Origin of the sequence: Absiella sp. AM09-50 (assembly GCF_003433845.1) — a bacterium.
Taxonomy (GTDB): domain Bacteria; phylum Bacillota_I; class Bacilli_A; order Erysipelotrichales; family Erysipelotrichaceae; genus Hoskinsella; species Hoskinsella hominis.
Map to the genome: position 1 here is coordinate 1 of NZ_QVFI01000021.1, position 57671 is coordinate 57671.

The window sequence follows — 57671 nt, forward strand, 5'->3', positions numbered from 1 at the left end:
TATTCAGTACGTTTTAATTATTTGTACTGTCTACTTTTGAGAATCGTATCAGTAGGCACAGCTTTTTCTTTTCATTAAATGAAACCTATAGTAGAATATAATAAAAGATAGAAGGAGATGTATCCCATGGCAATGCAGACACCCGTACTTTCATTATTATTACGTGAAATCAATGTGACAAACAAGAAAGGAAGCTCTTATGATATCGCAAAAGCTTTGATGCAGCATTATCATGAAATTCCAAGTCTGACAATTCATGAACTGGCAGATACATGTTTTATATCATCAGCTTCACTATCAAGATTTATCAGAATGCTTGGCTTTGATCATTATACAGAATTTAGAAATGCATGCCAAAAAGAAATTGGAATAGAAGTTGACTATTCAAAAGAAGTATCAAAAGCAAGTATTGATGATATGCGGCCTATTTTAAAACACTATACTGAGAATATAAAAAATAATATTGATTTTACATTTCAACAGCTTGATTTTAAACAGTTGGAGCGTATTACAAAAAAGATGTTTGAAGCAAAAGAAATGGCGTTTTTCGGATTAGAATTTGCGACATTGCTCGGTCAGCACTTTCAAGTAAAGATGGCAAGTATGAATAAACTTGTCAGACTTGGATTAACATATGAGGAACAAAAGGTGATTGCAGCTAATCTTCATGAAGGAGCACTGGTATTTGTGGCTTCATTAGAAGGCGGCTACTTCTATCGTAATGATGAAGTCATGGAAATATTAAAGGAAAAACATGTGACGATTGTCGCAATGACAATGAATGAAAATACAAAGCTAATGAAAGATGTAGATGAAATCTTGATTTGTAATAAAGAAAACAGCAATACAGAAGGTAGAATTACATTACTATATATGATTGAAATTTTATTAATGTATTATTTTGTAAATTATCAAATGTATAATATCTAAAGATGATTAGGCTTTAATAACGGATGCCATCATCTTTTTTTATGTCAGTTTCATTTTTTGAAACTGGCTGTGTTTTTTTGAAATTGCGCAGGCCTTTTTGATGACTAAGATTTCTTCCTTTCATGATAAAGTTTATATGTAAAACGAGGAGGCAAGTTATGAAAGATAAAAAAACATTTCCAGAATCATTTCTTTGGGGCGCAAGTACAAGTGCATTTCAAATTGAAGGAGCTTATCTGGAAGATGGAAAAGGATTATCCACAACGGATTGTCGAAATGTTCCTGAGGGTATTGCAGATGGTAAAGTCGCAAGTGATCATTATCATCATGTAGATGAGGACTTACAGTTGATGAAGGATTTAGGAATCCAAATATATCGTTTTTCATTCAACTGGGCAAGAATTATGCCAGATGGGAAACATGTGAATGAAAAAGGTCTGCAGTTTTATGATCATATCATTGATACCTGTATAAAGAATGGAATCATTCCCTTCCCAACACTTTACCACTTTGAAATGCCGCAAGCATTAGTAGATGCTTATGGAGGGTGGAAATCAAGAGAGTGCATTGATGATTACGTTAATTATGCTAGTATATGTTTTAAAAGATGGAAAGATCAGGTACCTTATTGGGCAACGATCAATGAACAATTGATTGCAAGTGCAGCATCAGATTTAAATGGGAATAAAGAAAGCAGTCAAAAAATAAAAGATATGTATCAAATGAGTTATCACATGTCATTGGCTGAGAAAAAAGCTATGAAGCTTTTGAAACAAATATCTCCAAATACCAAAGTTGGTGTTGTTTGTTCGATGCAGGTCATTTATCCAGCATCATCAAAACCAGAGGATATTCAGGCCGCATATGATGCACAGGATATGCTGCAGAATATGTTATTGGATATGAGTGTTTATGGAAGATACCCACAACGGGTTACACATTATCTTAAAGAGAATGAATTATATCCAATCACAGAAGTACAGGATGAAGAAATATTAACATCATCAAAACCTGACTTTATCGGTGTAAATTATTATGCCAGCAACTGCGTAAAAGCAAAAGATATCACAGAAGATGAAAGTAAACTGCCACCATTCTATCGCAATCAATTATTCTCTATAGCATCTAATGAACATCTAAAGAAAACCAAATGGATGGAGTTTGGCATTGATCCAAAAGGACTTGAAATTGGTATCCAGCAATTATTTGAACGTTATCATCTTCCTGTAATGATTACGGAAAACGGGCTGGCTTATTCTGATGAACTAAAAGATGGAAAGATAGAGGATGATTATAGAATTGAATATCTAAAAGAACATATGGAAGTATGTCATGATTTGATCAAACAGGGATATCCATTGTTTGGATACTGCCCATGGTCACTTATTGATGTATTGAGTTCTCATCAAGGGTTTGCGAAACGCTATGGTTTAATCTATATCGATCGAAGCGACACAGATGTTAAAGAATGCAAAAGAATACCAAAAAATAGTTTTTACTGGTATCAAAAAACAATCAAAGAAAACGCAATTTGAGGAGGAAAAAAAGATGAATAAATTTATGAGTTTTATGGAGAAATACTTAGTACCTTTAGCCAATAAAGTATCTGGTAATCGTTATTTAAAAACAATCAGTAATGGTTCTATGTCCTTACTTGGCATCATTATGTTAGGATCTTTATTTACAGTTGTTTCTTCTATTACGTGGGAACCTTATCAAAGCTTCTTAACATCTACAGGGTTAGGAACCTTGTTTGGTTATGTGCCAGACTTCACTATTGATTTATTAGCATTATACATGGCTTTTTCTATTGGATATCAGGGTGCAAAAGTATTTGATATCAAAGATAAAGCATTCAACGCAGGTGCTATTTCACTGGTTTGTTTCTTATTATTAACACCAATTAACAGTACTGCAGTAGAAGGCTCTACATTCCTTGATATCAGTTATTTAGGCGCAAAAGGTGTATTTGTTGCGTTGATTACTGGTATTATTACAGTAAAAATTCTTGCGTTTTTTGTGAAGAAAAATTTTACGATTAAAATGCCAAATGGTGTCCCTAGTATGGTCATGGAATCATTTTCTGCATTGATACCTGCAACTGTCATTGTATTAGTATTTGGATTAATCAAACTAGGCTTTGCGAATACTACATATGAAACAGCCAATAACTTTATTTATACAATGCTACAAACACCTATTCAGTCTTTAACTGGAAGTCTACCAGCATTCTTGGTATTGATTTTTATAGCTCAATTGTTATGGTTCTTTGGAGTACATGGCTCCATGACTGTATTGCCAATTTTATTCCCTGTATTCTTAGGCTATCTTGCGGAAAATACAGCTGCAGTTGAAGCTGGACAGATTGCGCCAAACGCTATTAACTTTGGATTATATGACTTAGCATGTCTTGGCGGATGTGGTGCAACAATTGGCTTGGTAATTGTCATGTTCTTTTTCTCAAAAAGTAAGCGATATAAAGCTTTCTCAAAACTTGTATTGCCTTGTGGCTTATTCGGTGTCAATGAACCAGTCGTATTTGGTATGCCTTTAATGTTAAATGTCATGATGCTGATTCCATTCTTGATTACACCAATTATTATTGTAATCTTAGGATATTTCTTAATTCAGATTCATGTAATTACACCAACCATCGGGGTATTAGGTGCTGGTTCTTTACCACCACTTGTACATGGTATCGTACAAGGTAGTTTGTCCTTTGGTATCTATGAATTATTTGCGACTGTTATTTCAATGATGATTTATTTCCCATTCTTCAAGATATTGGATAAACAAGCATTTGATGAAGAACAGAATGCTGTAGAAACCGCTGAAGAATCATTCGAGGATTTATTATGATAGATATATTTCAGTATCCAGATATCACGTTTCCAGAAGGTTTCTTATGGGGAGCCACAACAGCTGGACAACAGGTAGAAGGGAACAATTGTTCCTATCACGATGATAAACAATATGCGCCAAAGTTTGCTTATGGTGGCGTTCCATATCAAATGGCTGGTAAAGCGTGTAACAGTTATGAACGTTTTGAAGATGATATTCAACTCTTAAAACAAATGCATTTAGGTATCTATCGTATGTCTATTGAGTGGTGTAGAATAGAACCACAAAAAGGAGTATTTAACGATGAAGCAATACAGCATTATCTGCATATTCTACAACGGTTAAAAGAAGAAAATATCAAAGTATGTTTAACACTTCATCACGTGTCCCATCCTGTATGGTTCCATGAACAAGAGGCTTTCCATACCATGGATAATATGCCGGATTGGGAACGTTATATAGAAAAAGTTGTGCCAATATATAAAGATTATGTAGACTATTGGATTGTGATCAACGAAATGAATATCGTGTTTGAATACAGTGAAGAAGAAAGAATCAATATGTTGCAATATCATGCACGGGGTTATCATATTATAAAAAAATATAGTAACGCTCCTGTTAGTTCAACATTGTCTTATTCCATGAAAGAACCATTTCGTGGAAGATATGATAAAGCAGATTGTGTTATGGCAGACTACATTGATTATGTAGAAAATGAATTCTTCATACATGCGATAAAAACTGGTGAAATCGTTATGCCATTTCATGATGCAGTCTATGTTCCAGAAGTAAAAGATACTTGTGATTTTTGGGCATTAAATACATATGTTCGCCAGTTTATCAATAGTCGTAAAAAGGCCTTTCGTTTTGATAATTATCAGGCAACACATTTTCATGCATTATCCAAACCGTTTTTCTCAGAAGAAATCTGTCCGGATATCATGATTGAGATGTTGATGCGATTCAAAGATAAACCAATTATGATTACAGAAAATGGTATTGCAGTAGAAGATGATCATATTAGAATTGTATACCTTGCGGCAATGCTTCAGGCCATGAAACAGGGAATGGATTTAGGTGCGCAGGTGATTGGATATTTACATTGGTCCCTATTAGACAACTGGGAGTGGGGGACCTATCATCCTACATTTGGTTTAGCAACTGTAGATTCAGAAACATTCGATAGAAAGTTAAAACAAAGTGGTCAATTTTATGGAGATATCGCAAAAAATAATTGTCTTGATCAAAAAATTATAAGAACGTACATGGATCATATGCCCACAATAAAAGATACAGTGAAATAAACTGTATCTTTTTCCTTATTAGAATTCAAGACTATTTGCATTCAAAAGAAAATCATAATATTGATAACAAAAATATTAAAGAAAAATCAATCCTATTGAAAAAAACGTTAATATTAACATAAATTTTCTATAAAACTGTAAAACATATCGCTCACATAAAAATAAAATGACAATAGACTAATAAAGAGGAGCTGGTAAATGTGTTGCATTCCTTCTTGTTAGTGACAGCTTTAAGCCTGGATAGTTTTCTTGCGGCTCTGGCTTATGGCACCAAACATATCAAAATACCTGTGAAAAGCGCAGTTCTGATATCATCCATTGGAGTATTATTTCTATCGGTATCATTGTATGCCGCAAAATTTCTTCAACAGTTCATTCCGCATTGGCTGTGTTCTGGAATATCCTTTACAATCTTTTTATGTATTGGACTTAGTTCTATATTTCAGGGAACCATCAAAAGGATCCTTCGTAAATATAAAAGGAAACAATTAGAATTTGAATATAGTGGCATATCTTTTGTATTAGATGTATACCTTGATGAAACAAAAGCGGATAGCGATTGTAGTATGTATTTGTCATTAAAAGAAGCTGCCTATCTTGCAGTTGCATTATCAATAGATTCTTTAGTTAGTGGGTTTGCGATGGGAATTAGTATTCTTCATCCATTACAAGTATTGATAATTAGTTTTCTGATGGGAGTCTTTGTGATATTACTTGGTTCCTTTTTGGGAAAGCGAATCTTTCATAAAGCTGATATTGATTTAAGCTGGATTAGTGGTATCTTATTCATTATATTAGCATTCACAAGAATATTATAGGTTATGAGATATAGAGCAATCTGTATCTTTTTTTGATATTCATTGGAATAACGTCGCAGATTACGTGTGAAAAATGTAGAAAAACGTCGCAAAACTTGGATAAAAAATATAGAATAACGTCGCAAAAGTGTTATAATTTATATGGAAAAACGTCGCAGAGAAAGGATGTGATATATATGATGTATAGAAAATTTTATGAATATATGATGCAGTGGAAACAAGATAAGAATAAAAAAGCATTATACATTAATGGAGCCAGGCAGATAGGGAAAACGACGTTAATACGTGAATTCGGTAAAAAAAATTATAAAAAGTTCTTAGAAATTAATTTTATAACTACACCTTCAGCTAAAACAATCTTTGAAGGAGATTTGTCTGCGGATTTGTTGATCACAAAACTCACAGCTTATTTTAAAACAGAATTGATACCCCATGATACATTGATTTTTTTCGACGAAATTCAGGAATGTATGGAAGTAAGAACAGCCATTAAATTTTTAGTGGAAGATCGAAGATTTGATTATATAGAATCTGGATCATTATTGGGAGTAACCTATCAAAATGTTAAATCCTTACCAGTTGGTTATGAAGATCCGCATACGATGTATCCAATGGATTTTGAAGAATTTGCGATTGCAATGGGAATCCAACAAAGCACATTGAATATATTAAAGGAAGCATACATAAATAGGAAACCAGTGGATGATTTTATTCATAAAGAAATGATGAAATTATTTAAATTTTACTGTGTTGTAGGGGGAATGCCAGCTGTTGTACAAGCATTTATTCAAACAAAAGATATGGGAAAAGTTATCAATGAACAGAAAGGTATTTTAGAATTATACCGAAAAGATGTTCAAAAATACGCTGAAAAAGGGAAAGATAAAATACAAATGATATTTGATGCAATTCCCGCTGAATTGAATAATAAAAATAAACGATTCATCTTAAGTGATTTAAAAAAGAGCGCAAGAAGTGAGCGATATGAATCTTGCTTCAACTGGTTAAATGATGCTGGAGTAACACTGCCATGTTATAACTTACAGGAATTAAAGCAACCAGTTGCGATAAATCTTTCTAGAAATTTATTTAAATTATTTTTAAATGATACAGGACTTCTATGTGCAATGTCCTCATCAAATATACAATATATGATTATATCTGATGATTTAGATGTCAATGAAGGCAGTATCATGGAAAATATGTTTGCGACTCAACTTGTAAGTAATGGTTATAAAATCTATTATTATGATAAGAAAAAATTTGGAGAGCTTGATTTTGTGATTGAATCAGAAAATAAATTACAGCCAATCGAAATTAAATCTGGGAACAATTATAAAAAACATCCTGCACTAAATCATGTAATCGAAATGAAAGATGACCAGATGAAAAAGCCAATCGTATTTTGCATAGGGAATATCGAAGAAACAGAAGATTTGATATATATTCCTTTGTATATGGTTATGTTTTTGACAGAGCCTGTTTCTTTAGGCAAAATAGACTTCACGTTACATATTTAAAAAAGTAGAAATCATTCTACTTTTCTTTTGGTTTATCAAATATAAAGATATCCTCAATAGGTACTTTCACAACTCTAGATATATCAATCGCAAGCTTTAAAGAAGGATTATATTGTGCTTTTTCAAGGCGCATGATTGTTTCTCTTCTTACACCGACTTTATTTGCTAATTGCTCCTGCGTCAATCCTTGTGCGATTCGATATAGCTTTAATTTACATTGAAACTGCTCATCCATAGCTTAATCCTCTTTTTCCAAGCGATATAAATAATATTTATCCAAAAATAATACAAGGGCATAAATTAAGGATATAGATATTAACATAAAAATAGCACACCATTCCAGGTTCTTTGATAACATCCCCATACCAATACCCCATATTACAATAAATAAGAGCGCAAATCCTGTTTTATAAGCTTTGATAGATGCAGTTTTTACGTTTTGTTCAAATAGTTCATCTCTTAATGTATTTGATAGTTTTCCATCATAATAAAACCCGAAAAAGCCAAAAAAGATAAAGAATATAAATGGATATATGATGCCTGCGCTGTTATAGGTCCAAAAACCTGCAAAGCCAAAGAATCCGAAAAATCCTAAGAAACCTAAATAAGGAGATAATTTCTTTGTGTGCGTGGTATCTACAGGTTTTCTCATATTGTATTTTATAATAAAGATGGTCATATAGATTATATAGATAATGAGCAAAATGCCAGATAATACCATTGGCGTGTCCTTTATATGAAAGGTATAGGTAGAAAAATCCATAGGCTCTACTAATCGACCATGATTATATAAAACTGCATATATAGACGATAAAACCAACAGCAATAGACATACTATTCCCATATAGATGAGATGTTTTACTTTACGTTTATTCATAATATTCCTCCAGTAGGTAGTGATGTATTTATCACTTTATGATATAAATATATCACATTTTAAATTTTTAAACAATAAAAAAGTGACAAATATATCTCATTAATTTTATAACTATATTTAATTAGAAATACGTATGAGTATTGTAAATATTTTAATACATTGTAATAATAATTTAAAAAGTAATAAATTAATAAAATATGGCTTAAATTTAACAATTCTAACAATAATCCATTTCTAATAGAAAATAATGAAAATCATTAAAAATCGTTGACGATAATTTCAGGTCTTGCTTTTATAATTTTAAACGCACTCTTAGTTAAAAAAAGTATCTAAAAATGATATCCTCAATATCATAAAATTGCGATAGTTTTTGAGATAAGGAAGAATTCTGTATAATTCTTGTGAAAATCTTATCAAAAAGTTAAAAACAGAGAACAAAACAGTTTCTAAAACTTGCAAATAGTGTTATATTATTAGGGTAAACAGGAGGTATATATTATGAGTAAAAGACCAGTTGTATTGGTAGTCATGGACGGAATTGGTATCAGTGATAACGAATTCGGTAACGCCGTGAAAGCTGCATACAAACCAACATTAGACGAATTATGGGGAACTTGCCCACACACAGAAATTAAAGCACACGGATTGGCTGTTGGACTTCCAACAGATGGAGATATGGGAAACAGTGAAGTAGGACACAACGCATTAGGATGTGGACAGATCTATTCTCAGGGCGCAAAACTGGTAAACGAAAATATTGAAACAGGCGAAATCTTCAATACAGATACTTGGAAAGATTTAGTCGCAAATTGTAAAGATGGAAAGATGCACTTCTTAGGATTATTATCTGATGGAAATGTACACTCTCACATCAATCATTTAAAAGCGCTAATCAAACGTGCAAAAGAAGATGGTGTTAAAGAAGTAAGAATCCATGCATTATTAGATGGACGTGATGTTCCAGAAACAAGTGCATTGACTTACGTAGATGATATCGAAGCTTATATGGCTGATTTAAATGATGATAACTTCCACGCTTGTATCGCAAGTGGTGGTGGTCGTATGACAATCACAATGGATCGTTATGAAGCAAACTGGGCGATGGTAGAACAGGGATGGCATGTACATGTATTAGGTGAAGGTAGAGAATTCGCCAGTGCAAGAGAAGCTATCGAAACTTATCGTAATGAAACAGGTGTTGTTGACCAGGATCTTCCAGGATTTGTAATCGCAAAAGATGGCAAACCAGTTGGAACAATCGAAGATGGCGACAGTGTTATTCTGTTCAACTTCAGAGGCGACCGTGCACAGGAAATCTCATTGGCATTCGATAATGAAAACTTTGATAAATTTGATCGTGTACGTGTACCAAACGTTATGTATGCTGGTATGTTACAGTACGATGCCGACTTATGCATTCCAAAGAATTTCTTAACACAGCCACCAAAGATCAAATATACATTGACAGAAGAACTTTGCAAACACAATATCCGTGAATATGCAATCAGTGAAACTCAGAAATACGGACACGTTACTTATTTCTGGAACGGAAACCGTAGTGAAAAAGTAAATCCTGCTTTAGAAGACTATGTAGAAATCCAGTCAGATGTTGTACCATTTGAACAGCGTCCTTGGATGAAAGCAGCTGAAATTACTGATGTATTATGTGCTGCAATCGAATCAGGAAATTATGATTTCTTACGTACTAACTATCCAAATGGAGATATGGTTGGACACACAGGAAACTTTGAAGCAACTGTCATTGGTGTAGAAGCAGTAGATTTACAGCTTGCTCGTGTAAAGAAAGCAGTTGATGCAGTCAATGGTATCTTAATCGTAACTGCAGACCACGGTAACGCTGATGAAATGTATGAAAAGAAGAAAAAAGAAGATGCGCCTATCAAAGCAAAAACTTCTCATACATTAAATAAAGTTCCATTCATTATCTATGGTGCTGATGTAGAATTGAAACAGGATGAAAACTTAGGTTTATCAAATGTTGCTGCTACAGTAGCTGACTTATTAGAAGTTGCACCAAATGAACACTGGAACGAAAGCATTATTAAGAAATAAAAATACATTAAGGGTAACGTCTTATGATGTTACTCTTTTTTTATCATGTTTTAATCATATAATTAATAATTTATATATATGTTGCTTAATTTATTTAGATTGTTGCGCATGCAACTATTATTTTGTGAAAAATCGTGATATACTTAAAAAACAATATGTGTATTGGAGGAGTTTTATTGAAAAATCGTAAAAAGACAATAGATAAAATAAAAAAACAATTTATACAGGCAGTACCAACAATCGTGTTCTTTCTCTTTTTATTCTATACGATTTTAATATTTTTTGGCGTACAATATATGACAATCGTATCTTTTATAACAATTATTTTTAAAATACAATATAACAAATCATTTACTATAAAAAAGATGCTGAGCATTACAGTACAGTTACTGGTTTTATCAATGCTCGCATTTTTTGCGACACTTCATCCTGCATTATCCGTACTATTAAACTGCATTGTACCATTTATTCTGGTTTTTGTTCAGGCTTCCCAGTTTAATCAAAAAGGCTATATGGCAAATATGATGGCATTTGTACTACTACAGCTTCGTCCAGTGGGATGGAGTGGCATCTGGCCATTAACAATAGTACTCTGTTATTCTATTCTTGTATTGGCAGTTGCTTTAATTATTGTAGCCTTTACCCATCGACATAAAGATAGTTATGTATTGATTAAAAAAGCAAATACACAGCTATATGATCTAACGCAGTTGATTCTTCATCATCAAGATCCTGCTCATCAGATACAGGCGATGATTTTAACACAACAGGCTTTATATAAGGAAGCATATCAAAGTCGTGGTTTAACTTATGTGATTACAAAATCAGGGAAACTGCATTATATGTTTGCCTTGTTGATGCAAAGAACCATATATTTCTTTGAAAGCCGTTATGAACAGGATATGTTGGAAAAAGAAAATGATTATTCATTATTTGCGACATTTTCTGCTTATACCAAGCATCTGTCTAATATATTAAATGATAAAAAAACGTATCAGAAAGAAGGAGAAATACTTTTACAAGAAGCATCATCCAAAGAAGATAATGATATTTGTGCATTTATACAAAATTTTATGCGATTGTTTATGATTATCCTGGATATACGTGAGGAAGGGAAAGATAATCAGCCAATGAGAGAATGGCGTATGCCACAACATCTGCATCCTTTAGAACAATTAAAAGCTAAATTTCATCTTGACCGTTTTGAATTTCGTTTTGCTTGTCGTTTAAGCTGTGTTATGGTTATTGGATTTTTATTTTCCAACCTTACACAATGGAATCATTCTTACTGGCTCCCATTAAATGCGATTGTTTTACTTCAACCTATGTATGAAGAAAGTAACTATCGTTTAAAAACCCGTTTTATTGGTACGGTTGCTGGAAGTATTGGTGTATATATTTTGCTAAGTATCTTCCCTGGGATTAACGCTCATTTCATCATTGCGACAATCATGGTTACCTGTATGTATACAGCAACACCAGGTAGTTGGATGCAGGCGATGTTTTCAACCTGTTTTGCCTTGACAATGACCACTATGGCTCTACAACAGGAAATAGCAATTGAGTTAAGAATTACTTATGTTGTACTTGCGATTATCCTTGTATTGATTGTGAATCGATTCCTGTTTCCAACCAGTATGACAACGCAGTTTCGTTATAATTTACAACGGATGTTCCATATGCAGCACGCCTATCTTATGATTCTTCGTTCTGCACTAGAAAAACAAATTGACTATGGTGTGATCTGTGATGCCTTAACCAGCTATCATATGGTATATGCACAACTGCATCAGCATGTTTCTAAATTAGATGGTGAGGAAAAAGCTTTTTATCAAGATATCCTTTTAATCTTTTGGCGCATGGCTGCGGAAATGGAACAGTTGTTGTTCCTTGTGAATCAACAACGTATCGGTGTTGATAATCAAAGAGAATTATGGAATTATATTAAAGTCAATCATTATGTACTCCAGCATATCCAGATGATGATGAATTTAGGAGAGGTCAATTTGATTGATGTAAAAGATATAGTTTATAAACGAAAAATTGAGGGAGAACCTTCTTTATCTCTAGCAATGGAACAATATGCAAAACATATATCTAGGCTTTATTACAGGACTTTTACGTATTACAAAGATAAAAATAAACGAATTACTACAGAATAAAAACATCTTTATTGGGAATACTTTAAAAAACATATGCAAGCATGTACGAAACATGTTAAACTAATATCAGAGGTTGAAAGGAGCATATTTATGAAGTATGAAATAAGGAGAGTTACAGAAAATGATTATTTGGATATTCATGCATTAAATCAACAGTTAGGCTACGAATATGATAAAGATAAAGTAAAAGAGCGCATATCTAATCTGTTAGATGCAGGTACAGATATCATTACAGTTCTGGAAGTAGAGGGAAAAGTAGTTGGATATATTCATGGTATTCCATATAATACATTATACACTGATAATCTGATTAATATGGTAGCGATTGTTTTCTCAAATTCAGTAGAAATAGACGCAAAGGCCAAAGGGGAATTATTCTTTGAGTTTGAAAAGCGTGTAAAGAAAAATGGATATCATGGTATTCGTTTAACAGCTGATGTGGAACGTGATTTATTACATGAATTCCTTGTATCAAATGGATTTGAAAACAAACGTGATTTAAAACACTATATCAAATATTTCTAAAAGATTAGTAATTAAGAAAACCATCCTTCATGATTATTTACATAAATGGATGGTCTTTTTTATAGGATAAAGATACGATGTGTTTTAATATATATCTCTATCCGTTATATACACCAAAAAGATAGGCAATTTTGCCTATCTTTTTGGAATCATCGTGTTGGCATTTTAAAATCAATTAGTGCCTTATTGATAAAATCATTAAATGGTTTGACAGCACGGTACATTTCGATAAGGTTATCAAACATATCTCCTTTTAATAAATCAACATCTTCTAAATGGTATTCAACAAACCAATTTTTATATTTTATATATTCAATATAAGGAAAATCAGGATCGTATCCCTTTGGTGGCCGTTTTAATTTTGCGCCAAGTAATTGAAAGTAAGCTGAAAACCGATTATTTGAAAGAATATTTTCAAATTCTTTTGCATGTTGAATTAGATAATTACGCATCATGTTTGTTGCATCACGAAACATATCCGCAAACAAGCCGCCGCCAATAATAGAGTTTCCATCAGGTTCTATATAAATGAAGAAGCCTACAGGAATGGGCAGTTTTCCTTTTTGGGATATGTGAGCACGAAAAGCTGGTCGATAAGGTGATTTATCATTTGAAAATCGTGTATCTCTGACCAATGAAAAAATCAAATCTTTTGGTTGAAATTGTAATATATTTGGTTCATCTTTTGAAATGATAATCATCAAATCCTGTACAAGATTTTCAAATTCCTTCATTGCTTCCATTTTCTCTTTTTTATGCGCATGGTACCATTCTCGATTGTTATTTGCTTTTAAGTCAGATAGATAATGTAAGATTATTTGTAAATCAGCCATTAGGATATCACCTCATCTTTATCATAAGATTGTATTACTTTCATATCATCTGACTCAAGAAGATTTTTCATGAATGCCTCGACAGATATAGGGGGTTCATAATTAGGTAAATCTTCAAAGACAGGTACTTGTTTATCGATCTCTACCATATGATTGGTAACATCTGTTAATAATTGTTCATTCAAAGGCTGAAGTGTATTAAATTCCAAATGATTAGGGTGTAATCGATGACTTGCAATAGCATAGCTGACTCTTTTTTTACAATCACAATAACCAGTTTTCGTTAGTCCACAGTTTTCACCTAAGAACTTGGTCATTTTTTTCTTAGCACGTGAAAGTTTCTGGCGATAGTTATCAGGACTCATATCCAATAACTCTCCAGCAATTTTACTATCTAAATGGAACATCGTTCCTAAGATAAAGATACATCTGGTCTGTGGATCAAAGCATTGCAGCATGACATTTGTACATGACATACGAAGCTCCCATGCCAACTCATCTTCATCTATACCTTGCAACAAGGCTTCATTTTTTTCCATAAAACCATTTTTGGTATCCTGTTCATAAAATTCAAAAGATAATGAGTGCTGAGCAAAGATGGATTTTTTATAATTAATTAAATAATTCACAGATAAACGATAAACCCAGGTAGTAAATGCTGATTCTTGGTGGAAACTGTCTAGTCGTGTCATAATACGTATTAGAATATCCTGTGTCGCATCTTGTGCATCGTGTACATTGCCAAGCATCCTCAATGACAAGTTAAATATAAAATTTTTTACCTCTATTAAAAGGGTTTCCAATGCCTGAGAATCACCTTCCAATGCAGCTTCTACATACTTATTTTGTTCAATTTTATTCATAAAAACTATCCTCCTGTTTTTCTTTCTATAAATTAGACAATTCTTTTCCTTCTTTGTGACAGCATATCACAAAAAATTTTCTATGACATACAATATAAAGTATTTTTATAATTTCATCATCGATCGTTATGAAACCGCATACTTAGACAAAGCTAGCATTTTGTACATTGTTTGTGATGAATACAAGATTATAATGTATGTCATTGATAGAAAGAAGGATACGATGAGAGAAGAATGGAAAGGTGTGCTGCACAGCACATGGCTGAAAATCGTTTTAGTAGCAATTATCACCATACCAATGTTATATGCGGGAATTTTCTTAGGATCTATGTGGGATCCATATGGGAAGGCAGAGGATATACCAGTTGCTGTTGTGAATAACGATAAACAGGTTACTTACAACGATAAAACATTGGATGTAGGAAATGAACTGGTGAAGAATCTGAAAGATAACAAGTCAATGAAGTTTTCTTTTATGGATGAAACACAGGCAATGAATGGATTAAAAGATGGAACATATTATATGGTAATCACCATTCCATCTGACTTTTCAAAGAATGCGACAACATTATTGGATGAACATCCGGAAAAAATGAAACTAGAATATACAACCAATCCGGGTACCAATTATATCGCCACAAAAATGGATGACACAGCAGTGTCTAAGATTGAAGAAAGTGTATCAGCTTCTGTCACAAAGACGTACGCGGATACAATATTCTCACAGGTAAAGACGTTAAGCAGTGGTTTAAAAGACGCAAGCGATGGCAGTACGAAGTTATATGATGGTGTGAATGATGCACAGGATGGCAGTAAGTTGATTAACGACAATTTAAAGGTTCTGGCAAACAGCACATTGACCTTTGAAAATGGTACTTCCACCCTTGTGAAAGGTTTATCTGATTATACAAATGGTGTTACTTCATTACAAAAAGGTTCTATACAGCTTCAAGATGGTTTAACACAGTTAAATGGCAATACGCCAGCACTTGCAAGTGGTATCGCTCAGTTAACAGATGGCAGCCAACAATTACAAAGTGGTGTGAATGAATACACTGGCGGTGTCAATCAATTATCAGACAGCAGTGCTTTATTAGTTGAGAATAATGCAACACTTGTTGGCGGTATCAAGCAGGTAGCACAAGGCAGTACAGCTTTATATCAGGGCAGTCAAAATATCACAAATGGATTAAAAACCATGTCTAATCAAATTGGAGATAACATGGAAAAAAGTAAAGCGGATATTCAAAAACTGATGCATGGCAATCAAGCAGGTGCTTCCAGTATGGATACCTTAAAAGTACAGGCACAACAGTTAAAAGATGCTTTAAATAGCGCAAGCGAAACACAAAAGACGACAATTGATACTTTAAAAACAGTGCAAACAAGTGATGCAGTATCAGCCGCAAAATTGAATGCAGTCATTCAGGGCATGGAAGCATCAAATACTAATTATGAACAGCTGTCACAAGTATTAGATACGCTGGTTACACAAAGCGACCAGATGAAAACTGTATTAAACGGTAATAATCAGGCGATTACCACATTATCACAAAGTATGCAGGATATTAAAACAGCATTAGATGCCCAAGGCACAAGTGCTGAAGATATGGGACTTATACAAGGCATGGAAACTTTACAAAACAATCTTTCCGTTTTAAATCAAAGTCTAAACAGTGATCAGGGTCTTGTGAAAGGTGTAGAAACATATACCAATGGTGTGCGTGCTTTATCACAAGGTGCATCACAAATTCAGGCAAACAGTGATGCATTACGAAATGGTGCCAGTCAGGTTGCACAAGGCAGTCAGGCGTTAAACAATAATGTTCCTACTTTAACACAGGGAATTAGTGAACTTGCACAAGGCAGTAAATCTTTAACACAAGGTGCTAATACACTGGTGTCTAATAACCCTGAAATCTTAAATGGTGCACAGGCACTACAATCCGGAAGTACACAATTAAGTGATGGCGCAAACCAACTGGCAACTGGTTCTGATAGTCTATACAATGGTTTATCTACCATTAAATCTGGTACGTCTACATTACAAACATCGCTTGCAGATGGAGCGAAAAAAAGCAATATGGATATCAGTAATCAAACCAAAGATATGATGGCAAGTCCTGTAACGCTGCAGCATCAGGAAATCAGTACGGTTGAAAACAATGGTCATGCCATGGCACCATATATGATGTCTGTTGGTCTATATGTCGCATGTATGGCATTTACATTGATGTATCCATTATTGAAAAACAACATTCAAACAAAATCTGGATTCAAGCTATGGGCTAGCAAAGCAGGTGTGATGTATGTGATTTCAACCATTATGGCAATTGTAATGATCGGTGCATTAATGCTTGTGAATGGCTTATCTCCATATCAGGTCGCAGGAACCTTTGGTATGGCAATATTAGTCGCAGCAGCATTCATGTCAATGATCGTGTTCTTTAGTATCACATGTGGCAAGATTGGAAGTTTTATCGTATTAATCTTCATGGTATTACAATTAGGTGGTGCAGCTGGTACGTATCCAATTGAAACATCCGGCGTATTCTATAATGTCATTCATCCATTCATGCCATTCACGTATAGTGTAGAGGCATTCCGTCATACATTAGCAATGGGTGGTAATATCACACCAGATATTATGGTGTTTGTGGGAATGATCATTATATTCTCTGTATTATCTATTCTGTTTTATCGCTGGAAAGCAAACATCAGTGATGAAGCATATGAAAAAACAGCTTTAGCGAAATTTCATTAATTCAAGGAGGAGTCAAGCGTGCTGAATAATGCAAGATCATTCATGATCGAAGTGTTCGCAACATGTATTGGGGCGTTTAGAGGTATGAAATTATATCTGAAGGATAAACGTGAACGAATGAGATTAAGAGAAAAAGAGCTATTTGGTTAAGAAGAAAAGAGGATTTTATACTGAAATATGTATGAGATCCTTTTTTTTAACAGCTTGCCAGAATTTAATATATCGTGTTTTAATTGCTTGGACTAAACCGGCAATAAAAGTGTGTTAGCTAACGCTCTTCTGTAGACTGCTTTTTTATAAAAGTGTATAATTATAAAAAAGGAGGGTAAAAAATGGCAATAAGATTAGAACATATTACAAAAATATATGGCAACAAACAAAATCAATGTGTTGCTTTAAATGACTTATCTTTATCCATTCAAGATGGAGAATTTGTTGCTATTTGTGGAACAAGCGGCAGTGGAAAAACAACATTATTCAATATTATAAGTGGTATTGATCGTAAATATGAAGGTGATTGTTATATAGATGATGTGAATATACAAACATTATCTGAGGATGAAATGACCAAGAAAAGAAGGCAAAAAATTGGTGTAATTTTTCAATTTTTCAATTTGATTTCATCCTTAACAGTAGAAGAAAATGTACGCTTAAGTAGAGAATTAGATGGCAAAAAAATATCAGAAGAACGTTTAGCTGAAGTTTTAAAAGAACTTGATTTAATGAATAAAAGAAACTGTTTTATCAGTGAGCTTTCAGGAGGTCAACAACAGCGTGTTGGTATTGCCAGAGTGTTATTGAGTGGCGCAGAAATCATTTTAGCGGATGAGCCAACAGGTAATTTAGATAGCAAAAATACACAGATTATACTAGATATATTTAAAAAATTGAAAGAAAAAAAGAAAACTATAATCGTGATCACACATGATAAGCATGTCGCAAATACGGCAGATCGTATTGTATATATGAAAGATGGAAAGATTGCAGATGAAGAACTATAAATATTTATTGAAGATATCTAAAGCCTATTTGAAAAGCAATAAAAAATCTGTTATTCCCATGTTAGCTATCATTTTTTTGTCAATATTTATGTTATCTTCCACTGTGATTATCAAAGATTCTTATGATAAATATGATTTAAAACTAAGTGAAAAAATATTTGGTAACTGGGATGTTCACTATACGAAACAAAAGGAAGATTTAGATGATGAATATTCATCTTATTTGACCACAAAAAACTATCGCAAAAATTTAGCTTTATCCTATCAAAACAATCGTAATGACTATGCTTTTTTTGCGGTATCTTGCTTTGATGATACCTATCCTATTACAGTTCTAGAAGGTACATATCCTAAAAATAATAAAGAAATTATAATAGATGAATCATTCGCCAAACAAAATAATTTTCATATTGGTGATTATATAACATTACTTGATGATGAGAATCAGGAAGTGAATTATAAAATATCTGGGGTTTTTAAAGAAAATACTTGGCGCCCGACACTTTCTTTCTGGACATTGATGGATTCTAAAGATAAAAATCTATTGACGGAAGTATATGCAACATTTAAACAAGATATTTCTATTCAAACCTTTTTGGAAAATAAGCCATTGACATTGGAAGTAAATGATGGATTAATTAATCAAAAATATCATTTAAATTATAGATTTGATTTCATATTTTATGCATTTACTTTATTAATTGGCATATGCTGTTTTCTCTTTATTTATAATGTTTCTGCCATGTATTTGAAAAAAAGAGGACATGAACTTAAACAATTATCTTATGCAGGCGCAACAAAAAAACAAATACGTACTTTCATTTTTAATGAAATTATTTTGGTAAATGGATTATTTGGTTTACTTTGTTTAGGATGCAGTGTAGGTTTTTGGTTTATTGTTATGAATGCATTTGGCGAAAGTATAACGAAAATATTTGATTTATCTATTCACTTAACCTTTTGTGCTAATGTGAAACATTTAAGTATCATATCATGCGTTGTCACTTTAATGTTAATCATAACGTTTATACTTTTGTTGATAAAACACCAAAAGCCAAAATCAACAAAACTTCATTTTCGCAAGCTATATATAACAGCGGGTTCTATGAATTTTCGCATAGCAATAAGAGATACGTTAAGAACTAGCTATGGTATCCCAATTAGTTTTATTATGATACTTGTGACTTTATTTTGCATATCCACAAATTTAATAGTAGGTGTATGGCAAGAAGCAAGTTTATCTTCTGTAGATTATGTTGCGGATGTATCTGCTAATTTTGATCTTTTTCAAAAGAGTGGTAGTGAAATCCATAATCTTATACAGGATTTAGATAAAGTGTGCAAAGGAGAAGAGGGCACATACCAGTATTATTATGGTGTAAGGGCAGATGCAAAGGCAGGGAATGAGGAAATAGATAAAGTCTATACAATAGATGATAAAACATATGAAAATTTATTGAAAAGACATCAAATAAAAGACAAAGAAAGTATCCTTGTCGTGAATGCAAGTAATACAAATACAGAAGTTTCTATACATATAAATGAAAAATGGGGTGAAACTTTAGCTTATTTACAGTATCCTTGTGAAAGTATTCAAGATGATACACTGTCATTTGATACACCTGTAGTGATTGTCCCTGCCACATTAACAGAACAATGGCAAGATGCATATCCGGAAACATATGTAGAAGGCAATTTAAAATTGAATGGTCCTCAAGCTTCACAAAAAGGTGCGTCATTACAAAGCTATTGGAATATTTCAGAAAATGATCATTTATATCTAATAGATAATAAAGAAAATATGGAACAAAATAAAAGAGATATTAATGCTATAAAAATATTTATTTATGGGTTTTATTTCATAGCAATCATGGTTAGTATTTGTATTATTTACAATATATCCCTTCAATATTTCCTAAGTAAAGCAAGAGATACTTATTTATTATATACATCAGGAATGACAAGAAAAGATATATCTAAGCAATATATTATACAAATAATGGTGATTTCTGTAATTTCTTTATGTATTTCGTTTATTCTTTTATTAGGATTAAACAAATTAGTAAGTTTATATTTAAATTTAAATATATCATTTGTCATGTTCCTGATTCAATTAATAATATACTCTATATTTCTAATAGTTCTACTTATTCTTGTGATGAAATATATTATTAAAAAGTATCTTAATGATATCATAGAACAAAATATGAATTAGTATCCTTCATATGCATGAAGCAGCATATCCTGATATTCACAAAGTTCAGGATATGCTTTTAATTTGTTTAGCACGAAACAAATTTGTTTCAAAATAACAATACGCATTTCATATTCCTTGCACAAGCTTAAACTTTTTTTCAAGGAATTCAAAGCTTGTATAAAATCATGATTCATCATAAATGTTAATGCTTCTAATACATATTTATGATAATTTGTATCAGTATATGTACTTTGATATTTTTCTATACTAGCCTTGCACATATCAAAATCAGAAAGATAATAGTAAGAAATAGGAAGGTAAATAAAAATATCAATAAACTTAGAACTAAGTTGGATTGCTTGTTTCACATAAGTAACACATTTCTTGTAGTTTTCTTGTTTTAATGCATTCCATGAAAGATTGTTATAAATTGTGATTTGAATGTGCTTTAAAGAAGTAAGATTTGTTTTTTGTAATACAAAAAGGTATAATTCTTCTGCTTTGTCATAGCTGCGTAATCCTGAATAACAATTAGCTTCATATATTGCCAAATACAACATACGTTCAAAAGCAAATTGTTTGTTGAATAATTCTTGTGCTTTAAAACAATGAGATAGTGCAATTGCTGCTTTATTTAAATATTGATGTATAGCGCATAAATGATAATGAACCATTGGTTCTGTTATGGAAGATTGACAAGCAAGGCTTTTATTTAACAGCATAGCCGCTTCTAAATAATTTTCTTTACGAATATTTTCTTGCCCACATAAATCATAAAAGATACTTTGTTCATCTTCATTCAATAAATTTATATACTTTTCTATACATTTTCTATAGTGATTTATTTTAGTTTGATTATGGTGGAATCTAAGCTCGTACATAAATTTCATGAGATAATATTGTAAAAATCCATATGAATACTCGAAGTATGAATTCTCATTTAAAATGTCAAAACAACGAATTTCTTCTTGTTCATTTAAGTTACTATAATTTTCAAACAATTGTTTTAATAAGTTTTCTGATTGATAAAATAAGTCCATCTCTGGATAAAATTTGATTTCAAGAACTTTTAAAATTTGTTGAAGAGTATAAGGTTGAGGTGTTTTTTTACCATGTTCAATTTCACTTAAGTATGCTTTGGATATTTTGACTGTATTTGCCATAAAACTTAATGACATTTTTTCTTCCTCACGATGATAACGAATAAATGCACCTAATCGTTTACTTTTTTCTATATTTGTATTTAATATTTTTTCTTCAAATGGCATAAAATAGACTCCCTTTTTCTATATATAAGTATAATACAGTTATTCTATTTTTTAAACGTTTTGTTTTAGCAAACATACCAATATTTAGTTTATAGATTGGAAATGAATTAATATCTTAAAAATAATTAAAGGAAATATGTTTATCTAAAGCTTGCAAAAGTTGTCATGCTTGTAAAATACGATTAAATTCTTAATAATTCTTAATAATTTTGCCATAAAATTTTGATACTTTTCACATGTAGTTGCTGTATAATAACCGTATAAATGAGTGTGTGTAAATGGAGGACAGTTATGGGAAAAGGTAAAGTAAAAAAAGCAGTCATTGGCGGTATCGCAACATGTGTAGGTGTATTTGGTGGGGCTAAGATATATATGAATATGAAAAAAGAAAAAGCAGCAGCTAAACAAAAAGAGCGTGGACAGGTTGAAGAAGATGGTGCTGAAAATTAAATAATAAACAAAAAAATCATCATAAATTTTGATGATTTTTTTAATATTTCAATCGTCGTTCACGAGAACCGGGAATATCCAATAAAGAACGATATTTTGCTACACCTCTTCTGGAAACATATAAATCGATTTCGGCTAATAAATCAACAAGTTCTTCATCTTTATATGGGTGGGTTTTATCTTCTTCTTTTACAAATTTTTGTATAGCTTTCAGGATAGAATCTTTACTACTGCCACTTTTTGTTGAAGATATAAATAATTGTTTTACAGGATAAATTTCATTCTCAAAGATATAATATTTATTTGATAATGTACGGGAAACAGTTGATTCATGAAATCCGGTTTTTAAGGCTATATCGGCTAATGTACAAGGCTGTAACTCGTCATGATAAAGAAAGTAATTCTTCTGTATATGGAATAATTCATTTGCCATTATCATAAGAGTTTTATTACGTTTATTAAGGTTATCGATAAAGTAATATGCTTCTTCAAAATATTGTTTTATCTGTTCACTTTCTTCTTTCATAACAGCTAATTCATCTTCAATTGTAAAATGACCTGGCTGTTTTGGGATTAATTCAATCTCTTGTCCGATAACTTTTACTTCAAAATCTGGAAGAACTACAGGATCTTTTGTATTTTGATAATTACTACAAGGAAACGGCGTACAGTTTTTAATATGATCCAAAGCTTCCATGACTTCAGAAATACTAAGATGGCATGACTTAGCAATTTTAGAATAGTTTTTTTCTATGATATCATCTGGATAATTTGAAAAGATATATTCAGACACAAACAGATGTTTATGTAGCAGTTGTAGACGAATACTGTCGACACTGTCAAATGCCGCAATACCACATGGTTCAAAAGACTGGAGGATCTCTAAATGATCTTCTATTGTATCTTCACTAACTTGAAGGCATTGTGCATATTCTTTAATTGTGGAAGTCAGAAAGCCATGCTCATCTAGGGATTCTATTAAATAAGTGCAAATACGCTCATCATAGGCATATGGAAATGTATGTAATTGCATATATAAATCATCTTTTAACGTACGTGTTTGTGACAGTGTTTCATGCAGTAAAGTATGCATATCCGTAGATGGTTTATATGCGATAACAGGATTTTTTTCTACCAATGCCTCAATATAATCTAATAGCTCTTCCTGATTTAATTTTAGAATATCTAAAGAATTTTTCATTGACATGGAAAGCTGTAATGTTTGTGTTAATTTTTGTTGAAAAATCAAATCCTGTTTCATCATCATCATCATATCCTTTCTATATCTATTCTAGCAAAAAACGTGCCATAAGCAGCACGATTACATAAAAAAAATAAAAATAATTATTTTTATTAAAATAGAATTTTTGGGTATAATTTCTTCCTTGACATTTATGATTTTAGAATTTACCATTCTATATACAAGGAGTGATAAGATGAATGAAGAAATTCTTACTATCATAAAAGAAAATTCTCAAAGTCATAAATATGAAAATAATACTGCCACAAACATCAGTGAACTTGTACATGTTAGTCGTAATGAAGTAGCTACGATATTAAAGACGCTTGTGGCACGTCATGTTTTGATGAAGATAGAAGAACGCCCTGCTTATTACATTGATAAACAAGTGTTTGAAAATGAATATAATATGAAAATAGAACAAGACGTTTTTAAAAGTTTAGATTTATTGCTTAACCAAAGTCGTCAAAGTGTACGTGATTTTGATAAATTGATTGGACATGATGGCAGTTTGTCTGATTTAATCAATCAGTGTAAAGCGACAATTGCTTATCCACCTGATGGGCTTCCTATGATGCTATATGGGCCTACAGGAACAGGAAAAAGTTTTATTGCCAAGCTGGCATATGAGTATGCGAAAAATCAAAATTTATTAGAAGCACAAGGAAAATTTATTGCGGTAAACTGTAGTGAATATGCGAACAATCCAGAGTTATTGACTGCGAATTTATTTGGTTATGTAAAAGGTGCATTTACTGGAGCAGAGAAAGATAAAGCTGGGCTGATAGAACTTGCGAATGGTGGCGTATTGTTTTTGGATGAAGTTCATAATCTAAAAGCCGAATGCCAAGAAAAACTATTTCAATTTATGGATCAATCTATTTATCATCGCGTTGGGGATAATGAAACGTGGTATACATCAAAAGTTCGATTGATTCTTGCGACAACAGAGAACCCGGAAAAAGTATTATTAAAAACATTACAGCGAAGAATTCCAATGACGATTACTGTACCATCTTTACAACAAAGAGGAATGCAGGAAAAGGTACAGTTGATATATTCAATGTTCAAAGAGGAAGAAGAGCGTTTACATAAGAAAATCAGTATCAGCACGAAAGCGTATAACATCTTACTGTCACATGAATTTCCTGGTAACATAGGGGGATTAAAAAGCTGTGTACAATCATGTTGTATCAATTCTTTATTTCAAGAAAATGATGAAGGCGATATGCTGATACAGTTAAAAAGTTTACCAAATAGTATTTTAAATGATATTACTGAAAAAAGTGCGGTATATACATCTGCCAGTGAGTATATCAAGATTGATGATTTACAAAATTTTATACATAAAGAAAAGAATATAATACGATTAAATGAAGAATTGATGAAGCATTATAAAGAATGTGTTCAACGAATAATCAATGAAGAACAGTGTATAGAACGATGTAGAGATACTGTATGGAAATATTTTGATAGTACCTTGATTTATAAAGAACAAGAACAGCAAAAGGATTTCTATCAAAATGGTATCCAGCATATCCTTGATTTAGTTGCAGGACAATATAAATTTGAAGTTACGAATAATGATATTTTATCTGTATGCAGCTATTTAAATGCATATACAAAGGATTATCATAGCTTTCGGAATTGGTCTGTTAAAAATAATGAAGTAGTAGAAACTTTTTATTCATTCATGAAACAGCATTATCATCGTGAGTATAGTATATCTGAAGAAATAGGGAAGTATTTATCATCTTATTTAGATATGGATGTACTGCCTATGGCAATGATAACATTTATCTTTTATTTCCAAAGCTTAAAAAAGGATGATACTTATCAAAAACGTGCAGGTGTGATTCTTGCACATGGGTTTTCTACAGCGAGTAGTATTGCTGATGCTGTAAATAAATTTTTAGGGAAATATGTATTTGATGCGATTGATATGCCGGTAAATGTGGATATGAATTCTGTTCTCCAGCAATTAAATTCTTATATGAAAAAGTTAGGAAAAACCGAAGAGTTATTTCTGCTTGTGGACATGGGAAGCTTGGAAGAAATATATAAAGGACTTCATTTAGATAATGTAAATGTTGGAATTATTAATAACATCAGCACAAAAACAGCGTTGGAAATAGGAAATGGTATCTTACAAAATCGTGCAATGGAAGATATCTTCAAAGATGTTGTTGCATATAGTTCTACAAGTTATCATATTGAACGTAATCGTCAGAAAGAGAAAGTGATATTATGTTCATGTGCAAGTGGTGTAGGAACTGCAGAAAAATTGAAACAGATCATGGAAGATTCATTACCTTTACAATCAGAAATATCTGTCAGAGTTTATGATTATAATGAATTGGTAGAGAAAGGAATGAACAGCACATTATTTGATGATTATCATGTATTATGTGTCATTGGAACATTAAATCCAAATATTGAACAAATGAATTTCGTACCCATTGAAGACTTAATCATTAACGATTGTTTAGGTGAGCTGGATAATTATCTTGAAGATTCTATGACAATAGAACAGCTACAGGACTTTAAGAAGAATATTTTAAAGAATTTCTCTTTATCAAATATTATGAACAGTTTGACTATCTTGAATCCAAATAAGCTTTTAGAACATGTCGCTGATGCCATTGATCGTTTACAGATAGCACTGGATTTTAATTTTTCTAATAATACATGTTTTGGATTATATGTACATATCAGTTGTCTGATAGAACGACAAGTTATGCAGAAGGAAATAGAAATCTATCCGGATATGAATATCTTTGAGAAAGAGCATGCACTTTTTATATCTTATATTAAGGAATCATTTAAAGATGTAGAGAATTTCTATAGAGTGACTATACCAATTGCAGAAATAGGCTATATTTATGATTATGTACGCAATGATAAAAATTTTATTGAAAGAGGATTTTGTATATGATGAGCAGAAAAAAGTTCTGCTCTTTTTTTGTATGGCACAAAGTTTGCTTGTATACAAATGAGCAAGCGTAAAAGAATTTAAAAGAAAATAAATGCTGTGGCACAGATTTTGCTTGTATGAAGATGTAAAGATATTGGAAATAAAAAAGAAGTTATGGCACATAACTTGCTTGGATACAAATGAAAGGAGATATGAATTTGAGAAAGATTATCATCGCCTCACATGGTGAATTCGCAAAAGGTTTAAAAAATTCTATAACAATGATTGTGGGAGAAATGGCAGATGAAATAGATACATTTTGCCTTTACCCATCAGAAAGTCCTATGGATTTCAAAGAAACAATGGAAAAAGAAATTGGACAAAACGGAAATACGCAATATATATTTCTGTGTGATATCAAAGGAGGGAGCGTGCATACGGCATTGAGCCAATTGTGTGTTTATTCAAATGTTCGTGTATTCAGTGGTACCAATATGAATCTTGTACTGGATTTATTACTTTCTTATCAAGAAGGTCTGGATGATGAACAGGCAGAACAATTACTAACAAATGCGAAAAAAGGTTTAACACAAATGACAAGAAAAGATTTGATCATTGAAAATGATGAGGAATTTTAAAGGAGGAATGAAATATGATCAAGTGTTTAAGAGTGGATCACAGATTATTACATGGACAGGTAGCATTTTCATGGACAACATCACTTGGCGCAGATTGTATATTAATCGCAAATGATGATGTTGTACAAAATGAAATTCGTAAGACAACCATTAAGCTTGCTAAACCTAGTGGTGTAAAGCTGGTCATCAAAACAGTAGAAGATTCTATTAAAGCAATTAATAGTGGAGTTACTGATAAATATAAATTATTTATTGTTGTGGAATCTATTGAAGATGCATATCAGCTTGTAAAGAACTGTCCACAAATCAAAGCTGTAAATCTGGGAGGAACCAAGGCAAGAGAAGGAACTAGAAATATCTCAAAAGCTGTGAATGTAACAAAGAAAGAAGAAGAAAGGATTAGAGAAATGCTGGATAGCGGTATTGATGTAGAAATTCGTATGATTCCTTTAGATACATCGATTGACGCACGACATGCGTTGAATAAGGAGGGTTAATATGCTTCAGGCTATATTGTTGGGAATTATTGCATTTATAGGAAATTGTGATTATGCGTTAGGTACAAGTTTAATCAAAAATCCAATCGTATTAGGTCCGGTTGTTGGATTGGTTATGGGTGATGTCACACAGGGGATTATTATTGGAGGTATTCTTGAATTAGCCTTTATCGGTGCACAATCTGTTGGGGCATTTGTGCCACCAAACGTTGTTGTTGGGGGTGTACTAGGAACAGCATTTGCAATATCTACAGGAAAAGGTGCAGAGGTAGCAGTAACACTAGCTTATCCGATTGCTTTATTAGCAAGTATTTTTGAAAATCTGTTTATGTCCGCAATCTTCCCGTTAACTGGTACATGGGCAGATAAGTATGCGGAAAAAGGTAATGCACGTGCCATTGAAATGATACATATTGGCGATGGAATCGTTCAGAGTTTAACATTTGGCTTATTAGTAGTATTTGGATTCTTATTAGGAAGTAGTCAGGTTGAAACATTGGTAAATTCTATTCCTTCTGTAATTACAGATGGATTAACAGTAGCAACTGGTTTATTACCTGGTATGGGGTTTGCAATGCTTGCGCAAATGACGTTAAACAAAAAAGTGGTACCATTCTTCTTCCTGGGATTCTTATTATCTGCATATATTGGTGTTCCAGTTTTAGGAATCGCATTGTTAGGTGTAATCGCCGCATTCTTAAAAGTTGACTTTTTCTCAAATAAAACAGAGGTAGTTGTTGATGGAGGTGAAGATGATGACTTCTAATAATGAATTAATCACAAAGAAAGATTTACGTAAAATATTCTGGCGATCATTACCAATGGAATTCTCATGGCATTATGAAAGACAGATGCATATGGGTTTTGAGTTTATGATGATTCCTGCATTGAAAAAAATATATAAAGATGATCCAGAAAAATATAAAGAAGCATTACAAAGAAATTTGGAATTCTTTAACTGTTCTATGTATGTTACAACGTTTATTGGTAGTATTGTAGCTTCTATGGAAGAAATGAATGCGAAACAGGATGATTTTGATCCAACATCTATCAGTACGATGAAAGTCGCATTGATGGGGCCACTTGCAGGTATCGGGGACTCCTTATTCTTTGGTACGATAAGAATTATTGCAATTGGTATTGGTACATCTTTAGCTGCACAAGGAAATATTTTGGGAACACTTCTATTCTTACTTGTATTTAATGTTCCGGCATTCCTCGTACGTTATTTCGGAGCGATGAAAGGTTATGAACTAGGCGCAAATTATCTTGAAAAAATACAAAAATCAGGAATGATGGATAAATTTATGATGGCTGCATCTATCGTTGGAGTCATGGTTATTGGAGGTATGACGAAAGAATTAATCACGGTAACAACACCACTTGCGATTGGAACAGGGGATGCTGCAGCAAGTATCCAGGAAATTCTTGATGGTATTATGCCTGGTATGATGAGCTTAGGTGTTATGGGTATATATTACTGGCTTTTGAAAAAGAAAGTGAATGTTATCGCAATGATTGTGGGTACTGCACTATTTGGTATCTTATGTGTATGGTTAGGCATCCTTTGTTAATGAATAAAGAAAAATCTTTTAGAAAAGGAGGTATGAGATGGTAATAGATATGAATGTTTCACCTGCATTTATAGAGGAACTGCAATCAAGCGATGAACAACTAGCTTTTTGTAGAAATCAAATGGGATTATATAAGACAGATGAAATATCTATACAGTCAATGAAAACCTTATGTAACGTTTCTGGTATAGATAAATTGTGCCTGCTTCCGTTAGATTTATTTCAAAAAGGCAATTTAGGTACAAACGAGCAGGTATCAGAACTTGTTCATAAAGAACCAGAATTATTCATTGCTTTCGCCAGTGTAGATCCTCATCGTGAAGATGCATTAGAATTAATAGAAACAGCCTTTACAGAATTAGGATTATCAGGTTTGTTCTTGCATCCATCCCAACAGAAATTCTATCCAGATGAAGAATGGATGTATCCAATCTATGAGCTTTGTATACAGCATAATAAGCCGATTATTTTCCATAGTGGAATGTCGGTAAGACCAAATACAGTTAGTAAGTACTCACATCCTTTAAGATTTGAGGAAGTCGCATGCAAATATCCAGATTTAAGAATTTGTCTACAGCATTTTGGTTGGCCATGGATAAGAGAAGTATGTATGCTGTTATTGAAATATAAAAATGTTTATACAGATACATCCTTACTCTATTTTGATAATCCTAAAGAATTTTATCACCAGTCATTTGGCATAGATATTGGTGAACACTGGATTGATCGAAGCTTACGTCATCAGGTAATGTTTGCTTCAGAAGAACCACGTTTAGAACAACATCGCATGATAGAAGCGATTCGACAAATGAACTGGCGCGAGTCCACAAAGAAAATGGTGCTAGGGGAAAATGCCATCACGTTCTTAAAAGGAGGATGTATCCATGATTGATTATAAAGAAATAACGTTTGATACAACAGCCTATAATGAACTTGTGCCAATCAGTAAAGAAATAAAAGAATGTATAGAAAATAGTCAGGTAAAAAATGGGATTATTTACATCATCACAAAGCATACAACAACAGGGATTACTGTAAATGAAAATTTAGAATGTTTGAGTGATGATATATTAAAACAGCTTTCTATGATGTTTCCTGAAGATGGTGAGTATTATCACGCAAGATTTCTTCAAAGCTATGGAGCAATGGCAGGAAATCCAACAGGGCATTTGAAAGCAATGGTAACAGGGAATCATGCAGTATTTCCAATCATCAATGGTGAAATAAAACTGGGAAAGGCACAAGAAATTTATTTAGGAGAATTTGATGGGCCTCAATCCAGAACAGTAATGATCATGATGATGGGTGAAAAATAAATGTCGTATATAATTTAAGAAAGGTAGGTAAAACGATATGTATAACTTTGATTTAGACGCATACTATACAGATGCAAAATTAACTTATGAAACAAGAGCAGAAATTGAAAGAGTGGCTGATGAAGTCACAAAAGAAGGATTTAAAAATATTTTCTTCATTTCTTCAGGCGGATCTTTGGCGGTTATGCGACCAATCCAATATCTATTACGTTCAAAAACAAAAATTCCAACATACTGTGAAATCGCATCAGAAGTAATTTTGACAGGAAACTCACAGTTAAATGAGGATTCTATCGTCATTACATCTAGTAAATCAGGAACAACAAAAGAAACAGTAGAAGCTATTCAATATTGTAATGAAAGAAATATCCGTGTTATTGCTTTCTGCGGGAAACCAGATACACCAGTTGATCAGCTTGCGACATATTCCATTATTGGGAAAGCGAAAGATGCTGTTGAATTTGAATATATTCAGCATTACTTATTAGCATTCCGTTTATTATACAACAATGGAGAATTTGATGCATATGAAAGATTAGCTGCACAATTAGAAAAATTACCAGAAGATTTAATCGCAATTAAGGAACAATTTGAACCAACAGCAGCTGCTATCGCAGAGAAATATCATAACTCTAATATTCAATATTGGATTGGTGGTGGATCATTAGCACCAGAAATTTATTTACATGCAATGTGTATTTTAGAAGAAATGCAATGGATTCGCACAAAATCAATTCAAAGTGCAGAGTTCTTCCATGGAACATTGGAAGTAATTGAAAAAGATACACCAGTATTCCTTGTGAAAGGCGTAGATGCTACTAGACCAATTGATGATCGTGTAGAAAACTTAATTAAAAAGTTATCAGATGAAGCAGTCATTATTGATGTAGCAGATTTTAAAACCCCTCATGTGGATGATGAATTTAAAGAAATCATTGCGAGTTCCATTGTGACGACGATCTTAGATGAACGTCTTGCGATTCACTATGAACGTGTTACAGGACATGATTTAACAATTCGCCGTTACTATCGTCAGTTTGAATACTAGAATTTCAGAAAGAATCTTTTGTGAATAAGCATAAGATTCTTTCTTTTCTTATATAATCTTAAGAAATTCTTTTGTTTTTCTTCAACTTTTTATTGATAATTATTATTTATAATATAAGTAACTTAAATAAAACAGTAAAGGAGAACAAAATTATGGCACAATTAAAGAAGAAAAGTATATTAGGTATTGCCACCATCATTGGAATATTCAAAGGCATGCAGATTTATCGTCAGCAGAAAAGACAGATGTTAGAGGAAAAGGAACAACAAAGAGCAAAACAGTGGGCGAATTTATAATTGAAAAAAAACAGGAAGCTAAAAGTATTAAAATGGTAGCTTCCTGTTTTTATTATGGAATTATGAGTTTTTGATATTTAAGCTTGTGAAGTTTTATAAAAAATGAATTTTATATTGTTTAGAAATAAGGTGTTTGTTTATATCGCTTGACACGAAACCAAGCTTTTCATAACACTGATTTGACACGAAACTCAATTTTATATATGGTTATTTATACACGAAACCGCGTTTTATATGTAGTTATTTAGCACGAAACTCAATTTAAGGGGCATATTTGCCGCTTCATATAGCTAAAATGATGGTTATATAGAAATAAAAAAATCCAGTAAATAATATTACATCTACTGGACTCTTTATTTTGTGTTTTTCTTCAACGATGCCAATTTGTTTGTACGTTTTACACTGCGTAATTTCTCTAAATTCTGTGCAAGAACTTTTTCATAAGAAGAATTCATTTGTGGCATATAGAATTTTTCATTCTTCAATTTATCTGGAAGATATTGAATCTTTGCCCATAGATCAGCACGACCATAATCATATTTATCTTCTTCTTTCATATTTACAGGAGTGAACCGTAAATAATCTGGCACACTGTAGGAAGTATTTCTGATTGTCTGCATAACGGCATCAATTGCGTTTTCTGCACTTTTTGATTTAGGGGATAATGTTAAATCAATGACTGCCATAGCAAGAGGAATTCTTCCTTCTGGAAAACCAACTCGTTTTGCGGCATCAATTGCCTGAACACAACGAGCTACTGCGGCAGGATTGCCTAATCCAATATCTTCATAAGCAGTCACCAATAATCTGCGTTCAATACTATCCATGTCATTTGCTTCAATCATGATACCAAGATAATATAAAGCAGCATCTACATCACTGCCACGTATAGATTTTTGAAAACCGCTTAATACATCGTAATAGCCATCTCCATCACTATCCATGCTCATATTTGGAATTTGAGAATATTGAGAAACAAGATCTTTTGTGATCACACCATCACTTGCGATTGCGACAATTTCAAGAATATTTAATGCATAACGAATATCTCCATTGCTGTGTCTTGCGATGATATGTAGTGCTTCATCTTCAATGCTTACTTCATTATTTAAACCATCTGGATGTTGTATAGCTTTTAATAAAGCTTTTTCTATATCTTCCTGCTGGGCTTGCTTTATTTCAAATAAATGACAACGGGAACGAATAGCAGGATTGATTGCATGTAAAGGATTACTGGTGGTAGCGCCGATTAGCGTGATATTGCCATTTTCCACGTGTGGTAATAATAAATCCTGTTTATCTTTATTTAAACGGTGAACCTCATCAATGATTACGACCAGTCCTTCATAGAACTTTGCTTCTTGAAAGATAGTTTCTAAATCTTTTTTGTTGCCAGTCACTGCATTAAATAAACGATAAGGCATACCTAATTCATTTGCCAAAACCATTGCCAACGTTGTTTTGCCTGTTCCTGGAGGACCATAAAAAATCATTGAAAATAAACGCTTTGCTTCTAAACATTTTCTAAGTACTTTACCTTCACCAATCAAATGTTGTTGACCAATGATATCATCTAAATGCTGTGGGCGCATACGAAATGCCAAGGGTTGTTTCATATCATCACTTCCTGGGTATTATTTTACCATAAATTATTGACATGGTATACGTTTGAACGCTATACTAATCAAAAAGAAAAGGGGTTATCGAATGTATCCTACAATGAGAAGAATAAAGCAGCAAATGCCTTTGGATGAGGCAAAAGAAATACTAAAACAGGGGAAAACAGGAATTCTGGCAATTACCTATCAAGATGAACCAACAATGGTTCCATTGAACTTTGTATATGAGAATGATACAATTTGGTTTCATTGCGCAAAGAGCGGGCATAAGCTAGATGTGATACAAAAGAATCCGAAAGTAAGCTTTTGTGTGATTGCGGAAGATGAAATCGTTCCAGAAAAATATTCTACGAAATATCAAAGTGTGCTGGCATATGGAAAAGCTTCTATAATTGAAGAGGAAAAGGAAAAGTTTCATGCATTAACCTTGTTGATTGCGAAATATTGTCCTATGCAGGGACCATCAGGGAAAGCATATATTGAACAGGGAATTGAAAATACAGGTATTGTAAAAATAGAAATTGACCATATCAGTGGAAAGTTTCATGAATAGGGCAGCCTTATGGCTGCTTTTGTAATGATTGCATAAATAAATTAAAACAGTATAACGCTTATCTTTTATAATAATTAAATATTAATATCTAGCAAGTTTTTATATAAATTTCACGCAAATCACGTTATAATAAAGATACCATGTAAAATAGGAAGTGGTATGGTATGTTATTGGTGTTAGGATGCTTTGCATTTTTATTAATGATGTTTAATGATATGAATCAGGTAAAATTTCATTTGCGATGGGGAAAATATACATTTATGGCTGGGTGTTTTCTACTTTTGATTGTGACAGGGTTATTGATCAGTCGACATCTATATGATGAAAAAACCTTCCATATTGGGCATTTGGCTGCGGCAGTTTTGTGTATGATTAATACACTCCTATTAATTTATACACTGTTCTTTGCACTGCCATTTGAGGGAACCTATGTTGAACAAGACCACTTAAAGGTCTATGATCAGGGTGTTTATGCCTTATGCCGTCATCCGGGTATCCTTTGGTTTTTCTTTGCCTATTCGTTTCTTGCGATGACACTATCTTCAATTGAAATAGGAATTGCGGCTGTTTTATTCTCTTTAATGAATCTTATATACGCCTATATGCAAGATCGCATGATTTTTCCAATCACTTTGGAAGGATATGAAGATTATCAAAAGCATGTTCCATTCCTGATACCAACCATTGCATCAATTAAAAGAAGTCTACAATCATGAAAGGGATGGACCATATGCATTTTGAGGAATTATTGAGGAAAAAGAAGTATGAGGATATCTGGGAAGAATACTGTGGCTTTTTAGATTTATCAATACAGGAATATATGCATATACAATACCGGTTATTAGAGGAACAGATGCTTAATTGGCTTGTTTCACCATTAGGGCAAAGTATTATGCAAGGGAAAAACCTGAAGAATATTCAGGATTTTCGTTATCTTGTGCCACTTACCACTTATGAAGATTATGCTGATATCCTATTAAATAGAAAAGAAGAAGATTTGCCGGGAAAACCAGTCACATGGATAGAAACCACATGGGAAGCAGGCAGACATCCAGTGAAATGTGCACCCTATACCCAGGAAATGCTTCAGGTATTTAAAAATAATATGATGGCTTGTTTAATTCTTGCGGGAAGTGAAACAAGAAATGATGTCGTATTGCGACCACATGATAAAGCGTTGTATGGTGTAGCATCTTTGCCATATGCAACAGGACTTTTACCAGTTCTGGTAGAAGAAGAATTAACTCTGGATATCTTGCCGCCAGTGGAGCAAGCAGAAAAACTTGGCTTTAAAGAACGTAATGTACTAGGTTTTAAAATGGGTGCGAAGCAGGGAATTGATATCTTCTTTGCCTTAAGCTCTGTGGCATATTATGTCAGTATGGCATTTTCCTCTTTACAAAGTCAAACCAGTTCTTCCTCTTCTCATTCAAGTGGAAAGATAAAACCTAAAATGGCATATCGCTTGTTAAAAGGCAGTTATCAGGCTAAAAAAGAAAACCGCAGTATGCTCCCAAAAGATGTATTTCATATGAAATGTTTCTTATGTGCTGGAACAGACAGTCAAATGTATAAGCCGGTTTTAGAGAAGCTTTGGGGTAAACGACCACATGAAATCTTTGCGGGTACTGAACCTACCTGTATCGCAAGTGAAAACTGGAGTCGTAATGGAATGTATTTCTTCCCCGATGCGTGTTTCTATGAATTTATGCCGATTGAAGAAGCGAAACATTTCTCAAAAGATCATACCTATCAACCTAGAACCTACCTGATGGATGAAGTCATACCACATGAAGAATATGAACTGGTTGTGACAGTATTCAAAGGTGGTGCTTTTGCCCGATATATGACAAAAGACCGTTATCGCTGCATTGCCACACATGATAGTGAAGACCATATCCAGCTGCCTCGTTTTACGTATGTTGATCGTTCTTTGGATATCATTGATATAGCAGGCTTTACTAGAATTAGTGAAAAAACAATAGAAGATGTCATCAAAATGAGTAAACTGGATATCATAGAATGGGTAGCGTTAAAAGAGTACGATGACTTCCGTCCCTATATGCATTTAATTATAGAAATGAGTGAATCCAGCATTTGTCAGGATGCAGTCTTAAAGAAGATATTAAAAGAACACTTACAGATTTATTTTACATACTTTGATAGTGACTATGAAGATCTACAGACGATGCTGGGAATTGATCCATTGAAAATCACAGTTGTGCGCTGTCATACCTTCCATTTATATCATCAGCTGCATAATGAAAAATTACCTAAAATGAATCCTTCCAAACACCATATACAGGATTTATTGGCACTTAGCCAGGCAAAGCGGGGTGAAGCATCATGCATCTGATTATCGTTCCGGGAATCGCTTTGTTTTTCTACACCATTCTGTTTCTGGCATTAACAGCAGCTAAAAAAGATCGTTTGATATATAACTTCATGGCAATGATCATCTATTTCATACTATGGACAGCTGGTTCTGTCATGATGCGTGCGCAATTATATCCAGGCGTAATCTTCTGGTGTAAATTATCCATCTTTGGCATGTTTGGAATTCCAATTGCTTATTATGAATTTATTCGTACATATCTGGGTGATAAAGGAAAATTTCGTCAACGGATATTTGTTGTATTGGTGATCATATGCTGGATTTTATTATTATCTGATCAATTATTATCTGATCCTAAGGTGATTCATATTAATAATATGGCAACCTTTGACTTTAACACTACGTTTTGGATGATTATACCTATTGGTTATGTTATCTTTGTGGCGATTACAGTTGTCCAAAAGCTTATACACAGCATTAAACAAAAAGGACACACAATCAATGATTATATCCCTATGATGATAGGAATCGTTGTATTGACGTTTGGTACATTAGCATCTACGATACCTGCGATTGGAAAATATCCAATCGATACATGCAGTGGAATTGTAAATGCATTATGCTTACTATATACCCTGTATAAACAACGATTATTTAATATGACGTTAGTGATATCCAGAGGGGCAGCTTATTTATTAACAGGTGGTGTGCTGTTACTATTTTCTGCGAATGTGATTCAGCCAGTGGTAGATGTATTAAGTGTTACATTTCCATTCTTACAGGATTATATCACAACCATTGTTGTATTATTATTCTCCTTATTAACCTGTGCTATTTTCTTCTTCCTAAAATGGTTTATTGACCTGTTATTTATCAAAGAAGATCAAAAGCAGGCACAGTTGTTGAGAAACTATAGCGCAAATATCGCTAGTTGTTTAGAACTGAAAGAAATCTGTAAAGAACTGGTTGATGTCATTAAAGAAGCTATGGAAACAACACAAATCATGTTATGTTTGAAAACAGAAAGAGAATATCAGACTGTTTACTGCTCCAGTACACTGACAAGGAAAAACTTCACAATGATTGAAAGCAATCCATGTATTCAATACCTGAAACAAACAAAGCGAAGCTCTGTTATGAAGGCTTTTCGTCAAAGTGTCTGGTATAAATCCATGTGGGAAAATGAAAAACATGCTTTAGAGATGATGCAGATTGATTGCATGGTGCCATTATTAAGTGAAAATGAACTTATTGGTATCCTGTTTTTATCCCATAAAACAAAACCATATTCCACAAGTGAACTGACGTTCTTAGATAGTCTTGCAAGTATCAGTGCAATCGCCATTAACAATGCTTATTTATATCAAAGCGTATATGAAAAAGCCAGCAGTGATCATCTGACAGGCTTGTTAAATCGTGAATTCTTTTTCCGTGAAGTTGAAAAAGTATTTTTATTGCCACATGAATCAATCATCATGGCAATTTTAAACATTGATGATTTCTCATTATACAATGAACTATATGGTAGAACACAAGGAGATCATGCTTTACAGAGTATTGCACAGATATTAAAAGCTGCATTTAAAAACAATCAAGTTTTAATGGCACGATATAGTGGAAAAGAATTTGCGATATTGTTTTATGATATTGATTTATTAAGCGTCAAACGTAAAATCAAGATGGTCATTGATCAGATTCATAAACAAAACGAATTAGATAGCGCCAAGTGGAAAAAAATCATGACACTTAGTGTAGGTATCGGTATATATCCATTCGCATCTTCTAGTATGCAGGAACTAATCACAAATACAGAGATGGCTGTATTTACCGCAAAACAAAATGGAAAAAACCGAACAGTTGTTTACACAATGGAAGAAATTGTGAATCGACAGGAAGAAATCAAAGAAGATACAAGAAATGTATATGCCCAATATGCACCAACGATATCTGCATTAACGGCAGCGATTGATGTAAAAGATCATTATACATTCCATCACAGTGCCAATGTAGCACAATATGCGACAATCCTTGCCAAAGCTCTTGGCTTAAATAAGGAACATATCGAATTGATTCGTCAAGCTGCTTTGCTTCATGATATCGGTAAAATAGGCATCCCGGAAGATCTCTTAAATAAAAAAGGAAAACTAACAGATGATGAATATCGTTTAATTCAAACACATGTAGAAAACTCAATTTCTATCATTCGTCATTTGCCTAGTCTGGACTATGTAATCCCTGCCGTCTTAGGTCATCACGAACGATGGGATGGAAAGGGTTATCCAAGAGGACTACGAGGTGACGAAAATCCTATTGCGGCCCGTTGTATCTGTGTAGCAGATACCTTTGATGCAATGACTACAAAACGCAGTTATCGTGATCCTTTGCCACTATCTACAGCGATTGATGAAATCAAAAAAGGTGCAAATACACAATTTGATCCCAAATTGGCCAATTTATTTGTACAATTAATTGAAGAAGGTAAAATACAGGTGTTGCAGGAGTATGATGAGTAAATTTTTCTAAATCTATAAAAGTACCAACATTTTAAACAAGTGGAGGTGCTTTTTTTAAATATATTTCACCAGCTTAGGAAAACATCTATCAATAAAAAAGGAATAAACTGTTATAATATCTTATATAAAAGATTTTTTAACAAGGAGGCATATTATGAAGTTAATATTAATTGATGATTCTATAAATGATATAAAAATGATGCTTTCCTATATCTGTAAAAATGAAAAAATTATAGTTGATTATTATACTGATTGCTCTAAGGTGCCATTCAATGATATAAATTGTTATGATGCTATCTTATTAGACATTGATATGCCAAATGAGAATGGAATATCATATGCGAAACGCTTGAGAAAAACATATCATGATATACCAATTGTTTTTATATCATGGCACTCTTCTTATGAACATGAAAGTTTTCAGGTACATCCTTTCATGTTTATTTATAAAGAGAATTTTCAAAAAGAAATAATCATATGCATGAATGAATTAAAGATCAGACAAGAAAAAATGGATAAAATTTTTGAATATAAAGATATTAAACTTCGATTAAATGATATTCTATACTTCAGGGCTGAAAAAAACGATTGTAATATTGTAATGAATAATAAAAAAAATATTTGTATTCGGATACCTTTAGAAAAGATTGAGAAAATGCAGTTATCTGGGTTTGTGAGAATCAATAAATCTATGATTATCAATATGTATAAAATTGTAAAATGGTGTAAGTATCAAGAAATAGAAATAATAAATGGCGAGTTCTTAAAAATTAGCAGAGGAAGAAAAGATTATGTAAAATCAGAATATGAAAACTTTCTATTAGAGGATAGTTTATATGAATGCATTTGATTTTATAAATGATTTGGTTGAAACTTTTTTATTAAGTTTTATGGCATTTACATTAACTTATTCAATAACTAAAAAGAAATCGAATTTTGTTCTCTTATGGTGTATTTTAAGCATATTTACCATTCTTTCAGAAGTCATTAATTTCAATTACATCAGTTTGAATTTTATATGTATAGGGGTGATATTTTTATTACTCAAGTTATGCTCAAAGCAATCAGTATATTATCTTGCTTCAGTAAGTATGTTAACTTTATTATTTCTTGATATGACCAATAGCCTTTCATTGATACTCTCTTCAATTATTTTTGATATAGAAATAAATCAAATTTATTTAAATATTTCTGTTTTTCATTTAACAATAATTTTATCAAAGGTGATGTATTGTTTGTTTATTTTTTTCATGTATAAAACAAAAAAGAAATACATGGAGATATTAAACAATTCTAATAATCTTTGGAAACCATTCTGTTTTAGTATTTTTATTATTAATGTTCTATCGGATCTAATTTTTCCAATGGTTTATGCACCATATATCGATAAAAAGTTAGTTATACAAATAATTACTGCTTTATCCTTACTGATTTTTTGCTTTTGCTATCTTTTTCTTGAAGTGCAGAGGAAAAATCAAGAATACTTTAGTTTGCAATTGTCTAATAATCTTTACGCAAATCAATTATCTAACTATCAAAAAGAAAAAGAAATTCACCAGCAATTAAGAGAAATGCGTCATAATCAAAAGCAGGTCAATATGTATTTGATCAATTTATTACAGCATAATGAAATAGAAAAAACCATTCAAGAATTACAAAATCAAGATGAAATACTAAATCAGACAAGTCTTTATAAATATTGTGAAAATCAATTAATTGATATGGTTGTAAAAGATAAAATATCAATTGCTAAATCTAAAAATATTAAGATAAGCTGTAGTTTGAAAATACCAGAAACAATGCCATTTGAAAATATTGATATCTATATTTTACTTGGAAATTTACTAGATAATTCCATCGAACATTGTGGTGGTGATAAACAAATCAAATTTATAGGTTATTTAAAAGAGAATGATTTACATTTTTATATTAATAATACGATAGATAAATCTATTCTAACAGACAATCCTGATTTAAATACATCAAAAAAGGATAAGCAATCACATGGTTTAGGAATTCTTAGCTGTCAAAAGATAGTTTCTAAATATCATGGTGCAATTCGCTTCACAGAAAACGATGCATGGTTTATTTGCCATATAGTTTTTGATATAAATGTTGTAGTTCGTCACTAAATATTGCAGTTCGTCACAAACCACTTGAAATGTAAGCGTTTGTAATATATGATTTCTTCGTAAATAAAATATATAAAGGAGATTAAAGAGTAGCGTGATATTGAGGATAGCTGATAAACTTACAGAAAGTATGTTCAGAAATGATATTATATCTGACGATAAAGAAATTTATAAATTTGGAATAGCATTATGTCTGTCGACAGGAATAAGTTTTGCAACAGTGTTGTTAATATCTTTACTGACAAACCATCTATTCTACGCTATGATATATTTATTCATTTTCACTAGATTAAGAACAATTATGGGTGGGTATCATTGTAAAACATATTTCACCTGTAATGTTGCTTATATTTCAATATATTTGATATTTGAGTTCCTTATAGGTTTAGAATGGGAATTTCAAAATATTTTCCTAATGGAATTGTTTTCAAGCGTACTTATTTGGTGTTATGCACCTAGTGAGCATAAAAATAAACCTTTATCAAATGATGAATATAGGCAATTCAGATTAAAGTCAAGGATTATGGTTATTATGATGGTGATAGGAAGTTTTCTTATCTCTAAAATAAACCTGTTAATATGTTTTGAATTTGTTTATATTTTGTCTGTAAACGCAATTTTAGTTTTAATAGGAGAAAGGAGGCGAAGTATATGAATTCACCAATTAAAAAGGTAATGCAAATGTTTGCAAAAATTGCGTATAAAGAGGCCTTGAGTGCAGCAAATTCTGTATCGCAAAAAGGCATGTTTCAATTGAAAGAACCAGAAAGTCTAAAAAGGAGGAAAAGAAAATGACGAAATCTAAAAAAGTTTTAAGTGCTTTATTATGTGCTGGTTGCATCACAATGGCAGGAATGAATGTTATGGCTGCTGATTACTCAGCATCTAAGACACAAACAATTGGAACTTCAGTGGGAAGTGCCAAGACAACAGTTAAAGCTACACGTCATACTAGTGGTAATACAAAATGGACTTCATATGATACTGTAGTATTGAATTCTCCTGGAGATATTAAGAATTACTATACTTCTGAAAAAGCAACTTTGATAACTGATAAGCAATATCAAGTTAATGTAACTCTAAACATGACAAATTATAACTATCAAAGCGGATCCAAAACACTTGGTTATACTTTCAATTTTAATGGTAGTAAGGTGTATTAATGAGTCAGAAAAAGCAAAGAAGGCGAGATAAACTTTTTTTGCTTTTTCATTTTTAAGAGGTGAATAAAGTGGTTAAGATAAAACTATCAAAAATCTTTTTTTTACAAAAATATATTTTAATGTCACTAGACTTAGCGTTTTATAGTGGTCAAATTATTAGTTTTTATGGTGAAAGTGGTTGTGGAAAGACAACCCTTTTAAACACAATCGCATGTAGGAATGATTTCCTTTTAAAATATTATGTAAATGACCAGGATATTTTAAAAATGTCGGATAAAGATAAGAAGAACTATCTTTTTCATCATATAGGATATGTAACACAAGAGCCAGAATTATTAGATGATCTTACAATTAGAAATCATATGAAACAGATATCTGAAATATATCAGATCAACATGGATACTAGTAAAATAATAAATAAATTAGAAATAGGAAAATTATTAGATAAGTATCCTAATCAGTTATCAGGGGGAGAAAAATTCCGTTGTGCGTTATTGTTATGCATTATGAAAAATACAGATATCATCTTATTAGATGAACCAACAGCTGCATTAGAGGATGAGCAGAAAAAGATTGTTATAGAACTATTAGAATATCTGGCATCAAAAGGAAAGACGATCATAATTTCAACGCACGATGATTTGATGATGAAACATAGTGATGTATCTTATGAAATAAAAAATCAAGAAATAATCTGTGTGAAAAATAGTACAAATATCGAAGATGGAGGACCATTAAAACGATCATGTCAGAAAAATACAAAAGTAGTAACTGATTATATGTTCAAGATGGAAAAACATCATCCATGGTATTATGGAATGTTAAGGGGATTATCTATATTCTGTATTATATTCTGTGCACTAAGTTTAGAATTTAGTAATTATGCTTATGAAATAGACGCAAATAATATGAAAAGTACGATGTCTAATGAGTTGACAGTATATAAAAGATTATCTTATTTTGATGAATATGATTTGCTAGGAACAAATGAACCAATCACACATGAGGAAGTAGATTTTTTAAAGAATTTAGAACATGTGGAAAGAGTTGAATGGCGACTTGATACAGGTCTAGGAACAAATTTACTATCTGTAAGTGATGAAAATTATTTAAGTGAAGATAATGAATTAGCTGATATTCGCTTATTTAATGAAAGTAAACAAATCATAAAGGATAGAACGAAGGATAACATATATGCTTGCACTTATTTACACGATGAAAATTATGATAGCTTCATTGAATATCAATTTAATAATGAAGGTATTTATTTATCAAAGGACTTAGCAAATTCTTTGACAGATGATTTATCTAGCTTAAAAGGTAAGTATATTAATTTCCAAATGCCAATCCCAGAATATGATTCTTATGGGTTTGCATGGATATATGATGAAAATGAACAAGAAGTATTGATACATGTTCATGCTGGAAGTTTTGAAGAACTCACATTGCCGATTGCAGGTGTTTTAAAAGGAGCTGATATGGGGCTATATACTACTTTTGGAGAATTAATGTATATTGATCGAGATGTAATAGAGCCACTTATTGAAAAACATAAAAAGACAGAATCTAGAACAATATATACCATGTTACCCGATAGTAAAGTTTTTTATATTAATGAATTACCTGAAAATGAAAAAGAGAATGTTGCGCATACAGTCGTGGAAACACCTTGGGAACCAACAGGGTATACAGTAATTGTAGATGACATTGATCATTTAGATGAAGTGATTCAAAATATTAGAGAAGCAGGATTAAGAGTTGATTCACAATTTGCCAGCTATAAAAGTATTAGCGAATCCACAAAAAATTTACAAAAAGCAGTGAAAATGATTTCCAAAGGAATGTTAGTCATTTTGTTGTGTATCTATTTGGTAATTAAATATAACAACCGAATAAGAGAACGTAAGATCAATCAATATTATATGCTGCAGTTGAATTTCACAAAAAATGAAATAAGGAAAGTGAAATTAAAAAGGTACTTAGAGAACACAATCATTGCTTTCATGATATCCTTTATCATATTTATGATACTAATATTCTTATTTGATTATATAGGTATTGGATTTACTGTATTGAATAAGAAAATCGTTTTCACATTCATATGTGCTAGTGTTATATTAGAATTTATAGTGCCAATAATTTTTGAAAGGAAGATGGGGCCTAAATGATTGAAATAAAAAATATTCATATTGCATATCAGAATGAAGAACTAATCAAAGATGGATCTTTATCTTTTTCAGATGGAACTGTAAATGTAATCATAGGGAAAAGCGGCATTGGGAAAACAGCTCTTTTATATCATATCGGATGTATTTCTGCAAAACATGATGAAACTTATAAAATTGACGGAGAGGAAATAGATTTAAATAATGAATATGCAATCAGCCAAATTAGAAGGCAAAAGTTTGCCTATCTGTTGCAGGACTATATTTTATTTGATCAATATGATGTATTAGGTAATTTAAAATTATATGCATCATTTAAAGGTCTGGAATATACGCAACAAGAATATCAAGAAATGCTGTCTATGGTAGGATTATCTGTTTCCCTTCATCAGGATATTACAACGTTATCTGGTGGTGAAAGACAAAGATTAGCGATTGCTTGTACCTTGTGTAAAAAACCTGAGATACTATTACTGGATGAGCCATCTAGTGCTTTAGATAAAGAGAATGAAAAGGTATTATTTGAAGTTCTAAGACGCCTTGCATATGAAAAGAAGCTTTGTATCATTATGGTCAGCCATAGTCAAACAGCAAAAGCATATGCGGATAAATTATATACAATCGAAGATCAAACAATAAAATGTTTAAAAGATACTTCGATAAACATTAACCATGAGGATACAGATCAAATGCAGCCATTACATTTGAGTTTCTATACATCTTACATAAAATATTTCTTTCTGAAATTTAGAAAACTGAACGTTTTTATGATGGCGATGTTGGTGATTGCGATTAGTTGTCTATGTGGTTCATTAACATATTATGATATTTATGCGAATAAGAGCTTTTCTGAATTAGAAAGCATTAGTAACAAACAGCTATTGATTACATCATCAAAAGATAATATTTACTTGGATCAACAGATAGATTATCTTAACGAAAAAGATATACAAAAATTTAGAGATTCAACAATAGAGTTACATCCATATTATCAAATGTATGCATCAGTGATAGGACAAAATGAATGTATCATATTGCCATATTTTGATGATTTTCATATGAATGATGATTTATTTAAAACTTTAAATGGTGTCGCAGAGCATGGTATATATTTAAGTAACGATTTTTACTTAGGATTATCAGAAACAGATATTAAAGACAACAAGCTGCCAATGGATATACTTATACGAGAACATAAAGGTGAAAAAGTAAAACAACATGTTCTGACAATTCAGATAGATGTAAAAGGAGTATTAGGTAGTAAAGAAAAGGTTTCTTATCTTCAAAATAGCACCAATTATATTTATATGTATTATAAAGATATGGAAAAGATGTATAAGCAAACGTCTGATAGTGATCAATATATTGCATATATTGCTACAGCAGACAGGTTTGAATATCTGGTTAATTTAAAAGAAAAAGTTTTATCAAATGGACTGGGAGTGAATGAGGGAACAATTGATATGCAATCACTTCAAGATACCCTCACAACCAGAGAGAAAATGCAAATGATGTTAGCTTGTGGTATTGCATTTATTTTTATCATGATTAATCTTTTCCAGCAATTGAATTATTTGTATAAGAGAAAAAAAGAATTCGCTTTATTGATGATCAATGGACTGGCAAAAAGAAATCTAATATGGCTATGCCTTTTAGAACTGATAATGAAATTTGTGATAACAATGATTCTAGGATTTATTATATTGGCAATAGGTGGAGTCTGTTTAAATGTTATGGATATATTGCTTGCGAATATAAAATTTGCGATATTAATGATATTCTTACTATTGGTATCAGTGATTACTACATATGCTTTATTCATTCAAAGATACACGCCAGAAAGTATATTAAGAGAGTAAAAAATCATGGATATAGGGTCCATGATTTTTTAAATATATTCGATAGGTAAAGCAAGTAAATCTTCTTTAAGATATGTCTTTTTATCATATTGGCAAAGGATAATGCCATTACCAATATTTTTATCAGAAATTTTGTTTAATACATCGAAATTTTTTGCCATTGTTTTTATAGGATTGGCAGTCATTTTTATTTCAATAGGATATATATAGTCAAGAAATTAATCGCCTATTATTTCGGCTAATTTAGAGTCTGACTCTAGATTAGCCGAATATTAGATAAAAGCAACTGTTTGATAAAAGAAATTAGATATTTGTAAATCAAAAAACCATCCTCCTTCACGAGAATGGTTTTCTTACAATTACTTGTTTTCGTATAGGTATCTGGCAACGTAAACACCAGATGCACTTGCATGGGATAGGGAATGTGTTACGCCACTACAATCTCCAATGACAAACAATCCTTCATGTTTTGTTTCTAGATGCTCATCGATTTCTACTTCCAGATTGTAGAATTTAACTTCTACACCATACAATAATGTATCATCGTTTGCTGTACCAGGTGCGACTTTATCTAACTGATAAATCATTTCGATAATATCATCCAATTGACGTTTTGGAATTACAAGGCTTAAATCACCAGGTGTTGCGGACAATGTTGGTGTCACAAAGCTTTCTGCGATTCTTCCAGCAGTACTTCTTTGACCACGAATTAAATCCCCAAAGCGCTGAACGATAACACCACCACCAAGCATATTGCTTAAACGGGCAATACTTTCACCATAACCATTACTGTCCTTAAAAGGCTCTGTAAAGTGGTTGCTGACAAGTAAAGCAAAGTTTGTGTTCTCCGTATAACGGTTAGGATCCTCATAACTGTGACCATTTACAGTAATAATTCCATTGGTGTTTTCGCTAACAACAACACCTCTTGGATTCATACAGAATGTCCTTACCTTATCCTGAAATTTTTGCGTACGATATACAATTTTACTTTCATATAGTTCATCTGTTAAATGAGAGAAGATACTATAAGGAAGCTCTACACGCACTCCAATGTCTACACGATTACTCTTTGTTTTGATACCTAATGTATCACAGACGTTACCCATCCATTTACTTCCACTTCTTCCTGTAGAGATAATACATTTTTTACCAGTGTATACCTGATCACCACTATGTAATGCATAACCATCTTCTAGTTTTTCCACGGAATCAATGTGGGTATTAAAATGAATTTCTACTCTTTCTTTCAGTTGTTCATATAGATTTTTTAAAACGACATAGTTCTTATCTGTACCCAGATGACGTACCTGTGCTTCTAATAAATGTAAATCATTCTGCATACATTCTTTCTTCAACTTGGTATTACCTGTTGAGTACAGCTTTGTTCCTTCGCCACCGTTTTCAATATTGATCTTATCCACATATTCCATTAAATCAATTGCCTGTTTTCTTCCCAGATATTCATAAAGTGTACCACCAAATTGATTGGTAATATTATATTTTCCATCAGAGAACGCACCAGCACCACCAAATCCATTCATAATTGCGCAGGTTTTACAATTGATACATGATTTAATCTTCACACCATCAATCGGACATTTTCTTTTTTCTAAAGGATTACCTGTTTCAAACAGACCAATTTTTAATTCCGGCTGTAAACGTAAAGCTTCATAAGCAGAGAAGATACCACCAGGTCCAGCACCTACAATCACTAAGTCAAAATCCATAAGACACCTCCATATTTTCTTTCTTTTACGGGAACCTCACGAGATTTCCCAAAGTATTTTATCATATTTATAAAATAAAGCCAGTATTATTTATGAAAACTTTATGAAAACGCTTGCGGAGTAGTAAAGAAAAGGCCTTTTGGCCTTTTGTATTGTTAATTATTGTAAGAATCTAAATTCTCCAAATGAGGATGCAACATGGAAATCAGGATTTGCGGTTTTAGGATCAACCCAGGAAATCCATTCTATCTTAGGATCCTTGCCAGAGGCTTCTGGTTTAGAAAATTCTGCACGATAAATACCCGCACGCATGACATCATGATTGATTAATTTTAAATCTTGTAAAGATTTCATTGGAATCTTGCCTTCCACAATATAACCATCATCTGTTACTGTGGCTTTTGTTTCCAAACCTTCCATATTCCATTTACCATCAAACTTTCGATAATATTCGATAGAGTAATCGTGAACACGGCCTTTTGGATCAATTTCTAAACCGTAATATTTCTCCATGCCATCAGGACCAGGTTTATCAATGTAAGATCCCGCAAAGAATAGTTCTACACGATCTTCCATATCAACAGTACTCTCATCATCTTTCCAATTATCATCCTGAAGTACTTCGCTATCTTTTACTGTAAAACAGAAATAGAAATTATCCTTATCATGGTATCCTTTAAATTCTGTGTATGGAGCTTCTTTTTTATCCCATGGAAAATGAAAACCACCGGCTATAGCTGGAATATCCTTCCATACTTCATCATCCAGCTTGCCATCAACGTTAATTGATTTATCTCGTTTGACGACATCATAGTGGGATGTAGAAGCTTCATTATAAGCAATCGTAGGTGTAGTAGGTGAAGAACTGCTGTTTGAGGAGCATCCGCCTAAAGCAAACATCGATGCGGCAAGAGCCAGCGTTGTCATGTACGTAAACTTTTTCATGGTAAAATTCTCCTTTCTACCTAACTTCATTATATCATGCATTATGTATATTTCAAGATAAAATGTAAACGCTTTCGTATGATGAAAATGTGATGTATATTATGCATGCAGTTGGTAATACTTTCCAATGAGGTGAAACGAATGAAGAAAAGATATATTGCGTGTTTCTTAGTTTTCTGGGTATGCATTTGTACCATACATATTAGTGGACAGTCACAGCCAGTGGCATTTGAGATCCGTTATGATTCTAAAACAAAGGAAACATATCAGGTAAAGAAGAATATGATGAACACTTTTGAGGATTTAGTAAGTGGCCTGCATGAGGATGATCAAAATACCATGGTTATATATAATATAGAAAGATTTTCTGATAAAAACATCAAGGCGGAATGGAAAGGCAAACTTGTCTTAACACAGGGTGATGGTAAAGGTATCGTGCTGCGTGGTGATTTAATTAATCAGGCGTACTGTATAGAAAAGGTACAACCAAGAAGTTTCTTACAGAAATTATTTTCTGGGAAATGAACAATAATGAATGAGAAAGTTATATTGTGGATAGGGAGTACAGGCTCCTTACATAAAATGGCTTTCTTTTTTTGATAATATGCAAAGAGGCAGTAAACTTTGCGTTAGTACAGTTTACAAATCTACAAATGCCGGAACAAACTTACTACAAATGCCGGAACAAACTTGCTACAAATGCCGGAACAAAGCTTATAGAATCTCTTTATGCAAAATAAAAAGCAGAAATATTTAATGATGAAATATTCCTGCTTATATAAGGCATTATCACTGTAAACTATTTGTTTTTATTATTAATCTCTTGTTTAGGAAAGACAAAACTTTGTTCATGTATTTGTTCGTTTTCACCTTTTGGAGATTTGAATGATAAAGAAATACTAAAGAATTCATCTTCATTAGAGAGTAGTGAATTTTGAATATCTTTTGTGATCTTTTCCTTTATAAGGATTTCACTTTCTTCTTGATCTTTAATATCCAATTTATATAATTGATCACAAGGATATACTGAGGACTCGTTCGTATTAGGATTAATCGTTACCTTGAAAGGATATTCAGTATAGAAAATATTTAATTCATTTAAAGAGTAAAACTCAGGAGCGATAGTAAATTTCACTTTAGCTGTTAGATAATCATTTTCTATATAAATATTTGAAATTTCAATATCTTTAAAAGAATCTATTGGATTTAATATCATTTTATTCTTTTTCAATATTTCAGTGTTTATACAGGTTTTATCTTCTATGTTACATGATGTTTTTTCTTTTGAATTTAATGAGAATAAAGTGATAAAAATGATTAACACACAGATGCCAATCAATATAAATAGTTTAATCGATGTCTTCGTTTTTTTCATAAATATATCCCTCACTTACATTTATATATGGTTATCATTCTTATGCTTTTGTTTTCTTTATATAAAGTCTGAAAACGTTTTCTAAAATAATTTTAACATAAATTAGTTAATTGTAAATAAAATAATATTATGTTTTACGATTTTTTATTTAATCGAACTCATTTTGATATAATGGCATTGGAGATGGTAAAATGGGGAAAATACAAATTATTTCTTTCTTCAAGCTTGATTTACTAATTTTAAATATCTTCCATTAAAATCGAACAAGAAACTTTGATGATTCTTATTTTGTTGTTAAGAGGATGATGACGACTTATAATCAAAAAAAACAGTAGTACATAATAATATCCCTAAAGCTCATGTGCTGGAAGATAAGATTTCACGTATGCTTACAATCAAGAAAGTAGGGTGTGCATCCATACAATTCAATTCATAATCAATCGTACTTAAATAATCGTGATTATTCATTCTTAGAAATATCATAATGGAAATCATGAGTCCTATAGTGATGAGTTTGGATTTATTGGTTCTAATCATAATCGTTTCTCCATATTTTTTGCGCAAGAATTATCTGTAAATATCATAAAAGAAAAAACTTAGCTTTATATAAGGATAATATAGATTAAGTGAAAATTAAGAAAATGCATACCATACACAATACATATATATAGGAAAGAGAAAAATCTTTCCTAATTGAAATATTTTCTTTGATTAGACCATGGGATATGGGAAATGATATAATAGAAATGTTGAGGAAAGAGGTATGGTATATGAAAACAACGAATAAAGAAGCACTGATTGATATTTTATGGATTCTTGCTGGAAATTTGTTTTTGGCGATTGGTGTCGCATGGTTTATTCTACCGAATAATGTATTAACAGGAGGATTGGCTGGCGTCGCAATTGCACTAGAACCGTTGTTTCATATACAACCAGAATTTATGATCAATGCATTAACAGTCGTGCTGTTTCTTGCGGGGGCAGTCATTCTTGGTAAGAAATTCGCAATGAAAACGATATTAAGCACGATTTTATATCCTACCTTATTATCTGTGATGTCTTATCTGGCAAGTGAAGTCATTGCGCCGGATACCTTCATTATGGATAAATATTTGGCAACCATTTATGGTGGTGCGTTGATGGGAATTGGTATTGGATGTGTATTTCGTACAGGGGCAAGTACAGGTGGTATGGATATCCCACCGTTGATCGTGAATAAATATACGCATATTCCACTACCGACTTTGGTATTGATCACGGATGCGTTAACGGTTTTATTAGGTGTGTTTACCTATAATCTTCAGGCAGCTTTGACTGGTATCTTATCGGTTTGGGTAAGCAGTATGCTGATTGATAAAACGATGATGATTGGTGGACATAAAGCACAAAGTGTTATGATTATCTCTGAGAAGTATGAAGAGCTGATGGATATGATTCATGATGAATTGGAACGAGGTACAACGATTATTCAGGCGATGGGTGGATTCTCTAAGGAGAAAAAACCAGTGATTATGGTCGTTGTTAGTAAAAAACAGTTGCCACAATTACAGTATATGATTGCGCATGCGGATCCGGAAGCCTTTGTAATCGTTACTGAAACCAATGAGGTACAGGGATTAGGCTTTACATATGAAGAAGAACTATAAGGGAGGACATTATGCAAAAATTTAATTATCATAGTCACACAAAACGTTGTGGACATGCAATCGGTGAGGATGAAGAATACGTATTGGCAGCAATCGCCAATGGATATACGAAAATGGGCTTTTCAGATCATGCGCCATATCGTAATGGATATGCGCCAGGAGAGCGTATGCATAAAGAAGAATTGGATTCCTATATTGAGAGTGTGAAAGTCCTGCAGGAAAAATATAAGGACCAGATTGATATTCGCATTGGCTTAGAATTTGAATACTTTGAAGATCAATTGGTTGAATTAATGGAATATAAGGAACGTATGGATTATCTGATCATTGGTCAACATGGCCCAAAGCTGTTTGAAGAAGAGTTTTATACAAGAAATGATGATGAAGCTGTTTTATTGTATGCATCCTTGATTGAAAAAGCATGTACGAAAGGCCTTCCTGATATCATTGGACATCCAGATTTGTTTATGTTTGATAAGAAAGAATGGACACCCGCATGTGAGGAAGCAGCGCATCGTATCGTGAAAGCGGCTGTAAATGCAGATATTCCTATCGAAATCAATTTGAATGGGATTCATTATGGTATCCGACAGATAGGTAATGAAAAACGTGTTGGTTATCCATACCGTAAATTCTGGGAGGTAGCGGCACAATATCCTGTGAAAGTAATCTATGGATTAGATGCCCACAAACCTGAAAAATATGCGGATGTGGATGCATATCATCTGGTGGATGAGGTATTGGAGGGTATCACACTTCATAAACTTGAGGATTTGGCTTTTAAAAAGAAGCTTTGATATACCGCTTACATTTGAAAGGGCCAAAAAATTTTGAAAATTAACTATAAACAGTATTTAGCGAATGAATCTGATTTTTAAGAAAAATGGTTCTAGTATCCACTTTATGGTAAAATTGGACGAAATATAGGAGAAAAAGCATAATAAAATGCCCTAAAAATGGGATGAAGAAACACGGGAATGGCTATGGAATTGGCTGGAAACCCGTGTTTTTTTCACAACTAAGACGAATTTCATATAATACGATAAAATAAGGCTTTTTAGATATTTGAATAAAAAAAGTAAAATAAAAAAATAAACCAATTTGTGATTGAATTGATAAATTTCACAAATGAAAATAAATGTAAGAAGTTGTCAAAAGTTGCCTGAAGTTAAACAAACGCCTTTGTTTAAGGGATTTGGAATAAAAATACAAGCGAGAGCATAGGTATGAAATATTATATGTTGGGTAAAATAAGACCAAAAGACATGTTAAAAAACAAAAAAATTGGACAAGTTTTTGAAATTGTGATAGACTATAGCATGTTTTCATTAAAGGAGGAACATTCATGAAGTCAAGACGAATCTTATTATTCGCTTTATTCACCTGTGTTTTCGCTTTATATGGATGTGTCAGTTCTGTATCAGAATCTGCTTCGCAAAGAAGCCTGACAGTCAATATCGACAAGATGACATTGAAGAATGTATCAGATAACAGTATGTTGCTGCCTATTAGAAAAGACAGCGTACAAAAAGAAGATATTATGCGTGTGATTAATGGAACGTATAATGATCAGCCAAGAGTTAGAAATTTAGGTGGTCAGCTTTCCACAAAGATCGCCATGGAGCAGGTAGCGAAAGACTACAAAAAACAGGTCAGAGAAAAACAGAAGAAATTAGAAGAAGAAAAGAAAAAAGCTGAAGCATTAAAGAAACAGAAAGAGGAAGAAGAAGCTTCTACCTTCGTAGGGAAACTTACAACTTATGGAGTAGACTGTTACGGCTGTTCATTTTCAAATGGACGAGGCAGTACAGCAACAGGTATCGCTCTGGATATGTATCAGGGTGTACAACAGGCAGATGGAAGCTTTCAGCCTGGTATCAAATATGGCAACTATTATGTAGTAGCCGCAGATCCTGGCATTCCAATGTATTCTATTTTGAAAATCAGCAACCATGGATTGAGTGGCAGTGGGATATCTTTAGATGAACCATTCTATGCAATCGTATTGGATCGTGGCGGTGCCATTTATGGAGGACACTTAGATTTATATATCGGAAGTGAATCTTCAGGTGCTGTTCAGCATGTATTACAAACAACACCAAAGGTACAAATTGTACGTTCTGGTGCTTAATTAAAGAACCTGTGCATATTCTGCACAGGTTTTTCACAGTTGTCAGGAAGATTACGCGATAAGCATGGATATCCAATAGATTTGTGCTATAATAAAACAGCAAAAGGAGGCGCACGATATGGAATTTGTTGAATTAACGGAAAATGAATTTGCACAATTCGCGCTGCATCATGAATTAAATAACCTCTGGCAGACTACCCAGATGGCAAAGATGCGTGAACAGCGTGGTTTTCATACATATTATGTAGGGGTAAAAGAAGATGGAAACATCATCGCAGGCAGTATGCTATCCGCATTGCCTGTGTTTATGGGTTATGAAATGGTTCAATTATTAAGAGGACCACTGATTGATTTTAAAAATAAAGCTTTATACACGTTCTTTCATGAACATCTGGTTGAATTTTTAAAAGCCCGTAAATGCATGTACTTTCATATTGATCCTTATTTGCCTTATAAAGAAAGAGATTTAGAAGGGGAATTGGTTGAAGGTGGCTTTGACAACAGTGATGTTGTGGATATGCTATTAGATTTAGGTTATCAACATGAAGGCTTTACTCGTGGTATTGATTTATCAAGAGAACCTAGATGGATCTATACGATCAATCTGAAGGACAAAACACCTGATGAAGTATTAAAACAGATGGAACGTAAAACACTTCGTTCTGTCAAAAAGGCATTGAAGTATAACATTCAGGTCAATGAATTAGACCGTGATCATATTTCTGTGTATGAAGAAGTTATCCAGAAAACCGGAGAACGCAGAGGATTTCAGGGACGTGATGAAGAATATCATAAACGTTTATATGATTTCTATCATCCTGAAGGATATATTAAATTTTTATGTGCTACCCTTGATTTAGAGGATTATAAGAAAGATTTATATAAAGACTTGGAAACCAATACCAAACAGCGTGATACTTGCGCAAAACGTTTGGAAACACAAGAGAGTCCAAAGATTCAAAAGAAGATGGAGCTTGCACAGGAACAAATTGATCAGTTAAACGAAAAACTGAAAGAAGCGGATGAATTGATCCAAAGCGATGGACAGGTGTTGACACTGGCCAGTGGTGTTTTCTTTACCTATGGCAGAGAAGTATTGTGTTTGATGAGTGGTGTATATGAAAAATACATGCGCTTTGCCTCACCTTATGCGATGCATTGGAAGATGATGAATTACGCAATAGAACATGGTATGGAACGTTATAATTTATATGGTATGAGTGGAAACTTTGATCCACAGGCAGAAGATTATGGTGTCTATCTGTTTAAGAAAGGCTTCCAGGGAGAAATCCAGGAGTTGATTGGGGACTTTGATTATATCGTGAATCCAAAAATGTATCGTTTATATCAGAGCCTGCGTAATGTAAAACATAAAATCAAAGGTGAATAGTGAATGAAAGAACCGTATATCGTGCGGTTCTTTTTTAGGATAGCTGTAATTATGTAGGGCGCATTTTTTTCACTTCCTTCATTTTTCTTTTCCAACATGTGCGAATAGTTCTTTCAATTTTTCCATAGATAAGCTAAAATAGGGGAGAGTGTGGTGTATAAATATGAAAATAAAAGAAATTATTGTATGTGAAGGAAAAAATGACACAAACGTATTACAGAGCTATCTAGAATGCGATACCATAGAAACCCATGGCACAAGCCTTGGAGAAGAAGTCTTTCGACAAATCGAACAGGCGCAAAAAACCCGTGGGGTAATTATCTTTACAGATCCAGATCATCCAGGGGAACAAATCAGAACGGCAATCAATCAACGTATCCCAGGCTGTAAAAATGCCTTTATTGATGTACATAAGGCAAAGACACCGAAAAAAGTAGGTGTGGAGCATGCGAATAAACAAGATATCCTGGAAGCATTAAATAATCTGATGACCTATGATGAAGGATTAAAAGAAACATTGTCCTATGAGGATTATATCGATTTAGGCTTTCAGGGAAGATGTGACAGTGGACAAAGACGTGAAGAAATCGCACGTCGTTTATATCTTGGAAAACCAAACGCAAAAACACTGTTTAAACGTTTGAATATGTTACAGCTGGATAAAGCACAGATTGAAAAAATGTTAGAAGAAAGCGAGAACAAACATGAATAAACCCATTGCGACACCTTCTAGAACAAAGGAAATATTGGCAAAACATGATATGTTCGCAAAGAAAAACTATGGACAAAACTTTTTAGTAGATGCAGGAGTCGTAGAAAAAATCGCCAGAGATGCGATGGTTTCTGATCACTGTGTTGCCATTGAAATCGGTCCTGGTATTGGTGCTTTGACACAATACTTATGTGAATATGCGAAAAAAGTCATTTCTTTTGAAATTGATGAGCGATTACCATCCGTTCTTGCGGATACTTTAAGTGAATATGATAACTTTACTCTAGTCATGGAAGACTTTTTGAATATTGATTTAAAATCCTATGTGGAACAATATACTGCACAGGGCTATGATGTAGTCATTGCAGCGAATCTGCCATACTATATCACAACACCAATCCTGTTTAAAATATTTGAATCCAATGCGCCTGTATCTGCGATCACCGTTATGATGCAGAAGGAAGTAGCGGATCGTTTCCATGCATCTGTGAATACAAAAGAATATAATGCATTAAGCATTGTGACACAATATCGCTGTCATGTGAAAAATGTCATGAAGGTGCCAAAGAATGTCTTTATGCCAAAGCCAAATGTAGACAGTGCCGTATTGCAGTTTACCTTCAAAGAAAAAGATGCATCTATCAATGAAGAAGCATTCTTTGAACTTGTAAAGGGCTGCTTCAAACAACGCAGGAAAACCATTTTGAATAACTTTGGCGAATATCTGGGTGATAAAACAAAGGCAAAAGAAGTATTGCAACATGCGGGTGTTGATGAAAAACGCCGGGCAGAAAGTTTAACAATTGATGAATTCAAACATTTATATGAGGTATGTATCCATGAAAATTGAAGCACATGCGAAAGTAAATCTTAGTTTAAATGTCGTAAGAAAAAGAGATGATGGCTATCATGAATTAGAAATGATTATGGTACCACTCACCCTTCATGATGATGTAACAGTGGAATTAAGTGAACAGGACAGTTACAGCTGTAATATAGAAGGCTTGGCGATTGATGAATCGAATACCGTTGTCAAGGCAGTAAAGTTAATGAAAGATACCTATGGCATCAAAGAACATTTTCATGTCCATATGGAAAAACATATTCCTATGCAGGCAGGCTTGGCTGGTGGTAGTGCAGATGGTGCTGCGGTAATGAAAGGCATCCATGCATTGCTTGATTTAAAGGTTCCTATAAGTGAATTAAGTATGTTGTCAAAACAAGTAGGAGCGGATGTGCCATTTTGTGTATATGATACCCCGGCTGTTGTGAAAGGGATTGGAGAAGATGTAACACCGATCAATTGTCAACTAGACTTTGAAATCCTGTTGGTAAAACCACAGGAGGGAGTACCGACTGGCAAAGCATTCTCTATGATTGATTTTCAAACCTGTGAACATCCAGACTATCGCAAAGTCCAACACGCTATGGAAACAGGAGATTATAAAGCCTTT

53 protein-coding genes (1 of these 53 running past the window's edge) are annotated in these 57671 nt (G+C 32.7%); 42 read left to right on the forward strand and 11 right to left on the reverse strand.

Features of this window, described 5'->3' with window-relative positions; translation table 11 throughout:
• Positions 1–126 precede the first annotated feature (126 nt).
• The 6 genes from DW114_RS15395 (at position 127) to DW114_RS15420 (ending at position 7413) form a co-directional block, all read left to right on the forward strand.
• The gene (locus tag DW114_RS15395) at positions 127–930 is read left to right on the forward strand and encodes a MurR/RpiR family transcriptional regulator (protein ID WP_158552305.1); all 804 of its coding nucleotides are present in this window, start codon (positions 127–129) and stop codon (positions 928–930) included.
• Positions 931–1088: 158 nt separating this feature from the next.
• A complete protein-coding gene (locus tag DW114_RS15400; protein ID WP_117454635.1) occupies positions 1089–2465 on the forward strand; it encodes a glycoside hydrolase family 1 protein in 1377 nt (458 codons plus the stop codon).
• A 13-nt stretch (positions 2466–2478) separates the two neighbouring features.
• The gene (locus DW114_RS15405; protein ID WP_117454689.1) at positions 2479–3789 is read left to right on the forward strand and encodes a PTS sugar transporter subunit IIC; all 1311 of its coding nucleotides are present in this window, start codon (positions 2479–2481) and stop codon (positions 3787–3789) included.
• Positions 3786–5075, forward strand: a complete 1290-nt coding sequence (locus DW114_RS15410) for a family 1 glycosylhydrolase (RefSeq protein WP_117454636.1) — start codon at positions 3786–3788, stop codon at positions 5073–5075. Before DW114_RS15405 ends, DW114_RS15410 begins: the two co-directional genes overlap by 4 nt.
• Positions 5076–5275: 200 nt before the next feature.
• Positions 5276–5893 carry a manganese efflux pump gene (locus tag DW114_RS15415; protein ID WP_117454637.1) on the forward strand — a complete coding sequence of 206 codons (618 nt, stop codon included), beginning with the start codon at positions 5276–5278 and terminating at the stop codon, positions 5891–5893.
• Positions 5894–6069: 176 nt separating this feature from the next.
• Entirely contained in the window at positions 6070–7413 is a 1344-nt protein-coding gene (locus tag DW114_RS15420; protein WP_117454638.1) for an ATP-binding protein, read from the forward strand.
• 16 nt (positions 7414–7429) lie between these two features.
• Here the strand turns inward: DW114_RS15420 and DW114_RS15425 are convergent, their stop codons facing one another.
• Together DW114_RS15425 and DW114_RS15430 are read right to left on the reverse strand one after the other, a co-directional pair.
• Complete coding sequence (locus DW114_RS15425; RefSeq protein WP_117454639.1) at positions 7430–7648, reverse strand: helix-turn-helix transcriptional regulator; 219 nt, start codon at positions 7646–7648, stop codon at positions 7430–7432.
• Between the two features lie 3 nt (positions 7649–7651).
• Entirely contained in the window at positions 7652–8290 is a 639-nt protein-coding gene (locus DW114_RS15430) for a DUF3796 domain-containing protein (RefSeq protein WP_117454640.1), read from the reverse strand.
• Positions 8291–8788: 498 nt separating this feature from the next.
• On the opposite strand from DW114_RS15430, the gene gpmI reads away from it, so the two are divergent.
• The 3 genes from gpmI (at position 8789) to DW114_RS15445 (ending at position 13050) form a co-directional block, all read left to right on the forward strand.
• Positions 8789–10363: a 2,3-bisphosphoglycerate-independent phosphoglycerate mutase gene (gpmI, locus tag DW114_RS15435; RefSeq protein WP_117454641.1), complete on the forward strand. Its 1575-nt coding sequence runs from the start codon at positions 8789–8791 to the stop codon at positions 10361–10363.
• A 176-nt stretch (positions 10364–10539) separates the two neighbouring features.
• Positions 10540–12525 carry an FUSC family protein gene (locus DW114_RS15440; protein WP_158552304.1) on the forward strand — a complete coding sequence of 662 codons (1986 nt, stop codon included), beginning with the start codon at positions 10540–10542 and terminating at the stop codon, positions 12523–12525.
• Positions 12526–12615: 90 nt separating this feature from the next.
• Positions 12616–13050: a GNAT family N-acetyltransferase gene (locus tag DW114_RS15445; protein WP_117454643.1), complete on the forward strand. Its 435-nt coding sequence runs from the start codon at positions 12616–12618 to the stop codon at positions 13048–13050.
• Between the two features lie 149 nt (positions 13051–13199).
• Here DW114_RS15445 and DW114_RS15450 read toward each other — a convergent pair whose 3' ends face one another.
• Both DW114_RS15450 and DW114_RS15455 read right to left on the reverse strand, forming a co-directional pair.
• Entirely contained in the window at positions 13200–13883 is a 684-nt protein-coding gene (locus tag DW114_RS15450) for a DUF2461 domain-containing protein (protein WP_117454644.1), read from the reverse strand.
• Positions 13883–14746, reverse strand: coding sequence for an RNA polymerase sigma factor (locus tag DW114_RS15455; protein ID WP_117454645.1), 864 nt, complete (start codon positions 14744–14746; stop codon positions 13883–13885). The genes DW114_RS15450 and DW114_RS15455 overlap by 1 nt, the downstream gene beginning before the upstream one ends.
• 223 nt (positions 14747–14969) lie before the next feature.
• Between DW114_RS15455 and DW114_RS15460 the strand changes: the two genes are divergently transcribed.
• From DW114_RS15460 to DW114_RS15470, 4 genes are all read left to right on the forward strand, one after another.
• A complete protein-coding gene (locus DW114_RS15460) occupies positions 14970–17510 on the forward strand; it encodes a YhgE/Pip domain-containing protein (protein WP_117454646.1) in 2541 nt (846 codons plus the stop codon).
• Between the two features lie 18 nt (positions 17511–17528).
• On the forward strand, positions 17529–17660 hold the full coding sequence (locus DW114_RS22025) for a hypothetical protein (protein ID WP_255411884.1): 132 nt from the start codon (positions 17529–17531) through the stop codon (positions 17658–17660).
• Positions 17661–17842: 182 nt separating this feature from the next.
• The gene (locus DW114_RS15465; protein WP_117454647.1) at positions 17843–18511 is read left to right on the forward strand and encodes an ABC transporter ATP-binding protein; all 669 of its coding nucleotides are present in this window, start codon (positions 17843–17845) and stop codon (positions 18509–18511) included.
• On the forward strand, positions 18498–20726 hold the full coding sequence (locus DW114_RS15470; protein ID WP_158552303.1) for an ABC transporter permease: 2229 nt from the start codon (positions 18498–18500) through the stop codon (positions 20724–20726). The genes DW114_RS15465 and DW114_RS15470 overlap by 14 nt, the downstream gene beginning before the upstream one ends.
• Here DW114_RS15470 and DW114_RS15475 read toward each other — a convergent pair.
• Positions 20723–21976, reverse strand: coding sequence for a helix-turn-helix domain-containing protein (locus DW114_RS15475; protein WP_117454649.1), 1254 nt, complete (start codon positions 21974–21976; stop codon positions 20723–20725). The genes DW114_RS15470 and DW114_RS15475 overlap by 4 nt on opposite strands.
• Positions 21977–22267: 291 nt before the next feature.
• On the opposite strand from DW114_RS15475, the gene DW114_RS21315 reads away from it, so the two are divergent.
• Positions 22268–22426, forward strand: coding sequence for a hypothetical protein (locus DW114_RS21315; protein WP_158552302.1), 159 nt, complete (start codon positions 22268–22270; stop codon positions 22424–22426).
• 40 nt (positions 22427–22466) lie between these two features.
• Here DW114_RS21315 and DW114_RS15480 read toward each other — a convergent pair whose 3' ends face one another.
• Positions 22467–23690 carry an RNA polymerase factor sigma-54 gene (locus DW114_RS15480; RefSeq protein WP_207732801.1) on the reverse strand — a complete coding sequence of 408 codons (1224 nt, stop codon included), beginning with the start codon at positions 23688–23690 and terminating at the stop codon, positions 22467–22469.
• 172 nt (positions 23691–23862) lie between these two features.
• On the opposite strand from DW114_RS15480, the gene DW114_RS15485 reads away from it, so the two are divergent.
• The 9 genes from DW114_RS15485 to DW114_RS21320 all read left to right on the forward strand — a co-directional run bounded on the left by DW114_RS15485 (position 23863) and on the right by DW114_RS21320 (position 31949).
• Positions 23863–26601, forward strand: coding sequence for a sigma 54-interacting transcriptional regulator (locus DW114_RS15485; protein WP_117454650.1), 2739 nt, complete (start codon positions 23863–23865; stop codon positions 26599–26601).
• A 191-nt stretch (positions 26602–26792) separates the two neighbouring features.
• On the forward strand, positions 26793–27218 hold the full coding sequence (locus tag DW114_RS15490) for a PTS sugar transporter subunit IIA (protein ID WP_233509509.1): 426 nt from the start codon (positions 26793–26795) through the stop codon (positions 27216–27218).
• 14 nt (positions 27219–27232) lie between these two features.
• A complete protein-coding gene (locus tag DW114_RS15495) occupies positions 27233–27715 on the forward strand; it encodes a PTS sugar transporter subunit IIB (protein WP_117454652.1) in 483 nt (160 codons plus the stop codon).
• 1 nt (position 27716) lies between these two features.
• Positions 27717–28481, forward strand: coding sequence for a PTS mannose/fructose/sorbose/N-acetylgalactosamine transporter subunit IIC (locus DW114_RS15500; RefSeq protein WP_117454653.1), 765 nt, complete (start codon positions 27717–27719; stop codon positions 28479–28481).
• Positions 28471–29289, forward strand: a complete 819-nt coding sequence (locus DW114_RS15505; RefSeq protein ID WP_117454654.1) for a PTS system mannose/fructose/sorbose family transporter subunit IID — start codon at positions 28471–28473, stop codon at positions 29287–29289. Before DW114_RS15500 ends, DW114_RS15505 begins: the two co-directional genes overlap by 11 nt.
• Before the next feature lie 37 nt (positions 29290–29326).
• On the forward strand, positions 29327–30181 hold the full coding sequence (locus DW114_RS15510) for an amidohydrolase family protein (protein ID WP_207732803.1): 855 nt from the start codon (positions 29327–29329) through the stop codon (positions 30179–30181).
• Positions 30174–30605 carry a secondary thiamine-phosphate synthase enzyme YjbQ gene (locus DW114_RS15515; RefSeq protein ID WP_117454655.1) on the forward strand — a complete coding sequence of 144 codons (432 nt, stop codon included), beginning with the start codon at positions 30174–30176 and terminating at the stop codon, positions 30603–30605. The genes DW114_RS15510 and DW114_RS15515 overlap by 8 nt, the downstream gene beginning before the upstream one ends.
• Before the next feature lie 37 nt (positions 30606–30642).
• Positions 30643–31653 carry an SIS domain-containing protein gene (locus DW114_RS15520; protein ID WP_117454656.1) on the forward strand — a complete coding sequence of 337 codons (1011 nt, stop codon included), beginning with the start codon at positions 30643–30645 and terminating at the stop codon, positions 31651–31653.
• A 152-nt stretch (positions 31654–31805) separates the two neighbouring features.
• On the forward strand, positions 31806–31949 hold the full coding sequence (locus DW114_RS21320; protein WP_158552301.1) for a hypothetical protein: 144 nt from the start codon (positions 31806–31808) through the stop codon (positions 31947–31949).
• A 353-nt stretch (positions 31950–32302) separates the two neighbouring features.
• On the opposite strand, the gene DW114_RS15525 is transcribed toward DW114_RS21320, so the two are convergent.
• A complete protein-coding gene (locus DW114_RS15525) occupies positions 32303–33565 on the reverse strand; it encodes a replication-associated recombination protein A (protein ID WP_117454657.1) in 1263 nt (420 codons plus the stop codon).
• A gap of 91 nt (positions 33566–33656) precedes the next feature.
• On the opposite strand from DW114_RS15525, the gene DW114_RS15530 reads away from it, so the two are divergent.
• From DW114_RS15530 to DW114_RS15575, 11 genes are all read left to right on the forward strand, one after another.
• Positions 33657–34121: a pyridoxamine 5'-phosphate oxidase family protein gene (locus DW114_RS15530; protein WP_117454658.1), complete on the forward strand. Its 465-nt coding sequence runs from the start codon at positions 33657–33659 to the stop codon at positions 34119–34121.
• A 164-nt stretch (positions 34122–34285) separates the two neighbouring features.
• The gene (locus tag DW114_RS15535) at positions 34286–34837 is read left to right on the forward strand and encodes a hypothetical protein (protein ID WP_117454659.1); all 552 of its coding nucleotides are present in this window, start codon (positions 34286–34288) and stop codon (positions 34835–34837) included.
• Entirely contained in the window at positions 34834–36477 is a 1644-nt protein-coding gene (locus DW114_RS15540; RefSeq protein WP_199483617.1) for a GH3 family domain-containing protein, read from the forward strand. The genes DW114_RS15535 and DW114_RS15540 overlap by 4 nt, the downstream gene beginning before the upstream one ends.
• Entirely contained in the window at positions 36468–38969 is a 2502-nt protein-coding gene (locus DW114_RS15545) for an HD domain-containing phosphohydrolase (RefSeq protein WP_117454660.1), read from the forward strand. Before DW114_RS15540 ends, DW114_RS15545 begins: the two co-directional genes overlap by 10 nt.
• A 154-nt stretch (positions 38970–39123) precedes the next feature.
• Positions 39124–39819: a LytR/AlgR family response regulator transcription factor gene (locus tag DW114_RS15550; protein WP_117454661.1), complete on the forward strand. Its 696-nt coding sequence runs from the start codon at positions 39124–39126 to the stop codon at positions 39817–39819.
• Positions 39806–41101 (forward strand): GHKL domain-containing protein, encoded by a 1296-nt coding sequence (locus tag DW114_RS15555; RefSeq protein WP_117454662.1) that lies wholly within the window; start codon positions 39806–39808, stop codon positions 41099–41101. The genes DW114_RS15550 and DW114_RS15555 overlap by 14 nt, the downstream gene beginning before the upstream one ends.
• 94 nt (positions 41102–41195) lie before the next feature.
• Positions 41196–41756 carry an accessory gene regulator ArgB-like protein gene (locus DW114_RS22225; RefSeq protein ID WP_117454663.1) on the forward strand — a complete coding sequence of 187 codons (561 nt, stop codon included), beginning with the start codon at positions 41196–41198 and terminating at the stop codon, positions 41754–41756.
• Entirely contained in the window at positions 41753–41896 is a 144-nt protein-coding gene (locus DW114_RS21325; protein ID WP_158552300.1) for a hypothetical protein, read from the forward strand. Before DW114_RS22225 ends, DW114_RS21325 begins: the two co-directional genes overlap by 4 nt.
• Positions 41893–42264 (forward strand): hypothetical protein, encoded by a 372-nt coding sequence (locus DW114_RS15565; RefSeq protein ID WP_117454664.1) that lies wholly within the window; start codon positions 41893–41895, stop codon positions 42262–42264. The genes DW114_RS21325 and DW114_RS15565 overlap by 4 nt, the downstream gene beginning before the upstream one ends.
• 68 nt (positions 42265–42332) lie before the next feature.
• Positions 42333–44432 carry an ATP-binding cassette domain-containing protein gene (locus tag DW114_RS15570; RefSeq protein ID WP_117454665.1) on the forward strand — a complete coding sequence of 700 codons (2100 nt, stop codon included), beginning with the start codon at positions 42333–42335 and terminating at the stop codon, positions 44430–44432.
• Complete coding sequence (locus tag DW114_RS15575) at positions 44429–46288, forward strand: ABC transporter ATP-binding protein (RefSeq protein WP_117454666.1); 1860 nt, start codon at positions 44429–44431, stop codon at positions 46286–46288. Before DW114_RS15570 ends, DW114_RS15575 begins: the two co-directional genes overlap by 4 nt.
• Before the next feature lie 359 nt (positions 46289–46647).
• Here DW114_RS15575 and DW114_RS15580 read toward each other — a convergent pair whose 3' ends face one another.
• Together DW114_RS15580 and DW114_RS15585 are read right to left on the reverse strand one after the other, a co-directional pair.
• Positions 46648–48018: an NAD(P)/FAD-dependent oxidoreductase gene (locus DW114_RS15580; RefSeq protein WP_117454667.1), complete on the reverse strand. Its 1371-nt coding sequence runs from the start codon at positions 48016–48018 to the stop codon at positions 46648–46650.
• Between the two features lie 159 nt (positions 48019–48177).
• Positions 48178–48963 (reverse strand): carbohydrate-binding family 9-like protein, encoded by a 786-nt coding sequence (locus DW114_RS15585; RefSeq protein ID WP_117454668.1) that lies wholly within the window; start codon positions 48961–48963, stop codon positions 48178–48180.
• Between the two features lie 141 nt (positions 48964–49104).
• On the opposite strand from DW114_RS15585, the gene DW114_RS15590 reads away from it, so the two are divergent.
• Complete coding sequence (locus tag DW114_RS15590) at positions 49105–49488, forward strand: hypothetical protein (protein ID WP_117454669.1); 384 nt, start codon at positions 49105–49107, stop codon at positions 49486–49488.
• 274 nt (positions 49489–49762) lie between these two features.
• On the opposite strand, the gene DW114_RS15595 is transcribed toward DW114_RS15590, so the two are convergent.
• A complete protein-coding gene (locus DW114_RS15595; protein ID WP_117454670.1) occupies positions 49763–50338 on the reverse strand; it encodes a hypothetical protein in 576 nt (191 codons plus the stop codon).
• A 357-nt stretch (positions 50339–50695) separates the two neighbouring features.
• Positions 50696–50875 (reverse strand): hypothetical protein, encoded by a 180-nt coding sequence (locus DW114_RS15600; RefSeq protein ID WP_117454671.1) that lies wholly within the window; start codon positions 50873–50875, stop codon positions 50696–50698.
• 233 nt (positions 50876–51108) lie between these two features.
• Between DW114_RS15600 and DW114_RS15605 the strand changes: the two genes are divergently transcribed.
• The 7 genes from DW114_RS15605 to ispE all read left to right on the forward strand — a co-directional run.
• Positions 51109–51984 (forward strand): YitT family protein, encoded by an 876-nt coding sequence (locus tag DW114_RS15605; RefSeq protein WP_117454672.1) that lies wholly within the window; start codon positions 51109–51111, stop codon positions 51982–51984.
• A gap of 11 nt (positions 51985–51995) precedes the next feature.
• A complete protein-coding gene (locus tag DW114_RS15610) occupies positions 51996–52781 on the forward strand; it encodes a histidinol-phosphatase (protein ID WP_117454673.1) in 786 nt (261 codons plus the stop codon).
• Between the two features lie 548 nt (positions 52782–53329).
• Positions 53330–54115, forward strand: a complete 786-nt coding sequence (locus DW114_RS15615; RefSeq protein ID WP_178695031.1) for a 3D domain-containing protein — start codon at positions 53330–53332, stop codon at positions 54113–54115.
• A gap of 118 nt (positions 54116–54233) precedes the next feature.
• Entirely contained in the window at positions 54234–55505 is a 1272-nt protein-coding gene (locus tag DW114_RS15620; protein WP_117454674.1) for a peptidoglycan bridge formation glycyltransferase FemA/FemB family protein, read from the forward strand.
• Positions 55506–55668: 163 nt separating this feature from the next.
• The gene (gene rnmV, locus DW114_RS15625; protein WP_117454675.1) at positions 55669–56217 is read left to right on the forward strand and encodes a ribonuclease M5; all 549 of its coding nucleotides are present in this window, start codon (positions 55669–55671) and stop codon (positions 56215–56217) included.
• The gene (rsmA, locus tag DW114_RS15630; RefSeq protein ID WP_117454676.1) at positions 56210–57067 is read left to right on the forward strand and encodes a 16S rRNA (adenine(1518)-N(6)/adenine(1519)-N(6))-dimethyltransferase RsmA; all 858 of its coding nucleotides are present in this window, start codon (positions 56210–56212) and stop codon (positions 57065–57067) included. The genes rnmV and rsmA overlap by 8 nt, the downstream gene beginning before the upstream one ends.
• Positions 57057–57671: the 5' portion of a 4-(cytidine 5'-diphospho)-2-C-methyl-D-erythritol kinase gene (gene ispE, locus DW114_RS15635; RefSeq protein WP_117454677.1), read on the forward strand. Its footprint extends 225 nt past the window's final position; the window shows 615 of its 840 coding nt (coding positions 1–615); the start codon lies at positions 57057–57059; its stop codon lies off the right edge, out of view. Before rsmA ends, ispE begins: the two co-directional genes overlap by 11 nt.

Bases quoted from the DNA above. Each gene is read 5' to 3' on its own strand.
- DW114_RS15605 (WP_117454672.1), top strand. From the start codon at position 51,109: ATGAAAACAACGAATAAAGAAGCACTGATTGATATTTTATGGATTCTT.
- DW114_RS15525 (WP_117454657.1), bottom strand. From the start codon at position 33,565: ATGAAACAACCCTTGGCATTTCGTATGCGCCCACAGCATTTAGATGAT.
- DW114_RS15600 (WP_117454671.1), bottom strand. From the start codon at position 50,875: ATGATTAGAACCAATAAATCCAAACTCATCACTATAGGACTCATGATT.
- DW114_RS15610 (WP_117454673.1), top strand. From the start codon at position 51,996: ATGCAAAAATTTAATTATCATAGTCACACAAAACGTTGTGGACATGCA.
- DW114_RS15585 (WP_117454668.1), bottom strand. From the start codon at position 48,963: ATGAAAAAGTTTACGTACATGACAACGCTGGCTCTTGCCGCATCGATG.
- DW114_RS15620 (WP_117454674.1), top strand. From the start codon at position 54,234: ATGGAATTTGTTGAATTAACGGAAAATGAATTTGCACAATTCGCGCTG.
- DW114_RS15545 (WP_117454660.1), top strand. From the start codon at position 36,468: ATGCATCTGATTATCGTTCCGGGAATCGCTTTGTTTTTCTACACCATT.
- DW114_RS15555 (WP_117454662.1), top strand. From the start codon at position 39,806: ATGAATGCATTTGATTTTATAAATGATTTGGTTGAAACTTTTTTATTA.
- DW114_RS15480 (WP_207732801.1), bottom strand. From the start codon at position 23,690: ATGATGAAACAGGATTTGATTTTTCAACAAAAATTAACACAAACATTA.
- DW114_RS21315 (WP_158552302.1), top strand. From the start codon at position 22,268: ATGGGAAAAGGTAAAGTAAAAAAAGCAGTCATTGGCGGTATCGCAACA.
- DW114_RS15400 (WP_117454635.1), top strand. From the start codon at position 1,089: ATGAAAGATAAAAAAACATTTCCAGAATCATTTCTTTGGGGCGCAAGT.
- DW114_RS15460 (WP_117454646.1), top strand. From the start codon at position 14,970: ATGAGAGAAGAATGGAAAGGTGTGCTGCACAGCACATGGCTGAAAATC.
- DW114_RS21320 (WP_158552301.1), top strand. From the start codon at position 31,806: ATGGCACAATTAAAGAAGAAAAGTATATTAGGTATTGCCACCATCATT.
- DW114_RS15495 (WP_117454652.1), top strand. From the start codon at position 27,233: ATGATCAAGTGTTTAAGAGTGGATCACAGATTATTACATGGACAGGTA.
- DW114_RS15405 (WP_117454689.1), top strand. From the start codon at position 2,479: ATGAATAAATTTATGAGTTTTATGGAGAAATACTTAGTACCTTTAGCC.
- DW114_RS15420 (WP_117454638.1), top strand. From the start codon at position 6,070: ATGATGTATAGAAAATTTTATGAATATATGATGCAGTGGAAACAAGAT.
- rnmV (WP_117454675.1), top strand. From the start codon at position 55,669: ATGAAAATAAAAGAAATTATTGTATGTGAAGGAAAAAATGACACAAAC.
- gpmI (WP_117454641.1), top strand. From the start codon at position 8,789: ATGAGTAAAAGACCAGTTGTATTGGTAGTCATGGACGGAATTGGTATC.
- DW114_RS15470 (WP_158552303.1), top strand. From the start codon at position 18,498: ATGAAGAACTATAAATATTTATTGAAGATATCTAAAGCCTATTTGAAA.
- DW114_RS15425 (WP_117454639.1), bottom strand. From the start codon at position 7,648: ATGGATGAGCAGTTTCAATGTAAATTAAAGCTATATCGAATCGCACAA.
- DW114_RS15490 (WP_233509509.1), top strand. From the start codon at position 26,793: ATGAATTTGAGAAAGATTATCATCGCCTCACATGGTGAATTCGCAAAA.
- DW114_RS15575 (WP_117454666.1), top strand. From the start codon at position 44,429: ATGATTGAAATAAAAAATATTCATATTGCATATCAGAATGAAGAACTA.
- DW114_RS15500 (WP_117454653.1), top strand. From the start codon at position 27,717: ATGCTTCAGGCTATATTGTTGGGAATTATTGCATTTATAGGAAATTGT.
- DW114_RS15430 (WP_117454640.1), bottom strand. From the start codon at position 8,290: ATGAATAAACGTAAAGTAAAACATCTCATCTATATGGGAATAGTATGT.
- DW114_RS15395 (WP_158552305.1), top strand. From the start codon at position 127: ATGGCAATGCAGACACCCGTACTTTCATTATTATTACGTGAAATCAAT.
- DW114_RS15615 (WP_178695031.1), top strand. From the start codon at position 53,330: ATGAAGTCAAGACGAATCTTATTATTCGCTTTATTCACCTGTGTTTTC.
- DW114_RS15590 (WP_117454669.1), top strand. From the start codon at position 49,105: ATGAAGAAAAGATATATTGCGTGTTTCTTAGTTTTCTGGGTATGCATT.
- DW114_RS15540 (WP_199483617.1), top strand. From the start codon at position 34,834: ATGAAAGGGATGGACCATATGCATTTTGAGGAATTATTGAGGAAAAAG.
- DW114_RS15485 (WP_117454650.1), top strand. From the start codon at position 23,863: ATGAATGAAGAAATTCTTACTATCATAAAAGAAAATTCTCAAAGTCAT.
- DW114_RS15510 (WP_207732803.1), top strand. From the start codon at position 29,327: ATGGTAATAGATATGAATGTTTCACCTGCATTTATAGAGGAACTGCAA.
- DW114_RS15565 (WP_117454664.1), top strand. From the start codon at position 41,893: ATGACGAAATCTAAAAAAGTTTTAAGTGCTTTATTATGTGCTGGTTGC.
- DW114_RS15520 (WP_117454656.1), top strand. From the start codon at position 30,643: ATGTATAACTTTGATTTAGACGCATACTATACAGATGCAAAATTAACT.
- DW114_RS15580 (WP_117454667.1), bottom strand. From the start codon at position 48,018: ATGGATTTTGACTTAGTGATTGTAGGTGCTGGACCTGGTGGTATCTTC.
- DW114_RS15475 (WP_117454649.1), bottom strand. From the start codon at position 21,976: ATGCCATTTGAAGAAAAAATATTAAATACAAATATAGAAAAAAGTAAA.
- DW114_RS15410 (WP_117454636.1), top strand. From the start codon at position 3,786: ATGATAGATATATTTCAGTATCCAGATATCACGTTTCCAGAAGGTTTC.
- DW114_RS21325 (WP_158552300.1), top strand. From the start codon at position 41,753: ATGAATTCACCAATTAAAAAGGTAATGCAAATGTTTGCAAAAATTGCG.
- DW114_RS15595 (WP_117454670.1), bottom strand. From the start codon at position 50,338: ATGAAAAAAACGAAGACATCGATTAAACTATTTATATTGATTGGCATC.
- DW114_RS15550 (WP_117454661.1), top strand. From the start codon at position 39,124: ATGAAGTTAATATTAATTGATGATTCTATAAATGATATAAAAATGATG.
- DW114_RS15535 (WP_117454659.1), top strand. From the start codon at position 34,286: ATGTTATTGGTGTTAGGATGCTTTGCATTTTTATTAATGATGTTTAAT.
- DW114_RS15530 (WP_117454658.1), top strand. From the start codon at position 33,657: ATGTATCCTACAATGAGAAGAATAAAGCAGCAAATGCCTTTGGATGAG.
- DW114_RS15445 (WP_117454643.1), top strand. From the start codon at position 12,616: ATGAAGTATGAAATAAGGAGAGTTACAGAAAATGATTATTTGGATATT.
- DW114_RS15515 (WP_117454655.1), top strand. From the start codon at position 30,174: ATGATTGATTATAAAGAAATAACGTTTGATACAACAGCCTATAATGAA.
- DW114_RS15465 (WP_117454647.1), top strand. From the start codon at position 17,843: ATGGCAATAAGATTAGAACATATTACAAAAATATATGGCAACAAACAA.
- DW114_RS15505 (WP_117454654.1), top strand. From the start codon at position 28,471: ATGACTTCTAATAATGAATTAATCACAAAGAAAGATTTACGTAAAATA.
- rsmA (WP_117454676.1), top strand. From the start codon at position 56,210: ATGAATAAACCCATTGCGACACCTTCTAGAACAAAGGAAATATTGGCA.
- DW114_RS15450 (WP_117454644.1), bottom strand. From the start codon at position 13,883: ATGGCTGATTTACAAATAATCTTACATTATCTATCTGACTTAAAAGCA.
- DW114_RS15455 (WP_117454645.1), bottom strand. From the start codon at position 14,746: ATGAATAAAATTGAACAAAATAAGTATGTAGAAGCTGCATTGGAAGGT.